Annotated in this window: 59 protein-coding genes and 1 pseudogene (2 of these 60 only partly in view); 51 read left to right on the top strand and 9 right to left on the bottom strand. The window is 44.2% G+C overall.

Features of this window, described 5'->3' with window-relative positions:
* Nucleotides 1-51, top strand: the 3' portion of a protein-coding gene (locus tag bslm_RS14335) for an amidohydrolase (protein WP_003229333.1). 1,539 nt of this gene lie to the left of the window's left edge; only the last 51 of its 1,590 coding nucleotides appear in the window; the start codon falls outside the window, past its left edge; the stop codon is at nucleotides 49-51.
* Nucleotides 52-82: 31 nt separating this feature from the next.
* On the opposite strand, the gene bslm_RS14330 is transcribed toward bslm_RS14335, so the two are convergent.
* A complete protein-coding gene (locus tag bslm_RS14330) occupies nucleotides 83-886 on the bottom strand; it encodes an NAD kinase (protein WP_004399091.1) in 804 nt (267 codons plus the stop codon).
* Between the two features lie 185 nt (nucleotides 887-1,071).
* Between bslm_RS14330 and sppA the strand changes: the two genes are divergently transcribed.
* From sppA to bslm_RS14270, 14 genes are all read left to right on the top strand, one after another.
* Nucleotides 1,072-2,079: a signal peptide peptidase SppA gene (sppA, locus tag bslm_RS14325; RefSeq protein WP_046381263.1), complete on the top strand. Its 1,008-nt coding sequence runs from the start codon at nucleotides 1,072-1,074 to the stop codon at nucleotides 2,077-2,079.
* 12 nt (nucleotides 2,080-2,091) lie between these two features.
* Nucleotides 2,092-2,586 carry an RDD family protein gene (locus tag bslm_RS14320; protein WP_003229340.1) on the top strand — a complete coding sequence of 165 codons (495 nt, stop codon included), beginning with the start codon at nucleotides 2,092-2,094 and terminating at the stop codon, nucleotides 2,584-2,586.
* A gap of 74 nt (nucleotides 2,587-2,660) precedes the next feature.
* A complete protein-coding gene (locus bslm_RS14315) occupies nucleotides 2,661-3,341 on the top strand; it encodes a DUF2953 domain-containing protein (protein ID WP_004399127.1) in 681 nt (226 codons plus the stop codon).
* A gap of 13 nt (nucleotides 3,342-3,354) precedes the next feature.
* Entirely contained in the window at nucleotides 3,355-3,810 is a 456-nt protein-coding gene (gene ytfJ / locus bslm_RS14310) for a GerW family sporulation protein (protein ID WP_004398631.1), read from the top strand.
* A gap of 109 nt (nucleotides 3,811-3,919) precedes the next feature.
* Entirely contained in the window at nucleotides 3,920-4,423 is a 504-nt protein-coding gene (tpx, locus tag bslm_RS14305; RefSeq protein WP_003223506.1) for a thiol peroxidase, read from the top strand.
* A 60-nt stretch (nucleotides 4,424-4,483) separates the two neighbouring features.
* On the top strand, nucleotides 4,484-5,473 hold the full coding sequence (locus bslm_RS14300; protein ID WP_003229346.1) for a class I SAM-dependent methyltransferase: 990 nt from the start codon (nucleotides 4,484-4,486) through the stop codon (nucleotides 5,471-5,473).
* Nucleotides 5,445-5,648 carry a hypothetical protein gene (locus bslm_RS20990; protein WP_128484059.1) on the top strand — a complete coding sequence of 68 codons (204 nt, stop codon included), beginning with the start codon at nucleotides 5,445-5,447 and terminating at the stop codon, nucleotides 5,646-5,648. The genes bslm_RS14300 and bslm_RS20990 overlap by 29 nt, the downstream gene beginning before the upstream one ends.
* Nucleotides 5,649-5,820: 172 nt before the next feature.
* Nucleotides 5,821-7,008, top strand: coding sequence for an acetate kinase (locus tag bslm_RS14295; protein WP_003223511.1), 1,188 nt, complete (start codon nucleotides 5,821-5,823; stop codon nucleotides 7,006-7,008).
* 84 nt (nucleotides 7,009-7,092) lie between these two features.
* The gene (locus bslm_RS14290) at nucleotides 7,093-7,605 is read left to right on the top strand and encodes a MogA/MoaB family molybdenum cofactor biosynthesis protein (RefSeq protein ID WP_004398479.1); all 513 of its coding nucleotides are present in this window, start codon (nucleotides 7,093-7,095) and stop codon (nucleotides 7,603-7,605) included.
* A 169-nt stretch (nucleotides 7,606-7,774) separates the two neighbouring features.
* Nucleotides 7,775-8,986 (top strand): argininosuccinate synthase, encoded by a 1,212-nt coding sequence (locus bslm_RS14285; RefSeq protein ID WP_003229357.1) that lies wholly within the window; start codon nucleotides 7,775-7,777, stop codon nucleotides 8,984-8,986.
* Complete coding sequence (argH, locus tag bslm_RS14280) at nucleotides 8,983-10,368, top strand: argininosuccinate lyase (RefSeq protein ID WP_003246018.1); 1,386 nt, start codon at nucleotides 8,983-8,985, stop codon at nucleotides 10,366-10,368. The genes bslm_RS14285 and argH overlap by 4 nt, the downstream gene beginning before the upstream one ends.
* A 64-nt stretch (nucleotides 10,369-10,432) precedes the next feature.
* Nucleotides 10,433-10,564, top strand: coding sequence for a hypothetical protein (locus tag bslm_RS21780; protein ID WP_009967976.1), 132 nt, complete (start codon nucleotides 10,433-10,435; stop codon nucleotides 10,562-10,564).
* Nucleotides 10,565-10,690: 126 nt separating this feature from the next.
* Nucleotides 10,691-11,458, top strand: coding sequence for an SDR family oxidoreductase (locus bslm_RS14275; RefSeq protein WP_004398521.1), 768 nt, complete (start codon nucleotides 10,691-10,693; stop codon nucleotides 11,456-11,458).
* Nucleotides 11,459-11,520: 62 nt separating this feature from the next.
* Nucleotides 11,521-12,204 carry a metal-dependent hydrolase gene (locus bslm_RS14270; protein ID WP_003245964.1) on the top strand — a complete coding sequence of 228 codons (684 nt, stop codon included), beginning with the start codon at nucleotides 11,521-11,523 and terminating at the stop codon, nucleotides 12,202-12,204.
* A 50-nt stretch (nucleotides 12,205-12,254) separates the two neighbouring features.
* Here the strand turns inward: bslm_RS14270 and ytlI are convergent, their stop codons facing one another.
* Complete coding sequence (ytlI, locus tag bslm_RS14265; RefSeq protein ID WP_004398915.1) at nucleotides 12,255-13,181, bottom strand: LysR family transcriptional regulator YtlI; 927 nt, start codon at nucleotides 13,179-13,181, stop codon at nucleotides 12,255-12,257.
* Between the two features lie 152 nt (nucleotides 13,182-13,333).
* Between ytlI and snaA the strand changes: the two genes are divergently transcribed.
* From snaA to bslm_RS14200, 13 genes are all read left to right on the top strand, one after another.
* Nucleotides 13,334-13,870, top strand: a complete 537-nt coding sequence (gene snaA / locus bslm_RS14260) for an N-acetyltransferase SnaA (RefSeq protein ID WP_003245971.1) — start codon at nucleotides 13,334-13,336, stop codon at nucleotides 13,868-13,870.
* A 13-nt stretch (nucleotides 13,871-13,883) separates the two neighbouring features.
* Nucleotides 13,884-14,693, top strand: coding sequence for a sulfur-containing amino acid ABC transporter substrate-binding protein TcyJ (tcyJ, locus tag bslm_RS14255; protein ID WP_004399114.1), 810 nt, complete (start codon nucleotides 13,884-13,886; stop codon nucleotides 14,691-14,693).
* A 13-nt stretch (nucleotides 14,694-14,706) separates the two neighbouring features.
* Entirely contained in the window at nucleotides 14,707-15,519 is an 813-nt protein-coding gene (gene tcyK, locus bslm_RS14250) for a sulfur-containing amino acid ABC transporter substrate-binding protein TcyK (protein ID WP_004399116.1), read from the top strand.
* Between the two features lie 21 nt (nucleotides 15,520-15,540).
* Entirely contained in the window at nucleotides 15,541-16,260 is a 720-nt protein-coding gene (gene tcyL / locus bslm_RS14245; RefSeq protein WP_004399112.1) for a sulfur-containing amino acid ABC transporter permease TcyL, read from the top strand.
* A 29-nt stretch (nucleotides 16,261-16,289) separates the two neighbouring features.
* Nucleotides 16,290-16,997: a sulfur-containing amino acid ABC transporter permease TcyM gene (tcyM, locus tag bslm_RS14240; protein WP_017695743.1), complete on the top strand. Its 708-nt coding sequence runs from the start codon at nucleotides 16,290-16,292 to the stop codon at nucleotides 16,995-16,997.
* Nucleotides 16,994-17,773: a sulfur-containing amino-acid ABC transporter ATP-binding protein TcyN gene (tcyN, locus tag bslm_RS14235; protein ID WP_004398701.1), complete on the top strand. Its 780-nt coding sequence runs from the start codon at nucleotides 16,994-16,996 to the stop codon at nucleotides 17,771-17,773. The genes tcyM and tcyN overlap by 4 nt, the downstream gene beginning before the upstream one ends.
* Nucleotides 17,770-18,774, top strand: coding sequence for an LLM class flavin-dependent oxidoreductase (locus bslm_RS14230; RefSeq protein WP_004398798.1), 1,005 nt, complete (start codon nucleotides 17,770-17,772; stop codon nucleotides 18,772-18,774). The genes tcyN and bslm_RS14230 overlap by 4 nt, the downstream gene beginning before the upstream one ends.
* 14 nt (nucleotides 18,775-18,788) lie before the next feature.
* Nucleotides 18,789-19,070, top strand: coding sequence for a glutaredoxin family protein (locus tag bslm_RS14225; RefSeq protein ID WP_004399148.1), 282 nt, complete (start codon nucleotides 18,789-18,791; stop codon nucleotides 19,068-19,070).
* The gene (locus bslm_RS14220; protein ID WP_004398733.1) at nucleotides 19,067-20,395 is read left to right on the top strand and encodes an LLM class flavin-dependent oxidoreductase; all 1,329 of its coding nucleotides are present in this window, start codon (nucleotides 19,067-19,069) and stop codon (nucleotides 20,393-20,395) included. Before bslm_RS14225 ends, bslm_RS14220 begins: the two co-directional genes overlap by 4 nt.
* A gap of 46 nt (nucleotides 20,396-20,441) precedes the next feature.
* Nucleotides 20,442-21,134, top strand: a complete 693-nt coding sequence (ribR, locus tag bslm_RS14215) for an RNA-binding riboflavin kinase RibR (RefSeq protein ID WP_003229393.1) — start codon at nucleotides 20,442-20,444, stop codon at nucleotides 21,132-21,134.
* A gap of 17 nt (nucleotides 21,135-21,151) precedes the next feature.
* On the top strand, nucleotides 21,152-22,402 hold the full coding sequence (sndA, locus tag bslm_RS14210; RefSeq protein WP_003229395.1) for an S-alkyl-N-acetyl-metabolite deacetylase SndA: 1,251 nt from the start codon (nucleotides 21,152-21,154) through the stop codon (nucleotides 22,400-22,402).
* A gap of 18 nt (nucleotides 22,403-22,420) precedes the next feature.
* Nucleotides 22,421-23,323 (top strand): sulfite exporter TauE/SafE family protein, encoded by a 903-nt coding sequence (locus bslm_RS14205; RefSeq protein WP_003246070.1) that lies wholly within the window; start codon nucleotides 22,421-22,423, stop codon nucleotides 23,321-23,323.
* A 175-nt stretch (nucleotides 23,324-23,498) separates the two neighbouring features.
* A complete protein-coding gene (locus tag bslm_RS14200; protein ID WP_004398641.1) occupies nucleotides 23,499-24,818 on the top strand; it encodes a CBS domain-containing protein in 1,320 nt (439 codons plus the stop codon).
* An 18-nt stretch (nucleotides 24,819-24,836) separates the two neighbouring features.
* Here bslm_RS14200 and bslm_RS14195 read toward each other — a convergent pair whose 3' ends face one another.
* Nucleotides 24,837-25,139 carry a YtpI family protein gene (locus bslm_RS14195; RefSeq protein ID WP_003229401.1) on the bottom strand — a complete coding sequence of 101 codons (303 nt, stop codon included), beginning with the start codon at nucleotides 25,137-25,139 and terminating at the stop codon, nucleotides 24,837-24,839.
* Nucleotides 25,140-25,269: 130 nt separating this feature from the next.
* On the opposite strand from bslm_RS14195, the gene nrnA reads away from it, so the two are divergent.
* The gene (nrnA, locus tag bslm_RS14190) at nucleotides 25,270-26,211 is read left to right on the top strand and encodes a bifunctional oligoribonuclease/PAP phosphatase NrnA (RefSeq protein ID WP_004398971.1); all 942 of its coding nucleotides are present in this window, start codon (nucleotides 25,270-25,272) and stop codon (nucleotides 26,209-26,211) included.
* 17 nt (nucleotides 26,212-26,228) lie between these two features.
* Here the strand turns inward: nrnA and bslm_RS14185 are convergent, their stop codons facing one another.
* The 3 genes from bslm_RS14185 to ytrH form a co-directional block, all read right to left on the bottom strand.
* A complete protein-coding gene (locus bslm_RS14185) occupies nucleotides 26,229-26,420 on the bottom strand; it encodes a YtzJ family protein (protein WP_003229407.1) in 192 nt (63 codons plus the stop codon).
* A 101-nt stretch (nucleotides 26,421-26,521) separates the two neighbouring features.
* The gene (gene ytrI, locus bslm_RS14180; protein WP_003229408.1) at nucleotides 26,522-27,025 is read right to left on the bottom strand and encodes a sporulation membrane protein YtrI; all 504 of its coding nucleotides are present in this window, start codon (nucleotides 27,023-27,025) and stop codon (nucleotides 26,522-26,524) included.
* Complete coding sequence (ytrH, locus tag bslm_RS14175; RefSeq protein WP_003229410.1) at nucleotides 27,022-27,363, bottom strand: sporulation membrane protein YtrH; 342 nt, start codon at nucleotides 27,361-27,363, stop codon at nucleotides 27,022-27,024. The genes ytrI and ytrH overlap by 4 nt, the downstream gene beginning before the upstream one ends.
* Nucleotides 27,364-27,502: 139 nt before the next feature.
* Between ytrH and dnaE the strand changes: the two genes are divergently transcribed.
* From dnaE to bslm_RS14140, 7 genes are all read left to right on the top strand, one after another.
* Nucleotides 27,503-30,850, top strand: coding sequence for a DNA polymerase III subunit alpha (gene dnaE / locus bslm_RS14170; protein ID WP_003229412.1), 3,348 nt, complete (start codon nucleotides 27,503-27,505; stop codon nucleotides 30,848-30,850).
* Nucleotides 30,851-30,986: 136 nt separating this feature from the next.
* Complete coding sequence (gene maeB, locus bslm_RS14165; protein ID WP_003229415.1) at nucleotides 30,987-32,219, top strand: NADP-dependent malic enzyme; 1,233 nt, start codon at nucleotides 30,987-30,989, stop codon at nucleotides 32,217-32,219.
* A 334-nt stretch (nucleotides 32,220-32,553) separates the two neighbouring features.
* Nucleotides 32,554-33,426 (top strand): acetyl-CoA carboxylase, carboxyltransferase subunit beta, encoded by an 873-nt coding sequence (accD, locus tag bslm_RS14160; RefSeq protein WP_038429451.1) that lies wholly within the window; start codon nucleotides 32,554-32,556, stop codon nucleotides 33,424-33,426.
* Nucleotides 33,411-34,388 (top strand): acetyl-CoA carboxylase carboxyl transferase subunit alpha, encoded by a 978-nt coding sequence (gene accA, locus bslm_RS14155; RefSeq protein ID WP_003229417.1) that lies wholly within the window; start codon nucleotides 33,411-33,413, stop codon nucleotides 34,386-34,388. Before accD ends, accA begins: the two co-directional genes overlap by 16 nt.
* A 183-nt stretch (nucleotides 34,389-34,571) precedes the next feature.
* On the top strand, nucleotides 34,572-35,531 hold the full coding sequence (gene pfkA, locus bslm_RS14150; RefSeq protein ID WP_046381262.1) for a 6-phosphofructokinase: 960 nt from the start codon (nucleotides 34,572-34,574) through the stop codon (nucleotides 35,529-35,531).
* Nucleotides 35,532-35,573: 42 nt separating this feature from the next.
* The gene (gene pyk, locus bslm_RS14145) at nucleotides 35,574-37,331 is read left to right on the top strand and encodes a pyruvate kinase (protein ID WP_004398560.1); all 1,758 of its coding nucleotides are present in this window, start codon (nucleotides 35,574-35,576) and stop codon (nucleotides 37,329-37,331) included.
* A 92-nt stretch (nucleotides 37,332-37,423) separates the two neighbouring features.
* A complete protein-coding gene (locus bslm_RS14140) occupies nucleotides 37,424-37,807 on the top strand; it encodes an FxsA family protein (RefSeq protein ID WP_015251477.1) in 384 nt (127 codons plus the stop codon).
* A gap of 32 nt (nucleotides 37,808-37,839) precedes the next feature.
* Here the strand turns inward: bslm_RS14140 and ytvI are convergent, their stop codons facing one another.
* Nucleotides 37,840-38,955 carry a sporulation integral membrane protein YtvI gene (ytvI, locus tag bslm_RS14135; protein WP_029318231.1) on the bottom strand — a complete coding sequence of 372 codons (1,116 nt, stop codon included), beginning with the start codon at nucleotides 38,953-38,955 and terminating at the stop codon, nucleotides 37,840-37,842.
* A gap of 96 nt (nucleotides 38,956-39,051) precedes the next feature.
* On the opposite strand from ytvI, the gene bslm_RS14130 reads away from it, so the two are divergent.
* The 10 genes and pseudogenes from bslm_RS14130 (at nucleotide 39,052) to coaE (ending at nucleotide 51,199) form a co-directional block, all read left to right on the top strand.
* Nucleotides 39,052-39,516 carry a DUF441 domain-containing protein gene (locus bslm_RS14130; protein WP_004398695.1) on the top strand — a complete coding sequence of 155 codons (465 nt, stop codon included), beginning with the start codon at nucleotides 39,052-39,054 and terminating at the stop codon, nucleotides 39,514-39,516.
* A 334-nt stretch (nucleotides 39,517-39,850) separates the two neighbouring features.
* A complete protein-coding gene (gene citZ, locus bslm_RS14125; protein ID WP_004398810.1) occupies nucleotides 39,851-40,969 on the top strand; it encodes a citrate synthase in 1,119 nt (372 codons plus the stop codon).
* Between the two features lie 164 nt (nucleotides 40,970-41,133).
* Nucleotides 41,134-42,405, top strand: a complete 1,272-nt coding sequence (gene icd, locus bslm_RS14120) for an NADP-dependent isocitrate dehydrogenase (RefSeq protein ID WP_003229433.1) — start codon at nucleotides 41,134-41,136, stop codon at nucleotides 42,403-42,405.
* Between the two features lie 43 nt (nucleotides 42,406-42,448).
* Nucleotides 42,449-43,387 (top strand): malate dehydrogenase, encoded by a 939-nt coding sequence (gene mdh / locus bslm_RS14115; RefSeq protein ID WP_003229437.1) that lies wholly within the window; start codon nucleotides 42,449-42,451, stop codon nucleotides 43,385-43,387.
* Nucleotides 43,388-43,598: 211 nt separating this feature from the next.
* Nucleotides 43,599-44,321, top strand: coding sequence for a two-component system response regulator PhoP (gene phoP / locus bslm_RS14110; RefSeq protein WP_003229442.1), 723 nt, complete (start codon nucleotides 43,599-43,601; stop codon nucleotides 44,319-44,321).
* Nucleotides 44,314-46,053: a sensory box histidine kinase PhoR gene (phoR, locus tag bslm_RS14105; RefSeq protein WP_004398493.1), complete on the top strand. Its 1,740-nt coding sequence runs from the start codon at nucleotides 44,314-44,316 to the stop codon at nucleotides 46,051-46,053. The genes phoP and phoR overlap by 8 nt, the downstream gene beginning before the upstream one ends.
* Nucleotides 46,054-46,296: 243 nt before the next feature.
* Nucleotides 46,297-48,939 (top strand): DNA polymerase I, encoded by a 2,643-nt coding sequence (gene polA, locus bslm_RS14100; protein ID WP_004398870.1) that lies wholly within the window; start codon nucleotides 46,297-46,299, stop codon nucleotides 48,937-48,939.
* 22 nt (nucleotides 48,940-48,961) lie between these two features.
* The gene (mutM, locus tag bslm_RS14095; RefSeq protein WP_003246122.1) at nucleotides 48,962-49,792 is read left to right on the top strand and encodes a DNA-formamidopyrimidine glycosylase; all 831 of its coding nucleotides are present in this window, start codon (nucleotides 48,962-48,964) and stop codon (nucleotides 49,790-49,792) included.
* Between the two features lie 147 nt (nucleotides 49,793-49,939).
* Nucleotides 49,940-50,590 (top strand): annotated as a pseudogene (ytaF, locus tag bslm_RS14090) (sporulation membrane protein YtaF); the annotation flags it as partial.
* Between the two features lie 15 nt (nucleotides 50,591-50,605).
* Nucleotides 50,606-51,199 carry a dephospho-CoA kinase gene (coaE, locus tag bslm_RS14085; protein ID WP_004398928.1) on the top strand — a complete coding sequence of 198 codons (594 nt, stop codon included), beginning with the start codon at nucleotides 50,606-50,608 and terminating at the stop codon, nucleotides 51,197-51,199.
* A gap of 41 nt (nucleotides 51,200-51,240) precedes the next feature.
* On the opposite strand, the gene ytbE is transcribed toward coaE, so the two are convergent.
* Nucleotides 51,241-52,083 (bottom strand): aldo/keto reductase YtbE, encoded by an 843-nt coding sequence (ytbE, locus tag bslm_RS14080; protein ID WP_003229455.1) that lies wholly within the window; start codon nucleotides 52,081-52,083, stop codon nucleotides 51,241-51,243.
* A gap of 23 nt (nucleotides 52,084-52,106) precedes the next feature.
* The gene (locus tag bslm_RS14075; protein ID WP_003229456.1) at nucleotides 52,107-53,297 is read right to left on the bottom strand and encodes an MFS transporter; all 1,191 of its coding nucleotides are present in this window, start codon (nucleotides 53,295-53,297) and stop codon (nucleotides 52,107-52,109) included.
* 183 nt (nucleotides 53,298-53,480) lie between these two features.
* Between bslm_RS14075 and bslm_RS14070 the strand changes: the two genes are divergently transcribed.
* The 5 genes from bslm_RS14070 to dnaB form a co-directional block, all read left to right on the top strand.
* On the top strand, nucleotides 53,481-53,861 hold the full coding sequence (locus tag bslm_RS14070) for a winged helix-turn-helix transcriptional regulator (RefSeq protein ID WP_003229458.1): 381 nt from the start codon (nucleotides 53,481-53,483) through the stop codon (nucleotides 53,859-53,861).
* A gap of 205 nt (nucleotides 53,862-54,066) precedes the next feature.
* Nucleotides 54,067-55,089, top strand: a complete 1,023-nt coding sequence (locus bslm_RS14065; RefSeq protein WP_003229459.1) for a glyceraldehyde-3-phosphate dehydrogenase — start codon at nucleotides 54,067-54,069, stop codon at nucleotides 55,087-55,089.
* A 238-nt stretch (nucleotides 55,090-55,327) separates the two neighbouring features.
* Entirely contained in the window at nucleotides 55,328-55,708 is a 381-nt protein-coding gene (speD, locus tag bslm_RS14060) for an adenosylmethionine decarboxylase (protein WP_003223584.1), read from the top strand.
* Nucleotides 55,709-55,981: 273 nt separating this feature from the next.
* Nucleotides 55,982-56,440, top strand: a complete 459-nt coding sequence (gene nrdR / locus bslm_RS14055) for a transcriptional regulator NrdR (protein ID WP_003223586.1) — start codon at nucleotides 55,982-55,984, stop codon at nucleotides 56,438-56,440.
* 114 nt (nucleotides 56,441-56,554) lie between these two features.
* Nucleotides 56,555-57,671: the 5' portion of a replicative helicase loading/DNA remodeling protein DnaB gene (dnaB, locus tag bslm_RS14050; protein WP_003229464.1), read on the top strand. 302 nt of this gene lie beyond the right edge of the window; only the first 1,117 of its 1,419 coding nucleotides appear in the window; the start codon lies at nucleotides 56,555-56,557; its stop codon lies off the right edge, out of view.

Below are 57,671 nucleotides of genomic sequence, written 5' to 3'. Positions count from 1 at the left end.
GAGATTAAAAAAACCGTGATTAACGGCCAGATTGTATATGAGAAATCATAAAAGGACAGGCAGCAGCCTGTCCTTTTATTTTCTATAAAAAAGTACGCTTCACTTTTTCCCAAAATGAATTGTCCTTTAGTTTGACTGTTTTGATTTTCTTATTAGACAGTTTGATTTCGATCGTTTTCACATTTCTCGTGCTGAGTGCTTCATTGTCCAAGCCGATGATTGGGTGTTCGTTGCCGTCCTGCACCACACGAAGGGTCAGCTTTCGGTCAGAGCTGAGGACAAATGGCGAGCCGAGTGTCCGGTAGGTATTATTGTTAAGGGATGCAAGCTCTGATACCTGCATGCATGGAAGCAATGGATCAACAACAGCTCCTGCAACAGACTTGTTATAGGCGGTGCTCCCTGTAGGCGTTGAGATAATCATTCCGTCACCTCTAAACGTTTCAAAGTGCAGATCGTCAATCAGCACGTCCATCACAAAGGTTTTGATGATGCTTGAGCGGATGGATACCTCGTTTAAGCAGTGAAAAGGACTGGCTTGATCCACTGTCACTTCAATCAGCGGGTATTTTCTCACTTCAATTTGTTCAAACGTCATTGCATCGACCATTTTTTCTCGCTCATCACTATGAAAGTCGCAATATAAATGAGCTTTCCCCTTTTTGGTAATGCCGACGTACAAGCAGTCGTCACGAAAATTCGTCTTTCTGACTGCCTGCAAAAATGTGCCGTCCCCGCCAATGCTAGCGATAATATTGGCGTCTGAGTGCTGGTTCACAACGGTAAATCCATGCTCTTCCGCTAATTGTGTTAACGAGCGGGCTTGTTCGTTCGTTTCCTGATCCTGTTTGTGAAAAAAATAAACATTACGGCGTTGATCGGTCATATCCCATTTCCCCTTTGCTGTCATATTTAAGTTTTTCTGCCATCCAGTATTTGTGATAAAATACCTTTGGCCATAAGTGTACCACGTTTGCCGGCAGCCCGTTAAGCCGGAGCTTTCTCATGAAGTGAAACATTTTTCATATTGAATCGTATAATGAGAGAGTTTAGGAAAAAGGAGGAGAAAAAATGAATGCAAAAAGATGGATTGCATTAGTGATTGCTCTGGGGATTTTCGGCGTGTCTATTATCGTCAGCATCTCTATGAGTTTCTTTGAAAGCGTCAAAGGCGCTCAAACGGATCTCACATCACTGACGGATGAATCGCAGGAGAAGACGCTGGAAAACGGCAGTCCCTCAAGTAAAATTGCCGTATTAGAGGTCAGCGGCACCATTCAGGATAATGGGGACTCAAGCAGTCTGCTTGGTGCAGACGGATATAACCACAGAACGTTCTTAAAAAACCTTGAGCGCGCAAAAGATGACAAGACGGTCAAAGGTATCGTTCTGAAGGTGAATTCTCCGGGTGGCGGAGTGTATGAAAGTGCTGAAATACATAAGAAACTGGAAGAAATCAAGAAAGAAACGAAAAAACCGATTTACGTGTCAATGGGTTCGATGGCAGCATCAGGAGGCTATTACATCTCAACAGCGGCTGATAAGATTTTTGCGACACCGGAAACCCTGACCGGGTCACTCGGCGTCATTATGGAAAGCGTCAATTATTCAAAGCTTGCCGACAAGCTTGGCATTTCTTTTGAAACGATTAAGAGCGGGGCCCATAAGGACATTATGTCTCCTTCCCGTGAGATGACGAAAGAAGAAAAAAACATCATGCAATCGATGGTTGATAATTCGTATGAAGGCTTTGTTGATGTCATTTCAAAAGGGCGCGGCATGCCGAAAGCAGAGGTAAAGAAAATTGCGGACGGCCGCGTGTATGACGGACGGCAGGCGAAAAAACTGAACCTCGTTGATGAGCTTGGTTTTTATGACGATACCATTACGGCCATGAAAAAGGATCACAAGGATTTGAAAAACGTCTCTGTCATTTCTTATGAGGAAAGCTTCGGATTAGGCTCACTGTTTTCCATGGGCGCGAACAAAATGTTTAAAAGTGAAATTGATTTTTTGAATATGAGAGAAATTCTATCGCAATCCGGTTCGCCGAGAATGATGTATCTCTATGCGAAGTAGGAGGGAACAATAATGGACGCGACATATGAAGAGTTAGAGCGCAATGACATCAAAGGCCCGCAAGAAGCGGAGCTGCTGACACATGCCTATGCTGGCTTTTGGGTTCGTTTCTGGGCTTTCCTGCTTGATTGGCTCGTGATATGGGGATTAAACCATTTGCTCGTTTCTCCCCTCTTTACCGTATTGGATCTGCCGAAAACATCCGGCATGTTTACCTTCTCGGCCTACAGTGTGACAACGCTTATTGTGTATCTTGCCTATTTCGCACTCATGACAAAATACTTCAGGCAGACGCTTGGTAAAATGGTGTTCGGCCTCAAAGTGGTTTCTGTGAAGCAAGATAGCAAGCTGACATGGAGTACAGTGATTTTTCGTGAAGTGGTTGGACGGTATATTGATAAGATTTGGATTTTATATATCGTTGTTGCCTTTTCACCTACAAAACAAGGGATTCATGATTACATCGCGGATACCACCGTGGTGCATGAAAAATTATACCGCAAATAACCGATAACCCGGACTTCCGTCCGGGTTTATTTTTTTAGGAATTGGCGATAATGCTCCTAGAGGAAGTGAAGAATATGGTGTATGTACTGACAGCCATTCTTATTCTCATAGGGATCGTACTGCTTCTCAGAATGAAAATCCATGTCGCGCTGGAGTATCTTCATGCCGATGATAATGACAAATTGACCTTGAAGATTACGGCGCTGTTTGGCCTTATAAGGATCAAAAAAACAATCCCGGCGATTAAGGTGAACAAAGAAGACGGAACAGTGGATATCAAACAAAAAACTGAATCCAAAATGAAAAAAAGCAGCGGAAAGAAAAAAATTACACAAAACGATGTGCAGCAAAGCATTAATAAAATCGAAATGCTTTTGCATCAGGTCACCAGACTGCGGAAAATCAGCGCGTCTTTTCTCGCGCATTTACATATCACAAAACTAGAATGGGTTACAGTAATCGGAATTCAGGACGCGGCAGTGACAGGTGTGTTAACCGGTGCTGTATGGGGCGTGAAGGGCGGTATCGCAGCAATGCTCTACGACCACCTGGACTTTGTGAATAAACCTGTCTATGAGGTGATCCCGTCGTTTCAAGTCCCTGTTTCCAAGACCCATTTTCAGTGTATATTCTTTTTTCGCTTTGGACATGCTATGCTTGCAGCTTTCAAATTCGTCAAATACGGACGGGAGCTATCCGTATTAAAGAAGAATCCGTCGGCTAGAATGACTTCAAAGAATGATTCATCAGTTTAAGGAGGAAGCGTATATGGCAGACCATCCCATCCAAGGTTTAATGAAAACCGCAATGGAAAACTTGAAGGAAATGATTGATGTTAACACCATCATCGGAGATCCAGTGGAAACGCCTGATGGAAGTGTGATTTTAACTGTTTCTAAAGTTGGATTCGGATTCGCCGCAGGCGGAAGCGAGTTTGGCGGAAAGCCGGCCGAAAAGAAATCGGAAGACGATGAGACAAGAGAACAGAAACTTCCTTTCGGAGGCGGAAGCGGGGGCGGTGTGTCCATTACGCCGATCGCGTTTTTAATTGTCGGATCGACAGGCATCAGAATGCTTCATTTAGATGAAAATACCCATTTAATAGAGAAAATTTTAGACGCAGCCCCTCAAACACTCGAGCGCATCCAGCAAATGTTCAAGAAAAATAACAAAAACCAAAGCCAAGGCCAAAATCAAAACCAAATGAACAATATGAATTATTAAAAAAAGGTTAACTGCGCTGGCCGCAGTTAACTTTTTTTTGGCATAAACTTTGCAGTTTGCAGGAAACTTTACTATGATAGAGACATACATACAAAAGGGAGGAATTATAATGGCTGAAATTACATTCAAAGGCGGTCCGGTTACACTTGTCGGACAAGAAGTGAAGGTAGGAGATCAAGCTCCTGATTTCACAGTGCTGACTAACAGCCTTGAAGAAAAATCGTTAGCTGACATGAAAGGAAAGGTAACGATTATTTCTGTTATCCCTTCAATTGATACAGGTGTTTGTGATGCACAAACACGCCGTTTTAACGAAGAAGCTGCAAAGCTTGGAGATGTCAACGTCTACACAATCAGTGCAGACCTTCCATTCGCGCAAGCGCGCTGGTGCGGCGCTAACGGAATTGACAAAGTGGAAACACTGTCTGACCACAGAGATATGTCATTTGGCGAAGCGTTCGGTGTGTATATTAAAGAACTTCGTCTGCTTGCGCGTTCCGTATTTGTCCTTGATGAGAACGGAAAAGTCGTTTACGCTGAATATGTAAGCGAAGCAACAAACCACCCGAACTATGAAAAGCCAATTGAGGCTGCTAAGGCATTAGTAAAGTAAGCAGGGAAAAAAGCTCCAGGCTGCCGCCGGAGCTTTTTTCATGGCAAGGAGGAACACAATATGCAAAAAGACCATGTAGGTGCGGTGTATGAGCTGTTAAACGAAGCCGCGATTATGATAAAGAATGAATTGCAGATTTCATATATAGAGGCGCTGGCCGAAGCAGGAGAAATGTATTTTCTTGAAAAAACGGATCAGCTGAAACTGCCTGCTGATCAGAAAACCAAACAACTTCAGGCTCTGCTTGAAAAAGCGGAATTCGGCACGTATGAGCATGAGTGGGTACGCAAGGCTTTTCAGCTTGCCGTCCTTAAAGGAATGAAAGATATCTCGCATCCAAACAGACAAATGACGCCGGATACGATCGGGCTTTTCATCAGCTATTTGGTGAATAAATTTATGGCGGACAAAAAGGAACTGACCATTCTTGATCCAGCCCTGGGAACTGGGAACCTTCTGTTTACCGTGCTGAACCAGCTGTCTGAAAAAACGGCAAACAGCTTTGGCATTGAAATTGATGATGTGCTCTTGAAGATCGCCTATGCCCAAGCGAACCTTCTGAAAAAAGAGCTTGAGCTTTTCCACCAGGACAGCCTTGAGCCGTTGTTTATCGATCCAGTTGACACGGTCATTTGTGATCTGCCAGTCGGCTATTATCCGAATGACGAAGGAGCAGAAGCGTTTGAGCTCAAAGCTGACGAAGGCCATTCCTTCGCTCATCATCTGTTTATTGAACAGAGCGTCAAGCATACCAAACCGGGCGGCTACTTATTTTTTATGATTCCGAATCATTTGTTTGAGAGCTCCCAAAGCGGCAAGCTGAAACAGTTTTTCAAAGATAAGGTTCATATCAACGCACTGTTGCAGCTGCCAAAATCTATTTTTAAAGACGAAGCTCATGCCAAAAGCATCCTTGTGCTTCAGAAACAAGGAGAGAATACGAAAGCGCCGGGGCAAATTCTGCTTGCGAATCTTCCGTCTTTCTCCAATCAAAAGGCGATGCTTGATATGATGGCTCAATTTGATGAATGGTTTAAAAAAGAAAAGTAAGTGTTTTAAAAGCAGCTTAGGCAGCCGTATGAGGTCGATGCCTAAGCTGCTTTTATTTATGCTTTTGAAGACCGGACTTGACGAATTGAATCCAGCTTTGAAACACAAAATACAGAGGGAAAAACCGCAAATTGTAAGCGTTCATCAATACAAAACCTATAGTGAATGTGTCTGAAAATAACGACTTCTTATTGTAAGCGTTATCAATACGCAAGTTGACTTGAAAAGCCGACATGACAATGTTTAAATGGAAAAGTCAGATATTTTTCGGAGAAGATGTTGATATTCACCGGGAAAAAAGTACGAAAAACGAAGTTGTTGATACAGAGTATAAAGGAGCGTCAATCATGTCCAAAATTATTGCAATTAACGCAGGAAGCTCGTCTTTGAAATTTCAGCTTTTCGAAATGCCTTCAGAAACCGTTTTAACGAAGGGTTTAGTTGAACGAATCGGTATCGCCGACAGCGTATTCACAATTTCTGTGAACGGCGAAAAAAATACAGAAGTAACTGATATTCCAGATCATGCGGTAGCTGTTAAAATGCTGCTGAATAAGTTAACGGAATTCGGCATTATTAAAGACTTGAATGAAATTGACGGAATTGGCCATCGTGTCGTTCACGGCGGAGAAAAATTCAGCGATTCTGTTTTATTAACGGATGAAACCATTAAGGAAATCGAAGATATTTCTGAATTGGCACCGCTTCACAATCCGGCAAATATCGTTGGAATTAAAGCGTTCAAAGAAGTGCTTCCAAATGTTCCTGCGGTAGCTGTATTTGATACAGCATTCCACCAAACAATGCCTGAGCAGTCTTACCTTTACAGCTTGCCGTATGAATACTATGAAAAATTCGGCATCCGTAAATACGGCTTCCACGGCACTTCACATAAATATGTAACTGAGCGTGCGGCAGAGCTTCTCGGCCGTCCGTTAAAAGACTTGCGCCTGATTTCCTGCCACCTTGGAAACGGAGCAAGTATTGCCGCTGTTGAAGGCGGAAAATCTATTGACACATCCATGGGCTTTACGCCGCTTGCCGGTGTAGCAATGGGCACACGCTCTGGAAACATCGACCCTGCCCTGATCCCATACATCATGGAGAAAACAGGCCAAACGGCTGACGAAGTACTGAATACATTAAACAAAAAAAGCGGACTGCTCGGCATTTCCGGTTTCTCAAGCGATCTTCGTGACATCGTTGAAGCTACGAAAGAAGGAAATGAGCGCGCGGAAACGGCTCTTGAAGTATTCGCAAGCAGAATCCACAAATACATCGGTTCTTACGCTGCAAGAATGAGCGGTGTAGATGCGATCATCTTTACTGCCGGTATCGGTGAAAACAGTGTGGAAGTCAGAGAACGCGTTCTTCGCGGTTTAGAATTCATGGGCGTATACTGGGACCCTGCGCTTAATAACGTGCGCGGCGAGGAAGCTTTCATCAGCTATCCGCATTCTCCAGTAAAAGTCATGATCATCCCGACTGATGAAGAAGTCATGATTGCGCGCGACGTTGTTCGTTTAGCAAAATAAATCGCATGAAAGCACATTCTCTTGAATGTGCTTTTTTGTTGATGCATGATAGTGACAGACAGAAAACATAAAAGAGGTGGGCCAATGAGCGTTCAAGAGCATAAACAAGAAGCTCCCGATATCGTTCGGTGCAAAGTGATTACTGTCAGTGACACGAGGACAGATGAAACCGATAAAAGCGGCAAGCTGATGATCTCATTTTTAGAAGAAGCCGGTCATCATATTGCCGCATATGAAATTGTAAAAGACGAAAAGGATGCTTTGCAACGGTCAGTGCTTGCGGGCTGCATGGATGAACAGACAGACGCGGTACTCTTAAACGGAGGGACAGGCATAGCAGATCGGGATGTCACAATTGAAGCCATAACGCCGCTGTTTTCGAAAGAACTGCCCGGCTTTGGAGAAATATTCAGGATGCTGAGTTATACAGAGGATATCGGCTCTGCCGCAATCATGTCGAGAGCAACTGCCGGCGTCATTCAGCATACCGCTGTTTTCTCAACGCCAGGCTCAAGCGGCGCAGTAAAGCTGGCAATGAATAAGCTGATTATTCCCGAACTTGCGCATGTGGTCAGAGAAATCAGAAAAGACAAGTAAATGAATAAATACTATGAAACTTCACCTGAAATTTAGGTGAAGTTTTTTTTATAAAAGGCTTGAAAAAACGAAACGTACTTGTTAAAGTGTATACATACAAAATGTATTTTTATTAAATATAATTTATTTTTATACAAAATAGAAACACGGTTGAGAGGGGATTTTTATCATGTCAGAACAGAAAAAAGTCGTATTAGCATACTCAGGAGGTCTTGATACTTCCGTCGCAATAAAATGGCTTCAGGAGCAAGGATATAATGTAATCGCCTGCTGCCTGGATGTCGGTGAGGGCAAAGATTTGGCATTTGTTCAGCAGAAAGCGCTTGAAGTCGGCGCGACAAACTCCTACGTGATCGATGCAAAAGAAGAATTTGCACAGGATTACGCGCTTATCTCTTTGCAGGCCCACACAATGTATGAAGGAAAATACCCGCTTGTTTCGGCATTATCTCGACCGCTGATCGCGAAAAAACTGGTTGAAATTGCGGAAAAAGAAGATGCACAGGCGATTGCCCACGGATGCACAGGGAAAGGAAATGACCAGGTTCGTTTCGAAGTCTCCATTAAATCATTAAACCCTGACCTAGAAGTCATCGCGCCGGTTCGCGAATGGCAGTGGTCACGTGAAGAAGAAATTGAATATGCGGCTAGCCGCGGCATTCCGATTCCGATCAATCTTGACAGCCCGTATTCTATCGACCAAAACCTCTGGGGACGCGCCAATGAGTGCGGCATTTTAGAAGATCCATGGGCGGCGCCGCCAGAAGGTGCATACGATTTAACAGCTCCGCTGGAAAAAACGCCGGACACGCCGGAAGTGATTGAAATTGCATTTGAACAGGGCGTGCCTGTCTCCATTGACGGTGTTTCCTACTCGCTTTCTGAGCTGATCTTGAAGCTGAATGAAATGGCGGGCGCGCACGGTGTCGGACGTATCGACCACGTGGAAAACCGCCTCGTCGGCATTAAATCCCGGGAAGTATACGAATGCCCTGGTGCGATGACACTGATCAAAGCGCATAAAGAATTAGAAGATTTGACACTGGTGAAAGAGGTAGCCCACTTTAAACCGATCATCGAGCAAAAAATGTCAGAAATCATTTACAACGGCTTATGGTTCTCACCGTTAAAAGACGCGCTGCACGCTTTCTTAAAAGAAACGCAAAAGCATGTCACAGGCATTGTCCGCGTGAAGCTGTTTAAAGGCCATGCAATTGTAGAAGGACGTAAATCGGAATACTCTCTATATGATGAAAAACTTGCAACATATACAAAAGACGATGCATTTGATCACCATGCAGCAATCGGATTTATCGAGCTTTGGGGACTTCCGACAAAAGTGAACAGCATCGTGAAAAAGAAGGAGCAGATTAAAGCATGAAGAAGCTTTGGGGAGGCCGATTTCAAAAAACACCGGAAAAATGGGTCGACGAGTTCGGCGCGTCCATATCATTTGACCAAAATTTAGTTGCTGAAGACATTACAGGGTCTCTCGCACATGCTGCCATGCTGAAAAAATGCGGTATTCTGACAGCAGAAGAAGAGTTGAAAATCCGAGAGGGCCTGAATACCCTTTTGCAAAAAGCAGAGGAGGGAGCATTGGAATTCTCAGTCGATTATGAGGATATTCATTTGAACATTGAGAAAATGCTCATTGACGAAATCGGTCCTCTTGGCGGCAAGCTGCATACCGGCAGAAGCCGGAATGACCAGGTGGCGACTGACATGCATTTATACTTGAAGAATCATGTCGGCCACATCATCGAGCTGATTGAGGCATTCCAAAGTGCGCTGATTGAAAAGGCGGAAGCGAACGTTGAAACGATTCTGCCGGGCTACACACATTTGCAGCGCGCCCAGCCGATTTCATTCGCTCACCATCTGCTTGCGTATTTCTGGATGCTTGAGCGCGACAAGGAGCGTTTTCAGGATTCAATGAAGCGGATTAACAAATCTCCGCTCGGCTGCGGGGCGCTCGCGGGAACAACCTTCCCAATTGACCGTGATTATTCAGCGGAACTGCTCGGCTTTGATGCCATTTATGAAAACAGCTTGGACGGCGTCAGCGACAGAGACTTCATTTTGGAGTTTTTAAGCAACAGCAGTATGCTGATGATGCACCTATCCCGTTTCTCTGAAGAAATCATTTTATGGTGCTCGCAGGAGTTTAAATTCATCGAGCTTGACGATACGTACGCAACAGGAAGCAGCATGATGCCGCAAAAGAAAAACCCTGATATGGCGGAGCTGATCCGCGGCAAAACAGGACGCGTATACGGCGATATGATGGGGCTGTTTACGATCATGAAAGGACTTCCGCTCGCTTACAACAAAGATCTGCAGGAAGACAAAGAGGGCATGTTTGACACGGTGAAAACGGTGGAGGGCAGCCTGCAAATCTTCACAGGCATGATCCAAACAATGACTGTAAACAAAGACGTCATGAAGCAAGCAACAAAACAAGACTTTTCAAACGCGACGGAACTGGCCGATTATTTAGCTAAAAAAGGAATGCCGTTCAGAGAAGCGCATGAAGTGGTCGGGAAACTTGTGTACACATGCATCGAAAGAGGGATCTATTTAAGCGATATGCCGTTTGGCGAGTTTCAGCAGGCGAGCACACTATTTGAAGAAGATATTTACACTGTGTTAGACCCTTACTACGCAGTTGAAAAAAGAATGAGCGCCGGGGGCACCGGATTCAAACAGGTGGAACAGGCGCTTGAAAAAGCGAAAGCTTGCGTGGCAGCAGGAGTTTGTTAAAATTTCCTTCATAAAATCCCGTCATTATAGCCAACCTACCTCTATAATGATGGGAGGCAGAATGATGAAAAAAGAACCGGAACGCTATATTTATGATGAACAAGAAAGCCAGGAGACAACAAGGCTCATTTCAGAAGCATATCAAAGCGGTTATGTCGATATGCCTGATCAGGAGTCTTCATCTCCTGCAGAATAAGCTGTCTGTACAGGCAGCTTTTTTTGTATGCCAAAGTGTAAAAAGTGATATTGCAAGCCTTTTATAGTAAAGTAGAAGAAGAAACACTTTATTGAAAGCGGCGACGTTGCTTTGGGAGGTATTCATGTGCGACATGCTTTAATTACTGCCGGTTCGAAGGGTTTAGGCCGCAAAGTGACTGAAACGTTGCTTGCAAAGGGGTATTCAGTAACAGTCAATTACAGACAGGATGAGGAGGCAGTCAGCCGCCTGAAGGAAGCCTGTCCCGATTGTCTTGACCGGCTGCAATTTGTAAAAGGTGATGTCACCAAAAAAGAAGATCTGCTGCGTATTGCAGAGGCTGCCTTAAACCGCTTCGGAAGGATCGACTTTTTGATTAACAACGCTGGACCATACATATTTGAACGTAAAAAGTTAGCCGATTATACTGATGATGAATGGTATGGCATGCTGGAAGGAAATTTAAGCGCCGTCTTTCATTTATTCAAAGCGGTTATTCCTATTATGAGAAAACAGCAATTTGGACGCATTATTACGTACGGATTCCAAGGTGCGGCTCACGCGCCCGGCTGGCTTCACCGATCGGCATTTGGCGCTGCGAAAGTGGGCTTGGCTTCTTTGACGAAGACAATTGCCATTGAAGAAGCCGAATTCGGCATAACCGCCAACATGGTTTGCCCAGGAGACATTGTCGGCGACATGAAAGAAGCATCGATAGAGGAAGCCAGAATGCGAATCGGCAAAGAAAAAACGCCGATAGGAAGATCCGGTACAGGCGAGGATATTGCCAGGATTATCGCTTTCTTGTGTGAGGAGAACTCAGACCTTGTGACAGGGACTGTCATTGAAGCCACCGGAGGCCTCAATGTCATTAACAAGAATCAAACAACATAAGTTTTTCAGCTTTTTAAAAAGGGAAAATAAAAAAAACAAAATCATGTGACGAGGTGAAAGAAATGAAAGTGACATATCACGGACATTCTGTAATCACAGTGGAAACGAAGGACCATCATATTATTTTTGATCCGTTTTTAACAGGGAATTCATTAACGGATATAAAGCCGGAGGATGTAAAAGCGGATGTCATCTTACTAACGCACGGCCACAATGACCATGTCGGTGATACTGAACAAATCGCCAAGCAAAATAACGCGCTGGTTATAGCCCCGAACGAGCTCGCTGTGTACTTAGGCTGGAAAGGCTTGAATGTTCATCCAATGCATATTGGCGGCTCCCGCCAGTTCGATTTTGGAAAAGTGAAGCTCACACAGGCCTTTCATGGATCAGCCATCACAGATGAAGAAAACAAAACGATCACTTACACAGGCATGCCTGCCGGTATTTTGCTGACTGTAGAAGATAAAACGATTTTCCACGCGGGCGATACGGCACTTTTCTCTGATATGAAACTCATTGGCGAATTGAATCATATCGACCTTGCTTTCCTTCCGATTGGCGATAACTTTACAATGGGGCCTGAAGACGCCAAGCTTGCTGCTGAATGGCTGCGCGCAAAACAGGTCGTGCCGGTGCATTACAATACATTCCCGGTCATCGAACAAGACCCAGAAGCATTCGCTGACAGCCTGCCGGGCGGAGTCGGCAAAGTCATGTCGGTCGGTGAGACGATCGAGCTTTAAACCGTGAAACCATCTCCTGATGAATCAGGAGGTGGTTTTTATTTTTTCAGTTATCCTGTAATGGTCTTATCAGAGGTTCCTTCCAATTCTTTGCTGCGCTGCTGAAAACGTTTGGTTATCCGGGCGATCAAGTCCTTCGTGGCGCGGTCAAAATGAACTTCTTTTTGATTTGTCAACAGCCCTATGGGCGGGGTGATATCCAGGTTCAGAATTGGAATGACTTTAGTGCCGTTGAACGGTTTAGAATGTGCGGTGCTGGTAAAGATTGAAATTCCGATGTTTTCACGTACGTAATATTCATGTGACATGCTGCTTGTGAGCTCCATTTTTTTGTAGCGATTCCCGAGTTCTCTATGTAAATGCTGTTCAATTTGTAAGCGAATGGGGCAATTGGCGGGCGTAAATATGAAGCGCTCTTCTGCTAAATCAGACAAATGGACAGCCTTCTTCTCAGCGAGCGGATGTTGATCAGATACAATCACATTTAATGTGTCATAAAAAAATGGATGGTAGTAATTTTCAAGAATCAGCTCCGGCTCGCCGCAGACTGCAAAATCAATCGTCCCGTCTAAGAGCTTTTGACTGCAGGTATTGGCGTCATCAACCTTGATATTAACCGTTATCTTTGGGTAATCCATTAAGAAATCCTTTAAAATCTCGGGGAATATCAGACTGGCGGTTGGCTCTGAAACCCCTATGTTGATAATGCCTGCCTCTTCTTCCTTTAAGTCGGAGAGGTTGTGTTTAAGCGCCTCGTATTGCATCAAAAGATCTCCTGTTCGTTCATAAAAAAGCTTCCCTGCTTTTGTCAACTGCAGGCTTTTTCCTCTTTCAAACAGCAGTACGCCTAAATCCTGCTCCAATTGCTTCATACGCATCGATATCGTCGGCTGCGAGTAGTTGAGTATTTCTGCAGCTTTATAGAAGCTTCCAAATTTTACAATCGTATGAAACGTTTTGATTGAGCGTAACTCCAATGTGCTCCCTCCTGTTTTTCATCATTAAAATTACTGAAGTGAAGGTTTACTTTTTTTGATTAGTCAAAGATCAGAGTATGCTTTATAGTATAAACAATAAAAGCTTAGTAAACAAATAGGAATTATATATTTTGTGAAGAGGAGTGACAAAAATGAGTGATGATATTTTTCGACTGGCAACTGTTGAAGATGCATCGGAGCTGTTGAAACTGGTTAACAGCGCATTTCAGCCCATTCGGCAGCTGGATATTGATTGGCCATCCACGAGAGCTGATATCCAAATGGTATCAGAAAATATTGAACATCATTCAGCGATTGTGCTGGAGCGGGATGGGAAGCTGATTTCAACGATTACAATCAGGTTCCCGTGGGAGAGTGAGACGCCTCCTTCAAAATATCCATTTGTGTGGTGGTTTGCGACACTGCCGGAATATAAAGGGCAAGGCGCCGGAAGTAAGCTGCTTACGTATGTTGAAGAAAAAGTGCTTCGAGATATGCTGAAGGCTCCTGCGCTGACACTCGGCACATCGGCGCGCAAGCATCCTTGGCTTGCTGACATGTACAGAAGGAGAGGGTATGAAGTGTATTTTGAGCAGGAAAAAGACGGGGACATAGGTGTGATGATGCACAAGGTTCTGATTCCGGAACGATTTAACCCAACGCTTTTAGGTGCGCCCAGCTGGGCATGATGTGAGGCAGCCTATGAATAAGCGTAAAGGATTGGTTTTGCTGCTGTCAGTGTTTGCATTACTTGGCGGGGGATGTTCGCAAACAAATAACAAAACAGATCGTCAGGCTCAAACGGTCATAGTCGGCACTGGAACAGATTTTCCGAATATTGCGTTTTTAAATGAAAAAGGTGAATTGACCGGGTATGACATTGAAGTGATGAAAGCCATCGATAAGGAGTTGCCTCAATATACATTTGAATTTAAAACGATGGATTTCTCAAATTTGCTGACGAGTCTCGGAAATAAAAAAATTGATGTGATTGCGCACAATATGGCCAAAAATAAAGAACGAGAAAAGCGTTTTTTGTATCATAAAGTCCCATATAACTACTCGCCGATGTACATCACGGTGAAAGAGGATAATCACAAGATTCATACATTAAAAGACTTACACGGAAAAACAGTCATAGTTGGCGCCACGTCAAATGCGGCAGATTATATTACAAAGTACAACAAAACGCACGGCAGCCCAATTCATTTGAAATATGCGGGACAGGGAAGCAATGATACCGCCAATCAAATTGAAACCGGGCGCGCAGATGCAACGATAGCTACACCGTTTGCCGTCGATTTTCAGAATAAAACGCACGCCTTCCGCCAAAAGACAGTCGGTGACGTGTTATTAGATACCGAGGTGTACTTTATGTTTAATAAAGGCAGCCAAACCTTGGCGGATGACACGGATCAAGCGATTAAAAAGCTGGAGAAAAACGGAACGCTAAAAAAACTAAGCCGAAAATGGCTCGGGGCAGATTATTCAAAATCAAGTTTTGAAAAATAAATGGGGCGATGAGATGAAAACGAAAACAGCATTCATGGCAATATTATTTTCGCTTATAACAGTTCTGTCAGCTTGCGGTGCAGGCAGTCAAACGACGGGAGCCGGGCAAAAGAAGGTACAGACGATCACGGTCGGAACTGGAACCCAATTTCCGAATATTTGCTTTATCGATGAAAAAGGCGATTTAACCGGTTATGATGTCGAACTGATCAAAGAGCTTGATAAGCGCCTGCCACATTATAAATTCACATTTAAAACGATGGAATTTTCCAACCTGCTTGTCAGCCTCGGACAGCATAAAGTCGATATCGTGGCACATCAAATGGAGAAAAGCAAAGAGCGTGAGAAAAAATTTCTGTTTAACAAGGTTGCTTACAACCATTTTCCTTTAAAAATTACTGTGCTTCAAAATAACGATACGATCCGTGGAATTGAAGACTTAAAAGGAAAACGGGTGATTACGAGTGCAACCTCCAACGGAGCGCTTGTACTGAAAAAATGGAATGAGGATAATGGACGGCCGTTTGAGATTGCCTATGAGGGCCAAGGCGCAAATGAGACTGCGAATCAGCTGAAATCGGGGCGTGCGGACGCAACGATCTCAACGCCTTTTGCAGTAGACTTTCAAAACAAGACGAGCACTATTAAAGAAAAAACCGTCGGTAATGTGCTTTCAAATGCCAAAGTGTATTTTATGTTTAACAAAAATGAACAAACGTTAAGTGACGATATTGATAAAGCCTTACAGGAAATCATTGATGACGGAACGTTGAAAAGGCTCAGTTTGAAATGGCTTGGTGACGACTATTCCAAAGAGCAGTATTAGGTAAAAAGAGAGGGAGCAGTGATGGAAAAAGCGTTTGATATGAACATGATTGGAGATTTTGTGCCGACGTTAACCGCTTATTTACCGGTTACATTATACATTTTAACACTGTCCTTGCTTTTCGGTTTTGTATTAGGACTCTTTCTGGCACTGCCCCGCATCTATAATATTCCAATTGTAAATCAATTGGCAAAAGTGTATATCTCGTTTTTCAGGGGAACGCCTATCATGGTGCAGCTTTTCATCGTGTTTTACGGGATCCCGGCGCTTACGGGGCTTATCGGGATTGATACATCAAAAATGGACCCGTTTTATGCTGCTGTCGCAACCTACGCGTTAAGCAATGCAGCGGCAGCCGCAGAAATCATTCGAGCGGGGGTGGGCAGTGTAGATAAAGGCCAAACGGAAGCGGCGTACAGTATTGGCTTAAGCGGTAGTCAGGCCTTCAGGCGAATCGTTCTGCCCCAGGCACTTGTCCAGGCGTTTCCGAATATGGGAAACATGGTGATCAGTTCTTTAAAAGATACGTCTCTAGCCTTTTCAATAGGTGTTATGGATATGTCCGGAAGGGGCCAAACACTGATTACCTCAAGCAACCATTCTCTTGAAGTTTACATTGCGCTATCGATTGTTTATTATGCTGTAGCGGTTTTATTCGAATGGTTCTTTCGAGTGGCAGAAAAACGAATCAAGAAGAATCAAACAAGGATTGTTACTGTTTTTGACATGAACATACATTGATATATTTCTTCGGATGAGGGGGGAGAAGATTGCAATTTGACTTTCCATTTATCGTTTCCGCCATGAAAGAAATGGTAAAGACCATTCCTCTGACATTGATGATGGCTGTTTTGCCGATTGTGTTTGGATTTCTCGTGGCTCTTGGAAATATAATTGTTAGAATTTTTAGAATTAAGGGCTTGGTGGCTTGCTCAAGGTTTTATGTGTCTTTCTTTCGAAGTACACCTGCAATTCTTCACATTATGTTGATTTATTTAGGGATACCGCCTGTTGCAGATCAAGTCAGCAGTTTTTTTCATCTCGGCTGGTCCGCTAATGAGATACCGGTCTCCATGTTTGTCATCATGGCCTTGTCTTTAACTGCCGGAGCTTATCTCACAGAAATCATCCGGTCGGGCATTCTGGCGATGGATACCGGACAGGTCGAAGCGGCTTATTCAATCGGCTTGACATACAGCCAAACCTTTCGGCGTGTAATATTGCCGCAGGCGCTGATGGTTTCCATCCCAAACTTCACAAATTTGGGTATCGGCTTTTTGCATACCACCTCTATCGCGGCTATAGTGGCTGTCCCAGAGATTACAGGGACGGCGACTATCGTTGCTTCTGATAATTATGCATTTTTAGAAGCGTTTATCGGAGCAGCGATTATCTATTGGGTGCTGACTCTAATCCTAGAATCCGCAAATGGAGTATTAGAGAGAAAGGCAGCCAGATTTCAAGGAGGCACTTTATGATTGAGATTAAAAATATCCATAAACAGTTTGGCATCCACCATGTATTAAAAGGGATAAATCTCACGGTACGCAAGGGAGAAGTTGTGACGATTATCGGGCCGAGCGGATCAGGGAAAACCACCTTTTTACGGTGCCTGAATTTATTAGAACGTCCAGACGAAGGGATCATTTCTATACATGACAAAGTGATTAATTGCCGCTTTCCGTCCAAAAAAGAGGTTCACTGGCTCAGAAAACAGACGGCAATGGTATTTCAGCAATACCACCTGTTTGCTCACAAAACGGTGATTGAAAATGTCATGGAGGGCTTGACGATTGCCCGGAAAATGAGAAAACAAGACGCGTATGCCGTAGCGGAAAATGAACTGAGAAAGGTCGGGCTTCAAGATAAATTGAACGCTTATCCGAGTCAGTTATCGGGAGGACAAAAGCAGAGGGTAGGGATAGCAAGGGCGCTTGCCATTCATCCTGATGTGCTGCTGTTCGATGAGCCGACGGCAGCGCTTGACCCGGAGCTGGTCGGTGAAGTGCTTGAGGTAATGCTGGAAATCGTGAAAACCGGAGCCACCATGATTGTTGTTACACATGAAATGGAGTTTGCAAGAAGGGTCTCTGATCAAGTTGTTTTTATGGATGAAGGAGTCATTGTTGAACAAGGAACCCCGGAGGAAGTCTTCCGCCATACCAAAAAAGACAGAACGAGGCAGTTTCTCCGCCGTGTTTCGCCGGAATATTTATTTGAACCAAAAGAACACATAAAGGAGCCGGTGATATGATCCGCTTAAGTATTTTAGACCAAAGCTTGATTGGTGAAGGGGAGACAGCAGCTGATACATTACAGCATACAGTGAAATTGGCACAAATGGCTGAAGAATGTGGATATCACCGATTTTGGGTGGCCGAACATCACAACAATGATGAGATTGCAGGGTCTGCACCCGAGGTTCTTTTAGGCTATCTTGCTGCAAGCACAAGAAAAATTCGTTTAGCATCAGGCGGAGTGATGCTGCAGCATTACAGCTCTTATAAAGTAGCGGAGCAATTCCATCTTCTATCAGCGTTAGCTCCCGGCCGTATAGATCTTGGAGTGGGCAAAGCGCCCGGCGGGTTTCAGCTGTCCACAGACGCGCTGCAGGCCGAATATAAAAAACCGGTGCGTCAGTTTGATGAAAAACTGGAGGAGCTTACTCATTTCGTTCGGGATGATTTTCCTGATACCCACCGCTATGCCGCATTGCGTCCTAGGCCGCAGGTTGATCGGAAGCCGGGTATTTTTCTATTGGGAGGAAGCACAGAGAGTGCCATTTCTGCTGCAAAACTGGGAATCTCTTTTGTCTTTGCTTACTTTATTAACGGTGAAGAGGAAGTGCTGAAGGAAGCCCGCCGAGCATTTGACGCGCATCTCCCGCCAGGATCTGAGGCTGAATTTCATCTTGCCCCCGCTGTTTTTGCGGCACATACAAAAGAAGAAGCGGAAAAACATATTGTGTCGCGTGAATCGATAAAAGTGGTTTTGAAAGACGGGCGTAAGGTCAACGTCGGTTCCCGCGAACAGGCTGAGGCCTATCTGGAAAACGTCACAGAGCCCTATGACATCATCGTGCAAAAAACCGGGATTATTGCCGGAACAAAGGAAGAAGTGGCAGAAGAATTAACACGTTTATCAGGCACATACAAAATCAATGATTTTGTTATTTTTACACCGATCAAAAATGCTGTAGAAAAACAGCTGTCTTATCAGCTGCTGAGCGATGCAGTTTTAGCTGCAAAACGTTAAGGAGGGACAGAAGAATGAGTGATGTTGTGAACATTGTGGTTTGGAGTAAAAAAGGCTGTTCGTATTGTGAGGAAGTCAAGAATTATTTGAATGAAAAAGGGTTCCCGTTCCAAAATATCGATGTTTCAGAGAAAGAAAAGCTTCGGGATATTTTACAGGTGAAATATGGGGTGCGCCATGTGCCTGTGGTCGAAATCGGGCGCGGCAATCAGTATCAAGGGATAACTGAAATCGGCATTGAACACCTTGATCTTGCACTTGCTAATCATGCACAGATAAAGGAGGCAAAAAGATGACACGTGCAGATTTTATTCAGTTTGGAGCCATGATTCACGGTGTCGGGGGAACAACTGACGGCTGGCGTCATCCCGATGTTGATCCCTCGGCCAGCACGAATATTGAATTTTACATGAAAAAGGCGCAAACAGCTGAAAAAGGTTTGTTTAGTTTTATTTTCATTGCAGACGGCTTATTTATTTCTGAAAAATCGATTCCTCATTTTTTAAACCGTTTTGAACCGATCACCATTTTATCTGCGCTGGCATCGGTTACCAAAAATATTGGTTTAGTAGGGACGTTCTCTACATCTTTTACTGAGCCATTCACTATCTCCAGACAATTGATGTCGCTGGACCATATCAGCGGGGGCAGGGCCGGCTGGAATCTGGTTACTTCGCCGCAGGAAGGAGCGGCGCGCAACCATAGTAAGTCTAATTTGCCAGAACACACTGAACGTTACGAGATCGCACAAGAGCATTTGGATGTTGTGCGCGGGCTGTGGAATTCCTGGGAGCATGACGCATTTATACACAATAAGAAAACAGGGCAGTTTTTCGATCAGGCGAAGCTTCATCGCCTGAATCATAAAGGAAAGTATTTTCAAGTAGAGGGGCCCTTGAATATCGGGCGCTCTAAGCAGGGAGAGCCTGTAGTGTTTCAAGCGGGTTCATCAGAAACAGGCCGGCAGTTTGCTGCTAAAAATGCGGATGCGATTTTTACCCATTCCAATTCATTAGAAGAGACAAAAGCGTTTTATGCGGATGTGAAAAGCCGAGCTGCTGATGAAGGGCGTGATCCTTCAAGTGTGCGGATTTTTCCAGGGATCAGCCCGATTGTGGCAGATACGGAAGAAGAGGCGGAAAAGAAGTATCGTGAATTTGCAGAATTGATACCGATTGAAAATGCTGTTACTTATTTGGCCCGTTTTTTTGATGATTATGATCTGAGTGTTTACCCGTTGGATGAGCCATTTCCCGATATTGGCGATGTGGGAAAGAATGCGTTTCAAAGCACAACAGACCGGATTAAGAGAGAAGCAAAAGCCAGAAATCTGACATTGCGGGAGGTAGCACAGGAAATGGCTTTTCCACGGACTCTATTCATCGGAACACCAGAGCGTGTCGCATCCTTAATTGAAACTTGGTTCAACGCTGAGGCGGCGGATGGGTTTATCGTTGGGTCGGATATACCGGGAACACTTGATGCTTTTGTAGAAAAGGTGATTCCGATTCTTCAAGAAAGAGGGCTTTATCGTCAAGATTATCGCGGCGGGACATTGCGGGAAAATCTCGGTCTTGGCATTCCGCAGCATCAATCCGTTTTACATTCATCACATCATTAGGTTTCGTCTGATCGAATGCGGAAGCTGAGAGAGGAGGCTGACTTTTTTGACGATCATTGCCGGTACGGTTGTGAAAGGAAAACAATTAGGCAGAAAGCTTGGATTCCCCACGGCAAATGTAGATGCAAAAATACATGGGCTGCGTAATGGAGTTTATGGGGTTCTGGCGACAGTCAATCATCAATTTCATTTAGGGGTTATGAATATCGGTGTGAAACCGACGGTGGGCTCTAACCTTGAAAAGACATTGGAGATTTTTTTGTTTGACTTTCATAGAGACATTTATGGAGAAAAAATCGAATGCAGCATTCTCTTTAAAATTAGAGAAGAAAGAAGGTTTGATTCTTTGGAGTCTTTAACAAAGCAAATTAAAAAGGATATTTCGTGCGTTGCAAAACGCTTTGAGCTGATTGGGATTATGGCACCAAACAAAAAAGAAAGCCTTCTTTCCCATCAGGAGTTAAATCTTCCGGATCTCTGCTTTTACAAGAAATGTAATAACCTATATGGCGTCAACCGAGGCGTATACAATGTCATTGATAACTGGTTTTTTGAGTACGGAATTACACAAGTAGCTTACAGGCGCATTTATATTTTATCTTTTTTAAGCTTTTTGAAAGAAGATAATCCGAAAGTTTCCAGCAAGTATATAAGATTTGGGGCGGGCGGTCTTGCTGATAAATTGAACCGATTTATTTCATCTTATGTTGAAGAGTCTGAAGAAAATATATTGGGATAGGGAAAGGAGCGGAACATATGTCTTTGGATTATTGGAGAAATATAGAAGGCTCCTATCCATATCAGACTACAGGAAATGACATCCTGACGTTGAAAGAGGAGTCTAATCCCGTAAATCTCTCAACGCTAGAAAAGCAGCTCATCGGCATTCGCCGGCACCTGCACCAATATCCTGAACTGTCAAAAGAAGAATTTGAAACAACTGCTTTTATAAAAAAATGCCTTAAAGAAAAGGGGATACAGATTCGCCCTACTGCTCTAAAAACGGGTGTGTTCGCAGACATAGCAGGGGAGTCAGAAGGTCCGGCGATTGCTTTGAGGGCTGATATTGACGCCTTGCCAATTGAAGAAAAAACAGGATTGCCTTATGCGTCTAAACATAAAGGGATCATGCATGCGTGCGGTCATGATTTTCATACGGCAGCGCTTCTTGGTGCGGCCTTTTTATTGAAGGAAAATCAAGACAGTCTGAAAGGAAAGATTCGTTTATTATTTCAGCCAGCAGAGGAAGCGGGTGCAGGCGCTACAAAAGTGATAGAGGACGGCCAACTGGATGGCATTGATGCGGTTATTGGCCTTCACAATAAACCGGATATCGCGGTTGGGACTGTAGGGTTAAAAACAGGCCCGCTTATGGCTGCTGTTGACCGATTTAAAGTAGAGATAGAAGGGAAAGGTGCTCATGCAGCATTGCCGCATAATGGTTTTGATCCAATTATCGGCGCCTCTCAGCTTATTGTCGCCCTGCAAACGATTGTAAGCAGAAATGTAAACCCGCTGCAAAGCGCGATTTTAACCGTAGGGAAAATCAACGGCGGCAGCACTTGGAATGTCATTCCGGATACAGTGGTCATTGAGGGCACTGTTCGTACATTTGATTCAGAGGTTCGTAATCAAGTGAAACAGCGTTTTTTTGCAGTCACAGAGCAGATTTCTGCCGCTTTCTCGTTAAAGGCAAATGTGAAGTGGCATTCCGGACCGCCGCCGCTTTGTAATGATGAGGCAATTACGGGGCTGGTGCGAGACGCTGCACATAAAGCGAAACTTCAAGTCATTGATCCCGCCCCATCAACCGCGGGGGAAGATTTTGCTTATTATCTTGAGCATATTCCGGGATCCTTTGCGTTTTTTGGAACAGACGGTGATCATGATTGGCACCACCCTGCATTTACAATAGATGAAACTGCAATTATCAAAGCCTCTTATTTTTTATATGAAAGCGCCAAGAGATTGTTAGATTCGAATGAAGAGTCAAAAATATCTGATTGATATAGATGGGGTGTTCTGATGAAGAAATTAATCGTTTTTGCATTTATTGGTTTATTGTCGCAGTTAATAGACGGTTCGTTAGGTATGGCTTATGGGGTTACCTCAACTTCTTTGTTATTGGCGTTTGGCATCACACCTGCTGTGGCTTCGGCTTCTGTCCATTTAGCGGAAGTCGTAACGACTGCCGCATCGGGAGTGTCGCATATTAAATTTGGCAATGTTGACAAACAAACCGTTTATCAGCTTGTCATTCCCGGCTCTATAGGCGCTTTTTTAGGCGCGGCATTCCTCAGCCAATTACCTGGAGATGTGGCGAAACCCTATATTTCTTTGTTTTTGCTCCTTCTGGGCGGATATGTATTGATCAGGTTTTTATTTCAATATAAGCCGGCTCTTGAGAAGAAGCATGTGCCGTTAAACCGAAAACAATCCATCCCATTGGGAGTGATCGCTGGTTTTGCAGATGCCACAGGCGGAGGCGGCTGGGGACCGGTGACCACTCCGATTTTATTATCCCGCAAAGGCTTGAGCCCGAGGAAAGTTGTCGGGACTGTAGACACAAGTGAATTTGCCATCGCCGTATCTGCAACCGCCGGTTTTCTTATTTCATTAGGATGGGAGGACGTCAATTGGTTATGGGTGTTTTCACTAATGGCCGGCGGAATTATCGCTGCCCCTATCGCAGCATGGCTGGTGCAGAAGTTTCATCCGCAATTGATGGGTGTGCTTGTAGGAGGATTTATTATTCTGGTAAATGCCAGAACATTAATAAATGAATGGATCGCAAACACAGCTGTTCATCCATTGATCTATACGGCCATAGGGGCGATATGGCTATCCGCAGTTTTATTTGTTTTATCTAAAATAGGGAATCGAAATATTGTTAAGACAGCGGTTGATGTCCATTTAAAAGAAAAATAAAGGTTTTTCCGCTTTACGATGTAAAAGGAATCACGTGGTCCTTGCGTTTGACTGGAACGAAATCAACGCTGTAAGAAGCCGGTCGGGCTTCTTTTTTATTTTCCAGCCTCATTGCGTATAAATCCTTTGAAACCTTATAATAAAAACAAGAAGACTGTCCTTAGAGGTGAAAGGCTTGGCAACGAAGCATGAACAAATTTTAACGTATATCGATTCACTGCCTGTCGGTGAAAAAATTTCTGTCCGAAGAATTGCAAAGGAAATGAAAGTAAGCGAAGGAACCGCGTACAGAGCGATCAAGGAAGCAGAGAATAAAGGGTTTGTCAGCACGATTGAACGTGTGGGCACAATCAGAATTGAACAAAAGAAAAAAGAGAACATTGAAAAGCTTACCTATGCAGAGGTTGTAAATGTTATAGACGGACAAGTGCTCGGAGGCAGGGCAGGGCTCCATAAGACATTGAATAAATTCGTCATCGGCGCGATGGAGCTTGACGCGATGATGCGTTACACCGCAGCGGGGAATCTTTTGATTGTCGGAAACAGAATCAATGCACACAGGCAGGCGCTTGAAGCGGGCGCGGCCGTATTGGTGACCGGGGGCTTTAACACGGATGACAGCATTGTGCAGCTGGCAGATGAGCTTGAACTGCCGATTTTATCCACGAGCTATGACACCTTTACAGTTGCCGCGATGATTAACCGGGCAATATATGACCAGCTGATCAAAAAAGAAATTGTTTTGGTGGAGGACATCCTAACACCTGCTGACCGCACGGTATATCTTTCGCCTAAGGATAAACTTGAAAAATGGTATGAGAAAAATTTTGAAACGGGGCACGGCCGCTTCCCGGTTGTCGACGATCAAATGAAAATCCATGGCATTCTGACATCAAAAGATATTGCTGGCCATGACCGAAATGCATCTATAGAAAAAGTCATGACCAAAAATCCCGTCACGGTTATTGGGAAAACATCTGTCGCTTCAGCTGCGCAAATGATGGTATGGGAAGGGATCGAAGTGCTTCCCGTCACTGACGGCCACCAAAAACTCATCGGCATGATCAGCCGCCAAGACGTATTGAAAGCTCTTCAAATGATTCAAAAGCAGCCGCAGGTCGGGGAGAAGCTTGATGATATCGTTTCAAGGGGGTTTAAAGATGAGGGTGATGATAAAGAAGATCAAACGGTTTACGAGTATGAAGTCACGCCGCAAATGACAAATCAGCTTGGAACCATTTCTTATGGCGTATTTACGACCATTTTGACGCAAGCGGCAAACCGATTTTTGCGCTCGAAAAAACGCGGCGAACTCGTCATAGAGAGCATCACCATCTTCTTTTTGAAGCCTGTGCAGATGGAATCAGTCATCGAAGTCAAACCTCGCATCTTGGAGGCCGGCAGAAAGTTTGGGAAAATGGAAGTGGAAGTGCACAGCCAAGGTCATATCGTGTCTAAAGCGATGCTGATGGTTCAGCTGATGGAAAGAAGCTAAGGGACGTTCAGGCGCCCCTTACGCGTGATCTCTTTCAGCTTCTTTGGCGTGAAGGGGATTGTAATGCCTGAAGGCTTTATAACCTGCCCAAGCGCTTCCTGCTCCTATGACGATAAAGATACCGCCGATTACTAACGTTAATACTGAATGGAATAATATCATTTGGTTAAGCCCGTAGAACAGGACTAGTGACCCTAAGGCCATGCTTGATTTTGCTGAACATATTTCTTTTGCCAAAGATGGCTTTGCCCGTACGCCTTTTACTTTATAGTACACATAAAAGCAGGCTGAAAGCCCAATCAAAAAAACAAGAACCAGCATAAATGAAATCCTCCATCGTAAAAGTTTACAACCCCATTTTATACAAAAACGGGCTTGGTTTTGACGTTATTTTTCTTTTCCGTCGGCAGAGAATGTGATTTAATGAATAAAAACAATAAAGGAGTATCAAATGAAAACAGAATTGATCAGAACCATATCATTATATGACACGATTATCTTACATAGACATGTGCGTCCTGATCCGGATGCCTACGGATCACAGTGTGGGCTTACGGAAATCCTGCGTGAAACATATCCTGAAAAAAATATTTTTGCGGTCGGCACGCCTGAACCGTCCCTCTCTTTCTTATATTCCCTTGATGAGGTGGACAATGAAACATATGAAGGCGCACTTGTCATTGTCTGCGATACGGCAAATCAGGAAAGAATCGACGATCAGCGTTATCCTTCAGGCGCCAAACTAATGAAAATCGACCACCATCCGAACGAAGATCCATACGGTGACCTTCTCTGGGTCGATACAAGCGCCAGCTCAGTAAGTGAAATGATTTACGAGCTGTATTTAGAAGGAAAAGAGCACGGCTGGAAGCTGAATACGAAAGCGGCAGAGCTGATCTACGCCGGCATTGTTGGAGATACCGGACGCTTTTTATTTCCGAATACCACGGAAAAAACACTAAAATATGCAGGCGAGCTCATTCAGTATCCATTCTCTTCCTCAGAGTTATTTAATCAATTGTATGAAACAAAACTGAATGTGGTGAAGCTTAACGGCTTTATCTTTCAAAATGTGTCTTTGTCCGAAAACGGGGCGGCTTCTGTTTTCATCAAAAAGGATACGCTTGAAAAATTCGGCACAACGGCTTCTGAAGCGTCGCAGCTTGTCGGGACGCTTGGCAATATCTCAGGTATTCGCGCCTGGGTGTTTTTCGTAGAAGAAGACGATCAAATCAGAGTCAGATTCCGTTCGAAGGGGCCTGTCATTAACGGACTTGCCCGGAAATATAACGGCGGAGGGCATCCGTTAGCTTCAGGCGCCTCTATTTACAGCTGGGATGAAGCTGATCGTATTTTAGCTGATCTGGAAACATTATGTAAAGAACACGAGTAGAGGGGAGACCCTCTCTCTTAGTGTTCATCTGTGACGGGGATGAACCAGCAGCCGAAATCAGTAAGGTCCTCGTAGACTTGGAGATTGTGTGATTGAAGTTCTTTTTTGATGAGGGAAGCGAGTGAGTTTGTTTCGGCATATGCAGAAAAACCTTGTCTGAGACGGGCTGCTTGATCTTTTGCTAACTGACGGTCACTGTAAACCTCCATTTCCCTTCCTCCTTCCTTTCGCCATTAAGCCTCACATATAGTTTATAAAAAAGAATGGGAAAAAGCGACAGAAGTTTGGAGAATTTAAAAAAAATCCATAATTATGTGGCGAAAGAAATTTCAAGTTCCACTGTCAGCCTCGTATAAATAATCAATTCTCTGACGGTTGCCTCGTATTTTTTTTCATTGATCATATAGACTTTATTTTCAATTGTCCGCTTCAAGAGATCCTTTGTTTGATAGACGCTCTCTATGTCTTTTGTAATCACCTCTGAAATATCATCCTTTACATGCTCCTCGAATTTCGTTTTATCCGGCTGTGATATTTTATATTTATCCCCATTCAGCAATTTGACGCTGACGCTTTGAATCAGCAGTTTTCTTTTATTATCTTCATTCAGTTTATGGAGGTCTTCCTGATAGATCGAAATTTGATTGTTCAAGTCTTTTACATGCTCTTTTTGCTTTTCGATGAGGCTGACCTGCTCCTCTTGGAATGTTCCGTAAGTAAACAGGAAAAAGAACCAGCTGATTACGGCTCCGCACATCATTCCCGCGAAAAAACGCTGCCATCCCGGTTTTTTGTAATGCTGGGGGACCCTCATGAAGAAAGATGCTCCTGGGTCAGCCATGATATAATAAGCCAGCCGCTTTGCGCGCCCCCCATGGCCGAAATAATTAAAAGAAGCTGTTTAAAGATATCTCTCGTATTGCCTTCGAGTATGCCGCGTTCAAAGCTGTATACCGCATCAAAGGTGCCTCCGATAGCTGCGACAAGCGCCCATATTTTTAACCGGTTGGCAAGCTTTGTAATGGCTGTAAGCGGGGGTTCGCCTGCCAAGTATGCTCCGAGCCCTCCGATGAGTGCGCCCCCGATCAGCACCCCTAACGCAATGAAGTAGCTATTGATAAAATTCACCATAAATCCTGCTTCCTGATCCATCTTTATCACCTCACCTTTTATATCATATTGAGCTTTCAGGACAAGTATGATGATGAGTCAAAAAAGAACATTTGTTTCTTTTGGAAACCGGCCTTATAATGAAGGAAGAAATGGATCGTAATGAGAAAGAGGTGATAGCATGTCTTTTGTTCACCTGCAAGTGCATAGCGGGTATAGCCTGCTAAACAGCGCCGCGGCTGTGGAAGAACTCGTCAGTGAAGCTGACAGGCTCGGATATGCGTCTTTGGCGCTGACAGATGATCATGTCATGTACGGAGCTATTCAATTTTATAAAGCTTGCAAGGCGAGAGGGATCAACCCAATAATCGGTTTGACGGCTTCTGTTTTTACAGATGACAGCGAGCTTGAAGCATACCCGCTCGTCCTGCTGGCAAAATCGAATACAGGCTATCAAAACCTGCTGAAAATCAGCAGCGTTCTGCAATCTAAATCAAAAGGCGGACTGAAGCCGAAATGGCTTCACAGTTATCGAGAAGGGATTATCGCAATAACGCCCGGCGAAAAAGGATATATTGAAACGCTTCTTGAAGGAGGGCTGTTCGAACAGGCTGCTCAAGCCTCGCTGGAATTTCAGTCTATATTCGGAAAGGGAGCTTTTTATTTCTCCTATCAGCCTTTTAAAGGGAATCAAGTCTTGTCTGAGCAGATTCTAAAGCTGTCAGAAGAAACGGGTATCCCTGTTACGGCCACAGGCGATGTGCATTACATAAGGAAGGAAGATAAGGCTGCCTACCGTTGTTTGAAAGCGATTAAAGCGGGGGAAAAACTGACGGATGCACCCGCTGAAGATTTGCCTGATCTCGATTTGAAACCACTCGAAGAAATGCAAAACATTTATCGAGAGCATCCCGAGGCACTGCAAGCTTCTGTAGAGATCGCGGAACAATGCCGGGTTGACGTCAGTCTCGGGCAGACCCGTCTACCGTCTTTTCCGACCCCAGACGGAACGTCCGCTGATGATTATTTAACGGATATCTGTATGGAGGGACTCCGCAGCCGTTTCGGCAAGCCTGATGAACGATACCTTCGCCGTCTTCAATATGAGCTTGATGTCATCAAGCGGATGAAGTTCAGCGATTACTTTCTGATCGTGTGGGATTTTATGAAGCACGCCCATGAAAAAGGGATTGTTACAGGACCGGGAAGGGGTTCTGCGGCGGGTTCTCTTGTGGCATATGTGCTGTATATCACAGATGTTGACCCGATTAAGCATCACCTTCTGTTTGAAAGATTTTTAAATCCCGAACGCGTCAGCATGCCGGATATTGATATTGACTTTCCCGATACTAGAAGGGATGAAGTCATTCAATATGTTCAGCAGAAATACGGTGCAATGCACGTCGCACAGATTATCACCTTTGGAACACTTGCGGCAAAGGCGGCGCTCCGGGACGTCGGCAGAGTATTCGGCGTCAGCCCGAAGGAGGCAGATCAGCTTGCAAAACTCATTCCTTCAAGACCGGGAATGACGCTGGATGAAGCGAGACAGCAGTCACCGCAGCTGGATAAGCGGCTTCGGGAGTCAAGCCTGCTTCAGCAAGTCTATTCAATTGCCCGGAAAATAGAAGGGCTGCCAAGGCATGCATCAACCCACGCAGCGGGCGTTGTCCTGAGTGAAGAACCGTTAACAGATGTTGTTCCGCTTCAAGAAGGGCATGAAGGGATCTATTTAACGCAATACGCGATGGACCATCTTGAAGACTTGGGCCTTTTAAAAATGGATTTCTTAGGTTTGAGGAATCTGACACTTATTGAATCCATCACTTCAATGATTGAAAAAGAAGAAAATATTAAAATAGACCTTTCAAGTATTTCCTACAGCGATGACAAAACGTTCTCCTTGCTGTCAAAAGGGGATACGACAGGCATTTTCCAGCTTGAATCTGCAGGGATGAGAAGCGTCTTGAAACGGCTGAAACCTTCGGGCCTAGAAGATATTGTGGCGGTCAATGCACTGTACCGGCCGGGTCCGATGGAAAATATTCCGTTATTTATCGACCGTAAACACGGTCGGGCGCCTGTTCACTATCCTCATGAAGATTTAAGGAGCATTTTGGAAGATACATATGGCGTCATTGTGTATCAGGAACAAATTATGATGATTGCTTCCCGTATGGCGGGGTTTTCTTTAGGCGAAGCGGACCTATTGAGAAGGGCGGTCAGCAAAAAGAAAAAAGAAATCCTGGACAGAGAGCGAAGCCATTTTGTTGAAGGGTGCTTAAAAAAGGAGTATTCTGTAGACACTGCAAATGAGGTCTACGATTTAATCGTCAAATTCGCAAACTATGGCTTTAACAGAAGCCATGCGGTGGCATACAGCATGATCGGGTGCCAGCTTGCGTATTTGAAAGCTCATTATCCGTTATATTTTATGTGCGGATTGCTGACAAGCGTCATTGGCAATGAGGATAAAATCTCTCAATATCTTTACGAAGCAAAGGGGAGCGGGATTCGTATCCTTCCTCCGTCAGTGAATAAAAGCAGTTTTCCGTTTACAGTTGAAAACGGATCTGTCAGATACAGCCTCCGCGCGATAAAAAGTGTAGGCGTCTCAGCAGTCAAAGATATATATAAAGCAAGAAAAGAGAAACCATTTGAAGATCTTTTCGATTTCTGCTTTCGCGTGCCGTCAAAAAGCGTAAATCGCAAAATGCTTGAAGCACTTATCTTTTCTGGTGCGATGGACGAATTCGGCCAAAACCGGGCCACGCTGCTCGCATCCATTGATGTTGCTTTGGAACATGCTGAGCTATTCGCCGCGGACGATGACCAAATGGGATTGTTTTTAGATGAATCGTTTTCAATTAAGCCGAAGTATGTGGAGACGGAGGAGCTTCCTCTGGTGGATTTACTTGCGTTTGAAAAGGAAACGCTTGGCATTTATTTTTCAAATCATCCCCTCTCCGCCTTCCGAAAACAGCTCACTGCGCAAGGAGCAGTCTCCATTCTGCAGGCTCAGCGGGCAGTCAAAAGGCAGCTTTCACTAGGCGTTCTGCTGTCGAAGATCAAAACGATTCGGACGAAAACAGGTCAAAACATGGCGTTTTTAACGCTCAGTGATGAAACCGGCGAGATGGAAGCCGTAGTCTTCCCTGAACAATTCAGACAGCTTTCTCCCGTTTTAAGAGAAGGCGCTCTTTTGTTCACTGCGGGGAAATGTGAAGTTAGACAAGATAAGATCCAATTCATCATGTCCCGGGCAGAATTATTAGAAGATATGGATGCAGAAAAAGCGCCATCGGTTTATATAAAAATAGAAAGCAGTCAGCACAGCCAGGAGATCCTGGCAAAGATTAAGCGCATTTTGCTGGAGCATAAAGGGGAAACAGGCGTTTATCTCTATTATGAAAGGCAAAAACAGACGATTAAGCTACCTGAGTCGTTCCATATCAATGCAGATCACCAGGTGTTATATCGCTTAAAAGAGCTGTTGGGTCAAAAAAACGTCGTTTTAAAACAGTGGTAACGATTCGCTTTTTGTTATACAATTGGAGCAATTATGTGATCCTGTTTAAATATTCAGATAGATTTACTCCGCAGAATGCAGCAATCAACGCAGCAGTATACGAATCAAAAAATATCCATAAGGAGTGTTTAGGAGAATGTCATTAAGAGAAGAAGCATTACACCTGCATAAAGTCAACCAGGGGAAACTGGAGTCTAAATCAAAAGTAGAGGTCAGAAATGCGAAAGATTTAAGCCTCGCGTATTCTCCGGGTGTTGCAGAACCGTGTAAGGATATTCATGAAGACATTAACAAAGTATATGATTATACAATGAAGGGGAACATGGTAGCAGTTGTAACTGACGGTACAGCTGTGCTTGGCCTTGGAAACATCGGCCCTGAAGCGGCGCTTCCTGTTATGGAAGGGAAAGCAGTTCTTTTCAAAAGCTTTGCGGGCGTAGATGCGTTCCCGATTGCTTTAAACACAAACGATGTTGATAAAATCGTTGAAACTGTAAAATTGCTGGAACCGACATTTGGCGGCGTCAACCTTGAAGATATTGCAGCGCCAAACTGCTTTATCATTGAAGAGCGCCTCAAAAAAGAAACAAACATCCCGGTTTTCCATGATGATCAGCACGGTACTGCCATTGTAACCGTAGCAGGTCTTGTGAACGCGCTGAAACTGTCTGGAAAATCCATGTCATCCATTAAAGTTGTCGCAAACGGCGCGGGTGCGGCTGGCATTGCGATTATCAAGCTTCTTCATCATTATGGCGTTCGCGACATTGTGATGTGCGATTCCAAAGGGGCCATTTATGAAGGGCGCCCGAACGGCATGAACGATGTCAAAAATGAAGTGGCGAAGTTCACGAACCAAGATCGCAAAGACGGTTCTCTGAAAGATGTTATCGTTGATGCTGACGTATTTATCGGTGTCTCTGTAGCAGGCGCGTTAACAAAAGAAATGGTTCAAAGCATGGCAAAAGATCCGATTATCTTTGCAATGGCAAATCCAAATCCGGAAATCATGCCGGAAGATGCGCGTGAAGCCGGAGCAAGCGTTGTCGGAACTGGCCGTTCTGACTTCCCGAACCAAGTAAACAATGTTCTTGCATTCCCTGGTATTTTCCGCGGAGCACTTGATGTGCGTGCCACTCATATTAACGAGGAAATGAAAATCGCAGCGGTTGAAGCCATTGCTTCACTGGTTTCAGAAGATGAGCTTAGCGCAGACTATGTCATCCCTGCACCGTTTGATAAACGTGTTGCGCCTGCTGTTGCGAAGGCTGTGGCAAAAGCTGCGATGGAAACAGGTGTTGCAAGAATCACTGTTGACCCTGAGGAAGTCGCAGAAAAAACAAGAAAACTTACGATTATTGGTGAATAATTTTAATTCATTCCAAAAATGGCAGCGCGTTGGCGGAGACCGACGCGCTGTTCTCAAGTTAAACTGACGGCTGAAATTTTTTTAGGGGGTTAGCCTTAAAAAAATTTCAGCCGGGTTTAACATTATTTTTGAATGCGCTGTCAACCTTGTCGTTTCAACACCTTATCTGATTTCATACAAGCCTTTCCGAGCACGTCATCGAATAAAAAGTTGTCGAATTGAGGATGACAGCGTTTGACAAAAAAAGTACAATAGTTTCGGTAAAGTTATTAGCAAGTCTATCTGTTTGATGACATGCGGTGAAGAGAACCCTTCACAAAAGGGAGGTAATCATTTGTTAAAGGATATATTCACGAAAAAGAAAAAGTATGCTTCCGTACCATCTGATCAAGCGAAGCACGATGTTCCGGAAGGCATTATGACAAAATGTCCTAAGTGTAAAAAAATCATGCTCACTAAAGAGTTGGATAAAAATATGCGGGTATGCATGAACTGCGATTATCATTTCCCAATGAACGCAAAACAGCGTATCGAAAGCTTGATGGATGAAAAATCCTTTGAGGAATTCAATCAGGGAATGCTCTCGGAAAATCCGCTTGGTTTCCCGGGATATCTGGAAAAGCTTGAAAAAGATCGCGAGAAAACATCCTTAAACGAGGCTGTTGTGACAGGCAAGGGCACCATCGGCGGACGCCCGGCTGTAGTCGCCGTCATGGATTCTTCATTCAGAATGGGCAGCATGGGTTCAGTCGTCGGTGAAAAAATCACGCTTGCGATTGAAAAAGCAAAAGCTGATAAAGTTCCGTTTATTATTTTTACGGCTTCAGGCGGCGCTAGAATGCAGGAAGGCGTATTAAGTTTGATGCAGATGGCTAAGACAAGCTCTGCGTTAAAACTGTTCAGTGAAGAACAGGGTCTTATTATTTCAGTAATGACGCATCCGACTACCGGGGGCGTATCAGCAAGCTTTGCATCCCTTGGCGATTACAATTTCGCTGAGCCTGGCGCGCTGATCGGTTTTGCCGGAAGACGGATTATTGAACAGACAATAGGAGAAAAACTGCCTGAGGACTTCCAAACGGCTGAATTTTTATTAAAACATGGACAGCTTGATGCGGTTATTCATCGCGACGATATGAAAAAAACGTTAGAAAATCTGCTGGATATGCATCAAACAGGAGGTGACATTGAGTGGCTCCAAGATTAGAATTTGAAAAACCGGTGATTGAACTGCAAACCAAAATCGCAGAACTAAAAAAATTCACTCAAGATTCCGATATGGATCTAAGTGCGGAAATCGAACGGCTCGAAGACCGTCTCGCTAAGCTTCAGGATGATATTTACAAAAATCTGAAGCCATGGGACCGGGTTCAAATCGCGCGTCTGGCGGACCGTCCGACAACTCTTGATTATATCGAACACCTGTTTACCGACTTTTTTGAATGTCACGGAGACAGAGCGTACGGGGACGATGAAGCCATTGTCGGCGGGATTGCGAAGTTCCACGGCCTCCCTGTAACGGTAATCGGGCATCAGCGCGGCAAAGACACGAAGGAAAACCTAGTCCGCAATTTTGGGATGCCGCATCCAGAAGGCTACAGAAAAGCGCTTCGTCTGATGAAACAGGCTGACAAATTTAACAGACCAATTATCTGTTTTATTGATACGAAGGGGGCATACCCTGGACGAGCAGCTGAAGAAAGAGGACAAAGTGAAGCTATTGCCAAAAACCTGTTTGAGATGGCCGGCCTTCGAGTGCCTGTTATCTGCATCGTCATCGGTGAAGGCGGAAGCGGCGGAGCCCTTGGTCTGGGTGTAGGCAATCACTTGCATATGCTGGAAAACTCTACTTATTCTGTTATTTCTCCGGAAGGTGCCGCGGCACTTTTATGGAAGGACTCCAGTCTTGCTAAAAAAGCAGCGGAAACAATGAAAATCACTGCGCCGGATTTAAAAGAATTAGGTATTATAGATCATATGATTAAAGAAGTAAAAGGCGGAGCGCACCATGATGTGAAGCTGCAGGCAAGCTATATGGACGAAACCCTTAAACAATCGTTAAAAACTTTGCTGAAGCTGAGCGAAGAAGAATTAGTTCAGCAGCGCTATGAAAAATATAAAGCAATTGGCAAAGTCTCGGTTGAAGATCAATATATCGGGGTAAACTAAATAAACGTGAAGCCTTTGGCTCACGTTTATTTTTTGTGACATTCCTTAAATTTTATTTAAAAACAATTTATTTAATTGTATAATAGGTAAGGTTTCATAGGGAGGATGGAGATCCCTTTTCATTGTTTTTAGGGCAATGATCATGTTATGTTTAATCATATATGTTGCTGAGGTGAATGGAGAATGAAACGTATAGGGGTATTAACGAGCGGCGGGGATTCCCCGGGAATGAACGCAGCAGTTCGCGCAGTAGTCAGAAAAGCGATCTATCATGACGTTGAAGTTTACGGTATTTACAACGGATACGCGGGATTGATCAGCGGAAAGATTGAAAAGCTTGAACTTGGATCAGTAGGCGATATTATACATCGTGGAGGAACTAAGCTTTATACGGCAAGATGTCCTGAATTCAAAACAGTTGAAGGCCGTGAAAAAGGGATAGCAAACTTGAAGAAGCTTGGTATTGAAGGCCTTGTTGTTATCGGCGGAGACGGTTCATATATGGGTGCGAAAAAATTAACGGAACACGGGTTTCCATGTGTCGGTGTACCGGGTACAATTGATAATGACATTCCGGGCACTGATTTTACAATCGGTTTCGATACAGCTTTAAATACAGTAATTGACGCAATTGATAAGATTCGCGATACAGCGACTTCTCATGAACGTACATATGTAATCGAAGTAATGGGCCGTCATGCCGGCGATATCGCATTGTGGGCCGGTCTTGCAGGGGGCGCGGAATCGATCTTAATCCCTGAGGCAGACTATGACATGCACGAAATCATTGCCCGCTTAAAACGCGGCCACGAACGCGGCAAGAAGCACAGTATTATTATTGTTGCCGAAGGTGTAGGCAGCGGTGTTGAATTCGGGAAACGCATTGAAGAAGAAACAAATCTTGAAACTAGGGTATCTGTATTGGGCCATATCCAGCGCGGAGGTTCTCCGAGTGCTGCTGACCGTGTGTTAGCAAGCCGTCTCGGCGCATATGCAGTTGAACTGCTGCTTGATGGAAAAGGCGGACGCTGTGTAGGTATACAAAACAATAAGCTTGTAGACCATGATATTATAGAAATACTTGAGACAAAACACACAGTTGAGCAAAACATGTATCAGCTTTCAAAAGAACTGTCTATCTAATGTGCAGATGAAGGCTGAAGATTTCAGAAGGAAGTGAACCAAATGAGAAAAACTAAAATTGTTTGTACCATCGGTCCGGCAAGTGAAAGTATTGAAATGCTTACGAAATTAATGGAGTCAGGAATGAACGTGGCTCGATTAAACTTTTCTCACGGAGATTTTGAGGAGCACGGTGCAAGAATTAAAAATATCCGCGAAGCAAGCAAAAAACTTGGCAAGAACGTTGGAATTCTGCTTGATACAAAAGGTCCTGAAATCCGCACACATACAATGGAAAACGGCGGTATTGAGCTTGAAACAGGCAAAGAGCTCATTATTTCAATGGACGAGGTTGTAGGAACAACAGATAAAATTTCAGTGACATATGAAGGTTTAGTCCATGACGTTGAACAAGGTTCAACGATTCTGTTAGATGACGGCCTTATCGGTCTTGAGGTACTTGATGTAGATGCCGCTAAACGCGAAATCAAAACAAAAGTATTAAACAACGGAACACTCAAAAATAAAAAAGGTGTTAACGTACCGGGCGTAAGTGTCAATCTTCCGGGTATTACTGAAAAGGATGCGCGAGACATCGTTTTCGGTATTGAGCAAGGAGTAGACTTCATCGCACCATCTTTCATTCGACGTTCTACGGATGTGCTCGAAATCCGTGAGCTTCTTGAAGAGCACAACGCTCAGGATATTCAAATCATCCCTAAAATCGAAAACCAAGAGGGCGTTGACAACATCGATGCGATTCTCGAAGTGTCTGACGGCTTAATGGTTGCACGCGGAGACTTAGGTGTGGAAATTCCAGCTGAAGAAGTGCCGCTTGTGCAAAAAGAACTGATCAAAAAATGCAACGCGCTGGGCAAACCTGTTATTACAGCGACACAAATGCTTGACAGCATGCAGCGCAACCCGCGTCCGACTCGTGCGGAAGCAAGTGACGTTGCAAACGCGATCTTCGACGGAACAGATGCGATCATGCTTTCTGGTGAAACTGCTGCCGGAAGCTATCCGGTTGAAGCAGTTCAAACAATGCATAACATCGCGTCCCGTTCTGAAGAAGCATTAAATTATAAAGAAATTCTCTCAAAACGCAGAGACCAAGTAGGCATGACAATTACAGACGCAATTGGACAATCTGTCGCGCATACGGCGATTAACCTGAATGCTGCTGCGATCGTAACGCCGACAGAAAGCGGCCATACAGCACGTATGATTGCAAAATACCGTCCGCAGGCTCCGATTGTTGCGGTTACTGTAAATGACTCTATTTCCAGAAAGCTTGCCCTCGTATCTGGCGTATTCGCGGAAAGCGGCCAAAATGCGAGCTCAACAGATGAGATGCTTGAGGATGCTGTCCAAAAATCATTGAACAGCGGAATTGTAAAACACGGCGATCTTATCGTTATTACAGCAGGCACTGTCGGTGAGTCCGGCACTACGAACTTAATGAAGGTTCATACTGTCGGCGATATCATCGCTAAAGGCCAAGGCATTGGACGCAAATCAGCTTACGGTCCGGTTGTCGTTGCACAAAATGCAAAAGAAGCTGAGCAAAAAATGACTGACGGTGCGGTACTTGTTACCAAAAGCACTGACCGTGATATGATTGCATCCCTTGAAAAAGCGTCTGCTCTTATTACAGAAGAAGGCGGTTTGACTAGCCATGCTGCGGTAGTCGGATTAAGCCTTGGCATCCCGGTTATCGTGGGTCTGGAAAATGCGACATCTATTTTGACAGATGGCCAGGATATTACAGTTGACGCTTCCAGAGGTGCAGTCTATCAAGGCCGTGCGAGCGTTCTTTAATTACAGGTGAAAATGGAAGGGGAATCCCTTCCTTTTCTCTTTATCATGCCTTTTGTTGAACAGAACGTGTTACACGTGTGGGGGGCTTGGATATGAGATTTTTGTTTTTGCTTTTTATTGTGTTTCCGGCAATAGAAATCGGCATATTCCTATTTTTAGGCAAGCTGATTGGCATTTTACCGACAGTTCTATTCATGATTCTGACTGGCATTATCGGCGCAGCAGCTGCAAAAAAACAAGGAACCGAAGTGTATTATAAGGTTCAGCGTGATCTTCAATATGGCAAAATGCCGGGAGAAGCGATTGCTGACGGTCTGTGCATTTTCATTGGCGGTCTATTGCTGATGCTTCCGGGCTTTTTATCAGATTTGGCCGGCGCCTGTCTTCTTATCCCGTTTACCCGCGGCTGGTGTAAGCCGATTCTGTTCAAATGGCTGAGAGGTATGTCGAAGAATAAGCGGATCATCATCAAATAAAAAACGGTAGCCATGAAAAAACGGCTGCCGTTTTATTTTTGCTGAACGGTGATATAGGACCATATTTCTTTTAATGCGCCTGTTGTGATGAAAGCTTGGATGATGACGAGTACAGCCGGTCCCGCAATCAGTCCTAAAAACCCGAATAATTTAAAGCCGGCAAACAGGGCGATGAGTGTTGCCAGCGGATCGATCCCGATAGATTTACTTAGTATCTTGGGCTCTGTCAGCTGCCGCTGAATAAGAACGACGAGGTACAGGATACCAATTCCGATCGCTTGGGGCAGCTGGCCCGTAATCGATAAATACAAAATCCAGGGCACAAATACGGAGCCGGCACCTAAGTAAGGGAGAAGATCTACAAGCCCGATTAAAAAAGCAATTGTTGCGGCGTGTTCAACCTTTAAGAGAGAAAGGCCGATAAATACAATCACCATCGTGATGAAAACGAGGACGGCTTGTGCTTTGATAAAACCAGCCATTGCTTTTTTTAATTCGCTGCTGATCGCTTTGCTGTTAGCTGTCACACGATCCGGCAGAATTAAAACAAGCATGGCTTTAAGCTTATGCCAATCCTTTGTCATAAAAAAGGTTGCCAGAAGAGAAAAAATCAGAACCGCCGCCGTATTGGGAAGAAGAGCGAAAAATCTCGGGATCATCTCTAGAATGTGGGACAGCAGGAGCCCGGCATTTTTAGCGGCAGAATCTCCGAGTGTCTGGATATGAGTGACGATGGAAGCCTGCTGGTTCGTTTCCAATTCTTGAAACAAAAGAGTTAACTCGTTATAGAGCGGCTGAATATGAGTTGTAAACAATTTTTCGCAATATGAAATAAACGTGCTGATATGCGGAGGCAGCGTTTTTGCTAGATAGGCTGTTCCCGTTACGATTTCGGCTACCAGAATGGTAAGGACGCCGAAGGCTGCGAGCAGAAAAAAAGCAAGAACGCCCAGAACATTTATCGTTCGGGGGAATCCTGTCACTTTGTCCAAATAATCGACAACAGGATGAATCACTGAAGATAGAATAAGGGCGATCAGGAACGGATAAGTTAACGGAAACGAATAATAGGCCGCAGCTATCGACCCTGCGGTCATTGATATGACAAAGAGGGTTCTGAAAAAAATAGTGATATAAGATTGATTCACAAAAACGGTCCTCCTCTCGTCAGCATGTCCTATTTTTTATATGTATTCACGCTGCGGCTGAATATGAATACATTCATCTTAAAGGAGGGATGGCATGTGTTTACACAAGCGAATTTATTTTTAATTTTACTCTTGGCTATCGCACTTATCGCAAAAAACCAATCATTGCTCTTTGCTGTATCCGTCCTTTTGATCATCAAAATCGTTGGGCTTGATCAGAAATTATTTCCGACCATCCAGTCAAAAGGCATTAACTGGGGTGTGACCATTATTACCATCGCCGTTCTTGTCCCGATTGCCACGGGAGAAATCGGATTTAAGCAGCTTGGAGAAGCAATGCGGTCTTCCTACGCATGGATCGCCCTTGGAGCGGGGATCGCAGTGGCGCTGATTGCAAAAAACGGCCTGACCCTGCTTGAAAATGATCCGCATATTACAACTGCTCTCGTGATCGGGACCATTCTTGCAGTCGCGCTTTTTGGAGGAGTTGCGGTGGGGCCGCTGATCGGAGCGGGGATTGCTTATTTAGCCATGCAGATCGTAAAACTGTTCACTTCATAAAAAAAAGCGGCCTTAAAGCCGCTTTTTTTTTATGCAAAAACCCGCAAATAAAGGCGTTTTTTCGGGGAAATCACAGAATGGAAAAAAAAAATTATAGGTAAACATTTAACAAATGTCTGATTATTGTTTATAATGAGAATAGGCTTAAACTTAAATAAGCTTATAAGAATTTGTTATGTTCTTTCATAAGCAAAGGGTTTTAGTTCCAGCAGCCAGTAAAATGTAAGCATTTTCTTTTTGGGGGAGAGAAATACTTGCATCGTGCTTTTTAAGTAAGCCTCATGTTTTTACAACACTCTTAAAGGGGAAATTTATTGAAAAGGAGATGTTATATATGACAGCGACACGCGGTCTTGAAGGGGTTGTAGCAACAACATCATCTGTTAGTTCTATTATTGATGATACCCTTACATATGTGGGGTATGATATCGATGATTTGACAGAGAATGCAAGTTTTGAAGAAATCATCTACTTGCTTTGGCATCTAAGGCTGCCAAACAAAAAAGAGCTTGAAGAGTTAAAGCAGCAGCTTGCAAAGGAAGCTGCCGTTCCGCAAGAAATTATTGAGCACTTCAAATCTTATTCCCTCGAAAATGTTCATCCCATGGCTGCTCTTCGGACAGCAATTTCATTACTAGGCCTGCTTGACAGCGAGGCTGATACCATGAACCCGGAAGCCAACTACAGAAAGGCGATCCGCCTTCAGGCAAAGGTGCCTGGCCTGGTTGCAGCGTTTTCCAGAATTCGCAAGGGTCTTGAGCCTGTTGAACCGAGAGAAGATTACGGTATTGCGGAGAATTTTCTTTACACATTAAACGGTGAAGAGCCTTCACCAATTGAAGTTGAAGCCTTCAACAAAGCATTGATTTTACATGCTGACCATGAGCTGAACGCGTCAACGTTCACAGCGAGGGTCTGCGTCGCAACACTTTCTGACATCTATTCAGGCATTACTGCAGCAATCGGCGCGCTGAAAGGGCCTCTTCACGGCGGAGCGAATGAAGGCGTTATGAAAATGCTGACAGAAATCGGTGAAGTGGAAAACGCTGAGCCGTACATCCGCGCTAAACTTGAAAAGAAAGAAAAAATCATGGGATTCGGCCACCGTGTGTATAAGCATGGTGATCCGCGCGCGAAGCATCTGAAAGAAATGAGCAAGCGCCTGACCAACCTGACAGGCGAAAGCAAATGGTATGAGATGTCGATTCGTATAGAAGACATCGTCACATCAGAGAAAAAGCTTCCGCCTAACGTTGATTTCTATTCGGCTTCTGTATATCACAGCCTCGGTATTGACCATGATTTGTTTACACCGATTTTTGCTGTAAGCAGAATGTCCGGCTGGCTCGCTCATATTCTTGAGCAGTATGACAACAACCGTCTGATCCGCCCGCGGGCAGATTACACAGGCCCTGACAAACAAAAATTCGTTCCGATTGAAGAAAGAGCCTAAAGAACCATTGGAGGCTGGCTTGCGTCAATGAGGTTAGCCTCTTGTTCAGAACATCAAAATTGGGTTACACTTTAAATTGAATGTTAGGAAAAATCATTTTATTTTCTATATAAGAAAAATAAAATGTTTTCTAAATATGAATTACATACTGGGAGGTTTTTATTGTGGCACAAGGTGAAAAAATTACAGTCTCTAACGGAGTATTAAACGTACCAAACAACCCGATTATCCCATTTATCGAAGGAGACGGAACCGGTCCTGATATTTGGAACGCGGCTTCGAAGGTTTTGGAAGCAGCAGTAGAAAAAGCATACAAAGGCGAAAAGAAAATTACATGGAAAGAAGTTTACGCCGGAGAAAAGGCTTATAATAAAACAGGTGAGTGGCTCCCTGCTGAAACATTAGATGTGATCCGCGAATATTTCATCGCGATTAAAGGCCCGTTAACGACACCTGTCGGCGGCGGTATCCGTTCTTTGAACGTAGCGCTCAGACAAGAGCTTGACCTATTCGTCTGCTTAAGACCTGTAAGATACTTTACTGGAGTGCCGTCACCGGTAAAACGCCCTGAAGATACTGATATGGTCATCTTCCGTGAAAATACAGAAGATATTTACGCAGGCATCGAGTATGCAAAAGGCTCTGAAGAAGTGCAAAAGCTTATCAGCTTCCTTCAAAATGAGTTAAACGTCAATAAAATCCGTTTCCCTGAGACATCAGGTATCGGCATTAAGCCTGTTTCAGAAGAAGGAACAAGCCGCTTGGTCAGAGCTGCCATTGATTATGCGATCGAGCATGGCCGCAAATCTGTAACACTTGTTCACAAAGGAAACATCATGAAGTTCACAGAAGGCGCCTTCAAAAACTGGGGCTATGAACTTGCTGAAAAAGAATACGGAGATAAAGTCTTCACATGGGCTCAATATGACCGCATTGCTGAAGAACAAGGAAAAGACGCTGCCAACAAAGCGCAAAGCGAAGCGGAAGCAGCAGGAAAAATCATTATCAAAGACAGCATTGCTGACATTTTCCTTCAGCAGATCTTAACGCGTCCAAACGAGTTTGATGTCGTTGCGACAATGAACTTGAACGGAGATTACATTTCTGATGCTCTTGCTGCGCAAGTCGGCGGAATCGGCATTGCTCCTGGAGCGAACATCAACTACGAAACAGGACATGCGATTTTCGAGGCGACGCACGGAACGGCTCCTAAATATGCAGGCCTTGATAAAGTAAACCCATCTTCAGTTATTCTTTCAGGCGTTCTGCTTCTTGAGCATTTAGGATGGAACGAAGCGGCTGATTTGGTTATCAAATCTATGGAAAAAACAATCGCTTCTAAAGTCGTAACTTACGATTTTGCCAGATTAATGGACGGGGCGACTGAAGTGAAATGTTCAGAGTTCGGAGAAGAACTGATCAAAAACATGGACTAAGCAAGGAAAAAGCCTAAAACTAGCCATAAAGGAGAAGAGAGACATGGGAAATACTCGTAAAAAAGTTTCTGTTATCGGAGCAGGTTTTACCGGAGCTACAACTGCATTTTTAATCGCTCAAAAAGAGCTGGCAGACGTTGTTCTTGTTGACATTCCGCAATTGGAGAACCCGACAAAGGGAAAAGCGCTTGATATGCTTGAAGCAAGCCCGGTTCAAGGCTTTGACGCAAAAATTACGGGAACATCCAATTACGAGGATACAGCCGGCTCTGACATTGTTGTCATTACAGCCGGTATCGCAAGAAAACCTGGTATGAGCAGAGATGATCTGGTCTCTACAAACGAAAAGATTATGAGAAGCGTTACGCAGGAAATCGTGAAATATTCTCCTGACTCTATTATTGTGGTGCTGACAAATCCTGTTGATGCAATGACATACGCGGTGTACAAAGAATCAGGCTTCCCTAAAGAGCGTGTAATCGGCCAGTCAGGTGTGCTTGATACGGCAAGATTCAGAACATTTGTGGCAGAGGAATTAAACCTGTCAGTGAAAGATGTGACTGGTTTCGTACTCGGCGGACACGGTGACGATATGGTTCCGCTTGTGCGTTATTCTTATGCTGGCGGTATCCCGCTTGAAACTCTTATTCCGAAAGAACGGATTGACGCAATTGTGGAGCGCACTAGAAAAGGCGGAGGCGAAATCGTGAATCTTCTTGGAAACGGAAGCGCGTATTATGCGCCTGCGGCTTCTCTGACAGAAATGGTCGAAGCGATCTTGAAAGATCAGCGCCGCGTCCTTCCTACAATTGCTTATCTTGAAGGGGAATACGGCTATGAAGGCATCTACCTTGGTGTTCCTACAATTGTAGGCGGCAACGGTCTTGAGCAAATCATTGAACTTGAACTGACAGACTATGAAAGAGCGCAGCTGAATAAATCAGTTGAATCTGTCAAAAATGTCATGAAAGTATTATCCTAATAAAAAGAGAGAAAGGCTTGCTTAATACAGCCTTTCTCTTTTTACTATAAATGAAAGCGCTATCATAAACGTCTTTATTTCTTTTAAAAATGATGTAAAAGGCGAATTGTCGGAATGTCCTGCTTTCGCTAAAATAAAATCATGAAACATGTTAAGATGACATAAAATAGAGAAATAGGATGTCGGGGAATTATAATACTGGAGGCACAGCATGAACAAGAAAATTTTAGTTGTGGATGATGAAGAATCTATTGTTACTCTTTTACAGTACAATTTGGAACGGTCAGGCTATGATGTCATTACCGCCTCGGATGGGGAAGAAGCACTCAAAAAAGCGGAAACAGAGAAACCTGATTTGATTGTGCTTGATGTGATGCTTCCAAAATTGGACGGAATCGAAGTATGCAAGCAGCTGAGACAGCAAAAACTGATGTTTCCCATTTTAATGCTGACAGCGAAGGATGAGGAATTCGACAAAGTATTAGGGCTGGAGCTCGGTGCTGATGATTATATGACCAAGCCGTTCAGTCCAAGGGAAGTAAATGCGAGAGTCAAAGCGATTTTAAGGCGTTCGGAAATAGCTGCGCCCTCTAGTGAGATGAAGAACGATGAAATGGAAGGCCAGATCGTAATCGGCGATCTGAAAATCCTGCCTGATCATTATGAAGCGTACTTTAAAGAAAGTCAGCTTGAACTGACACCGAAAGAATTCGAACTGCTGCTCTATTTAGGCAGACATAAAGGCAGAGTTCTGACAAGAGACCTGCTGCTGAGCGCAGTCTGGAATTATGATTTTGCCGGAGATACGAGAATTGTTGATGTGCACATCAGCCATCTTCGCGACAAAATTGAAAACAATACCAAAAAACCGATCTACATTAAAACGATTAGGGGATTGGGGTATAAACTGGAGGAGCCAAAAATGAATGAATAAATACCGTGTGCGCCTTTTTTCTGTATTCGTTGTCTGTATGATTCTGGTGTTTTGTGTCCTCGGGCTGTTTTTACAGCAGCTTTTTGAAACATCTGATCAAAGGAAAGCAGAGGAACACATTGAAAAAGAAGCAAAATACTTGGCTTCGCTTCTTGATGCCGGCAATCTGAATAATCAAGCAAATGAGAAAATCATTAAAGATGCAGGCGGCGCGCTTGATGTGAGCGCATCCGTTATCGATACAGACGGTAAGGTGCTGTATGGGTCAAACGGTAGATCGGCTGATTCCCAAAAGGTGCAGGCGCTTGTTTCTGGCCATGAGGGTATTCTGTCAACAACAGATAACAAGCTTTATTACGGACTTTCACTTAGAAGCGAAGGTGAAAAAACAGGATATGTGCTGCTTTCCGCCTCTGAAAAAAGCGACGGCTTAAAAGGCGAATTGTGGGGGATGCTGACGGCCAGTCTTTGTACCGCATTTATCGTCATTGTTTATTTTTATTCCAGCATGACCTCACGTTATAAAAGGTCAATTGAGTCAGCGACAAATGTAGCCACAGAACTCTCTAAGGGCAACTACGATGCACGGACGTACGGCGGCTATATTAGGCGTTCTGATAAGCTAGGACATGCGATGAACAGCCTTGCCATTGATCTGATGGAAATGACGCGAACGCAGGAAATGCAGCGGGATCGGCTGCTGACAGTCATTGAAAACATTGGCTCCGGGCTGATTATGATCGACGGAAGAGGCTTTATTAATCTCGTAAACAGGTCTTACGCCAAGCAGTTTCATATCAATCCGAATCATATGCTGCGCCGTCTTTATCACGATGCATTTGAACATGAAGAAGTGATCCAGCTTGTCGAAGACATTTTTATGACGGAGACAAAGAAATGCAAGCTGTTAAGACTGCCGATCAAAATAGAACGGCGTTATTTTGAAGTGGACGGCGTTCCGATTATGGGGCCGGACGATGAATGGAAAGGAATTGTGCTCGTTTTCCATGACATGACGGAAACGAAGAAATTAGAGCAGATGAGGAAGGATTTTGTGGCCAATGTTTCTCATGAGCTGAAAACACCGATTACGTCCATAAAAGGGTTTACGGAGACGTTATTGGACGGGGCGATGGAAGACAAAGAGGCGCTTTCTGAATTTCTCTCTATTATTCTTAAGGAAAGCGAAAGGCTTCAGTCTTTGGTTCAGGATTTGCTCGATCTCTCAAAAATCGAGCAGCAAAATTTCACGCTCAGTATCGAAACGTTTGAGCCGGCCAAAATGCTTGGTGAGATTGAAACGCTTCTGAAGCATAAGGCGGATGAGAAAGGCATCTCCTTGCACCTGAATGTCCCGAAAGACCCTCAATATGTATCTGGTGACCCGTACAGGCTGAAACAGGTATTTCTTAATCTCGTAAACAATGCATTAACCTACACGCCTGAGGGGGGCTCCGTGGCTATCAATGTAAAGCCCAGAGAAAAAGACATTCAGATTGAGGTTGCCGATTCTGGAATCGGAATTCAGAAAGAAGAAATTCCGCGCATCTTTGAACGCTTTTACCGTGTAGATAAAGACAGAAGCAGAAATTCGGGCGGAACCGGGCTGGGCCTAGCGATTGTCAAGCATTTAATAGAGGCTCATGAAGGGAAAATTGATGTCACAAGCGAGCTTGGACGGGGAACTGTCTTTACCGTGACGCTGAAACGGGCCGCTGAAAAGTCCGCCTAATGTTTACAAAGGTTTAACAATATCTTCATGCACTGTTAAACCTATGCTGGTAGGATGTAGTAGAACCCCTTCATCCAAGGAGCCAATTTTGACGGCGGGAACCTATTTGTGTTCCCGTCCTTTTTTGTGTCTTCTCTTATAGTTCACGTATTTTCCTTTCAAATTGAACTTTGTTAAAATAAGAGGAGCTAATGACTATGTAAGAGATGAATGGAAGCCTGAGGCTTCTTAGGAGGAAATTGAATGACGGAACGAAAAAAATTAGTGCTTGTAGACGGAAACAGTCTGGCTTACCGGGCGTTTTTTGCATTGCCGCTGTTAAGCAATGATAAAGGTGTTCATACGAATGCTGTATACGGCTTTGCGATGATTTTGATGAAAATGCTTGAGGATGAAAAACCGACGCACATGCTGGTTGCGTTTGATGCCGGGAAAACAACATTTCGTCACGGCACATTTAAAGAATATAAAGGCGGCAGACAGAAAACCCCGCCTGAGCTTTCCGAACAAATGCCGTTTATCCGCGAGCTGCTGGATGCCTACCAGATCAGCCGCTATGAACTGGAACAATATGAAGCGGATGATATTATCGGCACACTGGCCAAATCGGCTGAAAAAGACGGATTTGAAGTTAAGGTTTTCTCAGGAGATAAGGATTTAACCCAGCTGGCAACGGACAAAACGACAGTTGCCATTACGAGAAAGGGAATTACCGATGTTGAATTTTACACACCGGAGCATGTCAAAGAGAAATATGGGCTTACGCCTGAACAAATCATTGACATGAAGGGTCTGATGGGCGATTCCTCAGATAATATTCCGGGTGTGCCCGGCGTCGGAGAAAAGACTGCGATTAAGCTTTTAAAACAATTTGATTCCGTTGAAAAGCTGCTGGAGTCCATTGACGAGGTGAGCGGAAAGAAATTGAAGGAAAAGCTTGAGGAGTTTAAGGATCAGGCATTGATGAGCAAGGAGCTTGCGACAATTATGACGGATGCTCCGATTGAGGTATCTGTTTCCGGCCTGGAATATCAAGGCTTTAATCGTGAACAGGTCATTGCCATCTTTAAAGATCTTGGCTTCAACACGCTTCTTGAACGGCTTGGAGAAGACAGTGCAGAAGCAGAACAGGATCAATCGTTGGAAGACATTAATGTCAAAACAGTCACAGACGTGACAAGCGATATATTGGTTTCTCCATCCGCATTTGTCGTTGAACAGATTGGCGATAATTATCATGAAGAGCCGATCCTCGGATTTTCGATCGTAAATGAAACGGGAGCTTATTTCATTCCGAAAGACATTGCCGTTGAGTCTGAGGTGTTTAAAGAATGGGTGGAAAATGACGAGCAGAAGAAATGGGTCTTCGACAGCAAGCGGGCCGTTGTCGCTTTGCGCTGGCAGGGCATTGAGCTGAAAGGAGCCGAGTTTGATACGCTCCTTGCGGCTTATATCATCAACCCGGGCAATTCATATGACGACGTTGCGAGTGTGGCTAAGGATTACGGCCTGCATATCGTTTCAAGTGATGAATCAGTTTATGGAAAAGGAGCAAAACGGGCAGTGCCGTCAGAAGACGTACTGTCTGAGCACCTTGGCCGAAAAGCGTTAGCGATTCAAAGCCTTCGGGAAAAGCTCGTTCAAGAGCTGGAAAACAACGACCAGCTTGAACTGTTTGAAGAGCTGGAAATGCCTCTTGCGCTTATTCTTGGCGAAATGGAATCAACTGGAGTCAAGGTCGATGTTGACCGTTTAAAACGGATGGGTGAAGAACTGGGTGCGAAGCTGAAGGAATATGAAGAAAAAATCCATGAGATTGCGGGAGAGCCGTTTAACATCAATTCTCCGAAACAGCTAGGCGTCATCTTATTTGAAAAGATCGGCCTTCCTGTCGTAAAGAAAACGAAAACAGGCTATTCTACGTCTGCCGATGTGCTTGAAAAGCTGGCTGACAAGCATGATATTGTCGACTATATTTTACAGTACAGACAAATTGGCAAGCTTCAATCAACATATATCGAAGGGCTTTTAAAGGTGACGAGACCGGATTCGCATAAAGTGCACACGCGATTTAACCAGGCCTTAACGCAAACTGGCCGTCTCAGCTCGACTGATCCGAACCTGCAAAACATTCCGATCAGGCTTGAGGAAGGGCGGAAAATTCGCCAAGCTTTTGTGCCGTCTGAAAAAGACTGGCTCATTTTTGCAGCCGATTATTCACAAATCGAGCTGCGGGTGCTTGCCCATATTTCAAAGGATGAAAATCTGATCGAAGCTTTTACTAATGATATGGATATTCACACGAAAACGGCAATGGATGTGTTCCATGTCGCTAAGGATGAAGTGACATCTGCGATGAGACGCCAGGCGAAAGCGGTCAACTTTGGCATTGTTTACGGGATCAGCGATTACGGTCTGTCACAGAACCTCGGCATTACCCGGAAGGAAGCGGGAGCATTTATCGACCGCTATCTGGAAAGCTTCCAAGGCGTAAAAGCGTACATGGAAGATTCAGTACAGGAAGCGAAACAAAAAGGATACGTAACAACGCTTATGCATCGCCGCCGCTACATCCCTGAGCTGACGAGCCGGAACTTTAATATCCGAAGTTTTGCGGAGCGGACGGCCATGAATACGCCGATTCAAGGAAGCGCCGCTGATATTATCAAAAAAGCCATGATTGACATGGCTGCCAAGCTGAAAGAAAAACAGTTGAAAGCAAGGCTTCTGCTTCAAGTACACGATGAATTGATTTTTGAGGCGCCAAAGGAAGAAATTGAAATTCTTGAAAAGCTTGTTCCTGAAGTGATGGAGCATGCGCTTGCATTAGATGTGCCGTTAAAGGTGGACTTTGCATCAGGCCCATCTTGGTACGATGCGAAATAAACAGAGATAGGAAGTGATGGATGTGCCGGAATTACCAGAGGTTGAGACGGTCCGGCGCACTCTGACCGGGCTTGTAAAGGGAAAAACAATCAAATCGGTAGAGATCAGATGGCCGAATATCATCAAACGGCCTGCCGAACCGGAGGAATTTGCGCGAAAACTAGCAGGAGAAACGATACAGTCCATCGGAAGACGGGGAAAGTTTTTACTGTTTCATTTAGATCATTATGTTATGGTTTCTCACCTTCGAATGGAAGGAAAATACGGTCTTCATCAAGCCGAGGAGCCTGACGATAAACACGTGCATGTCATATTCACGATGACGGATGGAACCCAGCTCCGGTACAGGGATGTGCGGAAATTTGGAACCATGCACTTATTTAAACCGGGAGAAGAAGCGGGCGAGCTCCCGCTTTCTCAGTTAGGGCCGGAGCCGGATGCAGAAGAATTTACAAGTGCGTATTTAAAAGACCGGCTTGCGAAAACAAACCGCGCTGTCAAAACTGCCCTACTGGATCAAAAAACGGTAGTTGGACTCGGGAACATTTATGTGGATGAGGCTCTTTTCAGAGCGGGTGTCCATCCCGAGACAAAAGCAAATCAATTATCAGATAAAACAATCAAAACCCTTCACGCTGAAATCAAAAACACTCTGCAGGAGGCGATTGATGCGGGCGGAAGCACAGTCCGTTCATATATCAACTCCCAAGGGGAAATCGGAATGTTCCAGCTGCAGCATTTTGTGTACGGAAAAAAAGACGAGCCATGCAAAAATTGCGGAACGATGATTTCGAAAATTGTCGTTGGAGGAAGAGGCACGCATTTTTGCGCAAAGTGCCAGACAAAAAAGTAGCATAATGCTTCATTGTCCAAGCTGTCGGTGCATATATCAGTAACTCTGGATTAAGGATGCCATTTTCGAAACACGGATTTTTCACTTTCCCATATATATGATTGTGATGAATCCCGGGCATTTCACATCTGATACAAGAGCACCAACAGAAAGGAAGAAACGGATATGCAAATGGTTTCTATACTGCTGCTGGCGTTGGCTGTCAGCTTGGACAGTTTTTCAGTCGGATTTACGTACGGATTGAGAAAAATGAAAATACCGTTTAAAGCGATTTTGGTTATCGCCTGCTGTTCCGGTGCTGTCATGTTTATATCCATGCTGATCGGAAGCTTTCTCACGAAGTTTTTTCCTGTATATGTGACGGAGAAGCTTGGCGGTTTGATATTGGTTGGAATCGGTGCGTGGGTTCTGTATCAATTTTTCAAACCGGCAAAAGATAAAGAATACCTATTGCATGAAAAAACACTGCTTAATCTAGAGGTTCGGTCATTAGGAATTGTGATTCATATTTTGAGAAAACCCATGAGTGCGGATATCGACAAATCGGGTGTGATCAACGGAATTGAGGCGGTCTTATTGGGATTTGCCTTATCGATTGATGCCTTTGGAGCAGGTATAGGCGCAGCCATTCTCGGTTTTTCGCCGATTGTGATGAGCATCGCCGTGGCAATCATGAGCTCGCTGTTTGTATCAATTGGAATCAATGCCGGCCATTTTCTGTCTAAGTGGAAATGGATCGATAAAATGGCGTTTTTGCCGGGGCTTCTATTAATCACGATTGGGCTCTGGAAATTGTAAAAAGGAGTGGATCTCTTGACCTTAGTCATTGGTTTAACGGGAGGAATAGCTAGCGGCAAAAGCACGGTAGCCAATATGCTGATTGAAAAAGGAATAACAGTTATAGATGCAGATATCATTGCAAAACAAGCGGTAGAAAAAGGGATGCCGGCCTACCGGCAAATCATTGACGAATTCGGTGAAGACATACTGCTCTCAAATGGCGATATAGATAGAAAAAAGCTTGGAGCGCTGGTATTTACAAATGAACAAAAACGTCTCGCTTTAAATGCAATTGTTCATCCCGCAGTCAGGCAGGAAATGCTCAATCGCCGTGATGAAGCCGTTGCAAATCGGGAGGCATTTGTTGTATTGGATATCCCGCTATTGTTCGAAAGCAAATTGGAATCATTGGTTGATAAAATTATTGTGGTCAGTGTGACAAAAGAGCTTCAACTGGAACGTCTGATGAAGCGCAATCAGCTGACAGAAGAAGAAGCAGTCAGCCGTATCCGCTCTCAAATGCCCTTAGAGGAAAAAACAGCAAGAGCAGATCAAGTCATTGATAACAGCGGCACGCTTGAAGAGACCAAAAGGCAGCTTGATGAAATCATGAACAGCTGGGCATAATACAAAAAACACCGTTCATATTGAACGGTGTTTTTTGGCCATTAAAAATCAAAGTTGTCCGGATCAGGACCGACGCGCAAGTTTTCATTCAGTGCATCGATTCGGTTCATGTCATCCTGCGTTAATTCAAAGTCAAATACGCTTGCATTTTCTTTAATGCGGTGTTCCTTCGTTGATTTAGGAATCGTTATAATGCCATGCTGCAGATCCCAGCGCAAAATAATTTGTGCGACAGATTTATTATATGTTTGAGCGATGTCAGCCAATACAGGGTGATCCAGCAGCTGTCCCTGCATTAAAGGTGACCAAGCCTCCATCTGGATGCCCTGATTTTGGCAGTATCTTATCAACTCTTTTTGTGTGAGGCGCGGGTGAAATTCCACTTGGTTAATCATAGGCTTAATTTCAGCTGCCGTCATCAGATCTTCAAGATGGTGAATTTGGAAGTTGCTTACGCCAATCGCTTTGATACGGCCTTCTTTATACAGCGTTTCAAGCGCTCTCCAAGCTTCTTTATACTTTCCTTCTACAGGCCAGTGGATGAGGTATAGATCCAAATAATCCAGACCGAGTTTGGACAGACTTGTTTCAAACGCGGCGAGTGTTTCTTCGTAGCCTAAATCCGCATTCCATACTTTCGATGTGATAAACAGATCCTCTCTTGAAATGCCTGCTTCTTCAATGCCTTCCCGAATCCCTTCTCCGACTCCAGCTTCATTTCCATAGATTGCTGCAGTATCAATACTGCGGTACCCGTGAACAATGGCAGTTTTAACTGCGTTTACCAGTTCAGATCCTTCTTCCACTTGGAACACGCCGAGGCCGAACCAAGGCATTTCTACCCCATTATGAAGTGTTGCTTTTGCTTGTAAATGTGTTGTCATGTTTATTTCCTCCTTTAAAATTGTCAGGCTTCCTGCCGATCTCGTTTTTCCATCAAGCGGCTCCAGCCTGTTAAAATGACTGCACCGACCACCATTAATCCGCCTATCCAAGCGGTATGAATCAATCCGATTGAATCGGTGATCACACCGCCAAGGTATGACCCAAGCGCGATCCCTGCATTAAAGGCAGCGATATTCATCGCGGATGCGACGTCAACTGCACTCGGGACAAAACGCTCAGCCAGCATGACGACATACACCTGAAGGCCGGGCACGTTCATAAAGGCCAGCAATCCCATACAGAGAATGGTAATGAGCCCTGCTGCTTGATACGGGGCTGTAAATGTCAGTACGAATAGAACAATTGCTTGTACGATAAACATATAGAATAAAGCGGCAATCGGATTTCGGTTTGACAGCTTTCCGCCAATCATATTGCCGATAGCAATAGCTATTCCGTATCCGAGCAGAATCACTGCAACAGTCCCGGCTTTGAAGCCTGTTACTTCCTGAAGCAGGGGAGACAGATACGTGAACACAACGAATGTTCCTCCGTATCCAAGCGCTGTAATGACAAATAAAAGCAATAACCGGCTGTTTGTCACAAGCTTCAATTGATCCCGCATCGTTGTTTTCGTCCCTTTTCGTAATTTGGACGGTACAAGAATGCCATTTGTAATGAAAGCAATGATTCCGACGGCGATAATGACCATAAAGGCGAAACGCCAGCCGAACTGCTGGCCGATAAATGTCCCAAAAGGAACTCCGGTTACAGTTGCCACAGTGAGGCCAGTAAACATAATTGAAATCGCGCTAGCCCTTTTATCCTCCGGGACAATATCCGCTGCGATTGTCGAACCGATCGACATAAACACACCGTGCGAAAATGCCGATATCACACGTGCTGCTAGTAAAATCCCGATGCTTGAAGCGGTTGCTGCCATCGTATTACCGGCAATAAAAATAAACATGATCCAAAGCAATAGTGTCTTACGTGACATGCTTGAGGTCAATGAAGTTAATATAGGTGCCCCAAATGTAACGCCGAGCGCATAAAGGGAAACGGTCAATCCTGCTGTCGTGACGGGAATATCCAGGTCATCAGCAATGAGCGGCAAAAGGCCGACACTGATAAATTCAGTTGTCCCTATTGCGAATGCACTTACGGCCAAAGCCAGTAGTGCAGGAATATTGCTTTTATTGGCTGAAGTCATGATGTTCCTCCTTTGTAAGATGTGTTGTATGATTGAAATTCTGCCGAGTAAGCTATATAAATAAAAAAGAGCAGATTCAAATCAGCCGGCAAATGTGATTATGAAACATATCGTTAAGAAATAAAAGTACGTACTTTGAAGTGCTATAGTCACTTTTTGGTGCCTGTGAGGAGAATGGATTGTATGGAGAAGAAAAAATATAACATTTCTGTTGAAGCGACTCTTGAAGTGATCGGTGGGAAATGGAAATGCGTCATTTTATGCCATCTGACGCACGGAAAAAAACGCACAAGTGAATTAAAACGCCTAATGCCCAATATCACGCAAAAAATGCTGACTCAGCAGCTGCGCGAGCTGGAAGCGGACGGTGTCATTAACCGAATCGTATATAATCAAGTTCCTCCCAAAGTGGAATACGAGCTCAGCGAATACGGCCGCAGCTTAGAAGGGATTTTAGATATGCTGTGTGCTTGGGGAGCGAATCATATTAACAGAGTGTACGGGGATACATTTTCTGTGCTAGAAGAAAGTGTGCTCAATGATAAGTTAAAACAGGAATCATAAAGCATGAGGGCAGTCAGTGCGGAGCGCTGGCTGCTTTTTGGTTCTTACGCCTGATATTCTGTGCAAGAAAACATAAGATGCATCATAAATTAGCGTTATAATCGTTGATTTTTATCAATATGTACTGGCGAATTTGTTTTAATGTGTTATACTAATTTTAGATAGTAACAAATTAGGATGGCATAATTGATAAGGGGTGTCCAACATGAAGGTAAAAGTAGCGATCAACGGGTTTGGAAGAATCGGAAGAATGGTTTTTAGAAAAGCGATGTTAGACGATCAAATTCAAGTAGTGGCCATTAACGCCAGCTATTCCGCAGAAACGCTGGCTCATTTAATAAAGTATGACACAATTCACGGCAGATACGACAAAGAGGTTGTGGCTGGTGAAGATAGCCTGATCGTAAATGGAAAGAAAGTGCTTTTGTTAAACAGCCGTGATCCAAAACAGCTGCCTTGGCGGGAATATGATATTGACATAGTCGTCGAAGCAACAGGGAAGTTTAATGCTAAAGATAAAGCGATGGGCCATATAGAAGCAGGTGCAAAAAAAGTGATTTTGACCGCTCCGGGAAAAAATGAAGACGTTACCATTGTGATGGGCGTAAATGAGGACCAATTCGACGCTGAGCGCCATGTCATTATTTCAAATGCGTCATGCACGACAAATTGCCTTGCGCCTGTTGTAAAAGTGCTGGATGAAGAGTTTGGCATTGAGAGCGGTCTGATGACTACAGTTCATGCGTATACGAATGACCAAAAAAATATTGATAACCCGCACAAAGATTTGCGCCGGGCGCGGGCTTGCGGTGAATCCATCATTCCAACAACAACAGGAGCGGCAAAGGCGCTTTCGCTTGTGCTGCCGCATCTGAAAGGAAAACTTCACGGCCTCGCCTTGCGTGTCCCTGTTCCGAACGTCTCATTGGTTGATCTCGTTGTTGATCTGAAAACGGATGTTACGGCTGAAGAAGTAAACGAGGCATTTAAACGCGCTGCCAAAACGTCGATGTACGGTGTACTTGATTACTCAGATGAACCGCTCGTTTCGACTGATTATAATACGAATCCGCATTCAGCGGTCATTGACGGGCTTACAACAATGGTAATGGAAGACAGGAAAGTAAAGGTGCTGGCGTGGTATGACAACGAATGGGGCTACTCCTGCAGAGTTGTTGATCTAATCCGCCATGTAGCGGCACGAATGAAACATCCGTCTGCTGTATAAAATAAGGTCATGGACACATTTTAAAGAAAAAACCCTTAACAGCATATTTCTGAAAAAACGCACCTTGCAAATTAGACTTAAACACAGTATACTATTTTTCGTGAACTTCTTGCTTGAGACTGTTTCGGAATTACTTAAAGGGTTAGGACCTCTCCGGACTAACTTTCCCCCGTGGTAAATGGCCGACCCAGTTGTTGGAATTTCACTTTTTAATTCTTGTTAAGGGGGGTCCATGACTATGGAAACAATGGGGCGTCACGTTATCTCCGAGCTATGGGGATGCGATTTTGATAAGCTGAATGACATGGATTTTATTGAAAAAACGTTTGTAAATGCTGCTCTAAAATCAGGTGCTGAGGTGCGCGAGGTTGCATTTCACAAATTTGCACCGCAAGGCGTAAGCGGAGTTGTGATTATTTCTGAATCACACTTAACGATTCACAGTTTTCCTGAGCACGGATATGCGAGCATTGATGTTTATACTTGTGGAGACTTAGATCCTAATGTCGCTGCTGATTACATTGCAGAGGCATTACATGCTGATACAAGAGAAAACATTGAAATACCAAGAGGAATGGGGCCTGTGCAAATTAAACAGGCGCAAGCGAAAGTACTATAAAGTAAATTGCGAACACAAAGGGAGCTGAAGCTAGAAAGCCATTATGCGCTTTTTAGCTTATGCTCCTTTTATTTTTATAAAGAAACGAGAGTGTCAGCTTTTTCTTTTTTCATTTTTTTTGTAAAATAAGAAGGAGATTTTCACAAACCACCTAATGCTATAGAAACAAATTTAACAACGGCTCTCCCGACAGATGCTGTCACATCTATTTTTAAAAGGCGGAGGCTGCCGAAAATACATTGCAGGGAACGATATAGTTGGGAGCTGATTTTATTGAAATGTCCTTCATGCCAGCATAACGGAACACGAGTCCTTGATTCACGGCCTGTGGATGACGGAAAGTCGATTCGCCGAAGACGCGAGTGCGAATCCTGCCACTACCGGTTTACGACCTTTGAGAAAGTGGAGGAAACCCCGCTCATCGTTGTGAAAAAAGAAGGTGTGCGTGAGGAATTCAGCAGAGAAAAAATGCTGCGCGGCCTCATAAAAGCATGTGAAAAAAGGCCTGTTTCACTCAAAACGCTTGAAGACATGTGCTTTGATATTGAAAAAGAACTTCGCAATCAAGGCTGCTCCGAGGTGAAGAGTGAGCTCGTCGGAGAAATGGTCATGGACCGGCTGGCTAAGATTGACGAAGTCGCATATGTGCGGTTCGCGTCCGTCTATCGGCAGTTTAAAGATATAAACGTCTTTATCGATGAATTAAAAGACTTAATAAAGAAAGAGCGTTAAAAGAGCTAAGAGGATTCTTCTAGCTCTTTTCTCATGTGCAAAATTGGCATTTGATAGATATAAGAAACGGTGTAAAATGAAAGGTAGAAACAAATTCGGAAGGTTTGAGAATGTATGGCTGACTATTGGAAAGATGTACTGCCTGTAGACCCGTATGTGGTTAAAAGCAGATCGATGCTGCAGGATATTGACAGACAAATTATTACACAACTGTACCAGCCCTTAATCGGCCCTGTTGCATTCTCTCTTTATATGACATTGTGGGGAGAGCTTGAACAAAACCGTCTGTGGGGCGGAGAGTCCACACATAGACAGCTGATGGGGATGACACAGTCCAACTTAAAAACGATCCATCAGGAACAGGGGAAGCTCGAGGGCATCGGATTGCTGAAAGTATATATGAAAGAATCCGAGCGGCAGGAGCGCCTCTTTATATATGAACTCCTTCCGCCGCTCAGACCAAATGAATTTTTTGAAGACGGAATGCTGAATGTTTTTCTGTATAATAGGGTCGGAAAAACGAAATATCAGCAATTAAAACAATTTTTTACGCACCCGGCCATTTCAGAAGATGCGAAGGACATTACGCGTCCGTTTAATCATGCGTTTGAATCGCTGCAGCCGAGTGAATGGAAGCTCACATCCGATATGGAGGAAACGGTAAGGCTTGCCGAGGGGTCCGAGTATACTTCTGTCGGACAGTCTCCGTCCTACACCATAACGGAGGATGTGTTTGATTTTGATTTGTTTTTAGCGGGACTTTCTGAGACGATGATACCGAGAAAAGCGATGACCCAGCAGGTGCGGGACACAATCAAAAAGCTTTCTTATCTGTACGGAATTGACCCTTTGCAAATGCAAAATGTTGTGATGAGCGCAATTGATGAGCGTGACGTCATTACGACGGAGGCATTAAGAAAAGCGGCGAGCGACTGGTATCAAATTGAAAGAAACGGACAGCTGCCCGATTTGGTGGAAAAAACACAGCCGGTGCATCTGCGTGAAGGCGAACAACCGGCAGAAGAGGATTCTCTGGATGGGAAGCTGATTGCATTGCTGGAGGCGATTTCCCCGAAGAAGCTTCTGCAGGACATTGCTGACGGAACAGAGCCGTCAAAAGCTGATCTGAAGATCATAGAAGAAATTATGTTCGAACAGAAGCTCGAGCCAGGCGTCACAAATGTGTTAATTTATTATGTCATGCTGAAAACCGACATGAAGCTGTCGAAAA

This window comes from Bacillus sp. LM 4-2, assembly GCF_000978495.1.
GTDB classification, from domain to species: domain Bacteria; phylum Bacillota; class Bacilli; order Bacillales; family Bacillaceae; genus Bacillus; species Bacillus subtilis.
This window is presented reverse-complemented; position numbering and strand designations above follow the sequence as displayed.

Excerpts from the sequence above, each read along its gene's own strand:
- ytrI (WP_003229408.1), bottom strand. The coding sequence starts at position 27,025 with ATGAGGGTCCCCCAGCATTACAAAAAACCGGGATGGCAGCGTTTTTTC.
- citZ (WP_004398810.1), top strand. The coding sequence starts at position 39,851 with ATGACAGCGACACGCGGTCTTGAAGGGGTTGTAGCAACAACATCATCT.
- bslm_RS14140 (WP_015251477.1), top strand. The coding sequence starts at position 37,424 with ATGAGATTTTTGTTTTTGCTTTTTATTGTGTTTCCGGCAATAGAAATC.
- bslm_RS14330 (WP_004399091.1), bottom strand. The coding sequence starts at position 886 with ATGACCGATCAACGCCGTAATGTTTATTTTTTTCACAAACAGGATCAG.
- maeB (WP_003229415.1), top strand. The coding sequence starts at position 30,987 with ATGTCATTAAGAGAAGAAGCATTACACCTGCATAAAGTCAACCAGGGG.
- snaA (WP_003245971.1), top strand. The coding sequence starts at position 13,334 with ATGAGTGATGATATTTTTCGACTGGCAACTGTTGAAGATGCATCGGAG.
- tcyJ (WP_004399114.1), top strand. The coding sequence starts at position 13,884 with ATGAATAAGCGTAAAGGATTGGTTTTGCTGCTGTCAGTGTTTGCATTA.
- sppA (WP_046381263.1), top strand. The coding sequence starts at position 1,072 with ATGAATGCAAAAAGATGGATTGCATTAGTGATTGCTCTGGGGATTTTC.
- tcyK (WP_004399116.1), top strand. The coding sequence starts at position 14,707 with ATGAAAACGAAAACAGCATTCATGGCAATATTATTTTCGCTTATAACA.
- tcyN (WP_004398701.1), top strand. The coding sequence starts at position 16,994 with ATGATTGAGATTAAAAATATCCATAAACAGTTTGGCATCCACCATGTA.
- phoR (WP_004398493.1), top strand. The coding sequence starts at position 44,314 with ATGAATAAATACCGTGTGCGCCTTTTTTCTGTATTCGTTGTCTGTATG.
- pyk (WP_004398560.1), top strand. The coding sequence starts at position 35,574 with ATGAGAAAAACTAAAATTGTTTGTACCATCGGTCCGGCAAGTGAAAGT.
- bslm_RS14220 (WP_004398733.1), top strand. The coding sequence starts at position 19,067 with ATGACACGTGCAGATTTTATTCAGTTTGGAGCCATGATTCACGGTGTC.
- bslm_RS14225 (WP_004399148.1), top strand. The coding sequence starts at position 18,789 with ATGAGTGATGTTGTGAACATTGTGGTTTGGAGTAAAAAAGGCTGTTCG.
- bslm_RS14285 (WP_003229357.1), top strand. The coding sequence starts at position 7,775 with ATGTCAGAACAGAAAAAAGTCGTATTAGCATACTCAGGAGGTCTTGAT.
- bslm_RS14320 (WP_003229340.1), top strand. The coding sequence starts at position 2,092 with ATGGACGCGACATATGAAGAGTTAGAGCGCAATGACATCAAAGGCCCG.
- bslm_RS14195 (WP_003229401.1), bottom strand. The coding sequence starts at position 25,139 with ATGCTGGTTCTTGTTTTTTTGATTGGGCTTTCAGCCTGCTTTTATGTG.
- bslm_RS21780 (WP_009967976.1), top strand. The coding sequence starts at position 10,433 with ATGAAAAAAGAACCGGAACGCTATATTTATGATGAACAAGAAAGCCAG.
- nrnA (WP_004398971.1), top strand. The coding sequence starts at position 25,270 with ATGAAAACAGAATTGATCAGAACCATATCATTATATGACACGATTATC.
- dnaE (WP_003229412.1), top strand. The coding sequence starts at position 27,503 with ATGTCTTTTGTTCACCTGCAAGTGCATAGCGGGTATAGCCTGCTAAAC.
- pfkA (WP_046381262.1), top strand. The coding sequence starts at position 34,572 with ATGAAACGTATAGGGGTATTAACGAGCGGCGGGGATTCCCCGGGAATG.
- bslm_RS14205 (WP_003246070.1), top strand. The coding sequence starts at position 22,421 with ATGAAGAAATTAATCGTTTTTGCATTTATTGGTTTATTGTCGCAGTTA.
- bslm_RS14300 (WP_003229346.1), top strand. The coding sequence starts at position 4,484 with ATGCAAAAAGACCATGTAGGTGCGGTGTATGAGCTGTTAAACGAAGCC.
- tpx (WP_003223506.1), top strand. The coding sequence starts at position 3,920 with ATGGCTGAAATTACATTCAAAGGCGGTCCGGTTACACTTGTCGGACAA.
- ytfJ (WP_004398631.1), top strand. The coding sequence starts at position 3,355 with ATGGCAGACCATCCCATCCAAGGTTTAATGAAAACCGCAATGGAAAAC.
- speD (WP_003223584.1), top strand. The coding sequence starts at position 55,328 with ATGGAAACAATGGGGCGTCACGTTATCTCCGAGCTATGGGGATGCGAT.
- bslm_RS14065 (WP_003229459.1), top strand. The coding sequence starts at position 54,067 with ATGAAGGTAAAAGTAGCGATCAACGGGTTTGGAAGAATCGGAAGAATG.
- phoP (WP_003229442.1), top strand. The coding sequence starts at position 43,599 with ATGAACAAGAAAATTTTAGTTGTGGATGATGAAGAATCTATTGTTACT.
- bslm_RS14270 (WP_003245964.1), top strand. The coding sequence starts at position 11,521 with ATGAAAGTGACATATCACGGACATTCTGTAATCACAGTGGAAACGAAG.
- tcyL (WP_004399112.1), top strand. The coding sequence starts at position 15,541 with ATGGAAAAAGCGTTTGATATGAACATGATTGGAGATTTTGTGCCGACG.
- bslm_RS14075 (WP_003229456.1), bottom strand. The coding sequence starts at position 53,297 with ATGACTTCAGCCAATAAAAGCAATATTCCTGCACTACTGGCTTTGGCC.
- bslm_RS14290 (WP_004398479.1), top strand. The coding sequence starts at position 7,093 with ATGAGCGTTCAAGAGCATAAACAAGAAGCTCCCGATATCGTTCGGTGC.
- bslm_RS14315 (WP_004399127.1), top strand. The coding sequence starts at position 2,661 with ATGGTGTATGTACTGACAGCCATTCTTATTCTCATAGGGATCGTACTG.
- polA (WP_004398870.1), top strand. The coding sequence starts at position 46,297 with ATGACGGAACGAAAAAAATTAGTGCTTGTAGACGGAAACAGTCTGGCT.
- bslm_RS14295 (WP_003223511.1), top strand. The coding sequence starts at position 5,821 with ATGTCCAAAATTATTGCAATTAACGCAGGAAGCTCGTCTTTGAAATTT.
- sndA (WP_003229395.1), top strand. The coding sequence starts at position 21,152 with ATGTCTTTGGATTATTGGAGAAATATAGAAGGCTCCTATCCATATCAG.
- mdh (WP_003229437.1), top strand. The coding sequence starts at position 42,449 with ATGGGAAATACTCGTAAAAAAGTTTCTGTTATCGGAGCAGGTTTTACC.
- bslm_RS14185 (WP_003229407.1), bottom strand. The coding sequence starts at position 26,420 with ATGGAGGTTTACAGTGACCGTCAGTTAGCAAAAGATCAAGCAGCCCGT.
- ytrH (WP_003229410.1), bottom strand. The coding sequence starts at position 27,363 with ATGGATCAGGAAGCAGGATTTATGGTGAATTTTATCAATAGCTACTTC.
- argH (WP_003246018.1), top strand. The coding sequence starts at position 8,983 with ATGAAGAAGCTTTGGGGAGGCCGATTTCAAAAAACACCGGAAAAATGG.
- ytbE (WP_003229455.1), bottom strand. The coding sequence starts at position 52,083 with ATGACAACACATTTACAAGCAAAAGCAACACTTCATAATGGGGTAGAA.
- bslm_RS14230 (WP_004398798.1), top strand. The coding sequence starts at position 17,770 with ATGATCCGCTTAAGTATTTTAGACCAAAGCTTGATTGGTGAAGGGGAG.
- bslm_RS14070 (WP_003229458.1), top strand. The coding sequence starts at position 53,481 with ATGGAGAAGAAAAAATATAACATTTCTGTTGAAGCGACTCTTGAAGTG.